The 57,671-nt window shown below is 49.2% G+C and carries 51 protein-coding genes (2 of these 51 only partly in view); 26 read left to right on the forward strand and 25 right to left on the reverse strand.

The window, feature by feature from the left end:
* The 14 genes from J2X05_RS04615 to J2X05_RS21145 form a co-directional block, all read right to left on the reverse strand.
* Positions 1-287 carry the beginning of a baseplate J/gp47 family protein gene (locus J2X05_RS04615; RefSeq protein ID WP_310069254.1) on the reverse strand. Its footprint begins 3,490 nt before the window's first position, so the window shows 287 of its 3,777 coding nt (coding positions 1-287); it begins with the start codon at positions 285-287; its stop codon lies beyond the left edge, outside the window.
* A 45-nt stretch (positions 288-332) separates the two neighbouring features.
* Positions 333-740: a gp25 family contractile injection system sheath assembly initiator gene (locus J2X05_RS04620; protein ID WP_310069257.1), complete on the reverse strand. Its 408-nt coding sequence runs from the start codon at positions 738-740 to the stop codon at positions 333-335.
* Positions 741-748: 8 nt separating this feature from the next.
* The gene (locus J2X05_RS04625; protein ID WP_310069259.1) at positions 749-1,039 is read right to left on the reverse strand and encodes a PAAR domain-containing contractile injection system baseplate protein; all 291 of its coding nucleotides are present in this window, start codon (positions 1,037-1,039) and stop codon (positions 749-751) included.
* A 63-nt stretch (positions 1,040-1,102) separates the two neighbouring features.
* A complete protein-coding gene (gene vgrG, locus J2X05_RS04630) occupies positions 1,103-2,893 on the reverse strand; it encodes a type VI secretion system tip protein VgrG (protein ID WP_310069262.1) in 1,791 nt (596 codons plus the stop codon).
* Between the two features lie 3 nt (positions 2,894-2,896).
* Positions 2,897-3,574, reverse strand: coding sequence for a CIS tube protein (locus J2X05_RS04635; RefSeq protein WP_310069268.1), 678 nt, complete (start codon positions 3,572-3,574; stop codon positions 2,897-2,899).
* A 3-nt stretch (positions 3,575-3,577) separates the two neighbouring features.
* The gene (locus J2X05_RS04640) at positions 3,578-3,745 is read right to left on the reverse strand and encodes a DUF5908 family protein (RefSeq protein ID WP_310069271.1); all 168 of its coding nucleotides are present in this window, start codon (positions 3,743-3,745) and stop codon (positions 3,578-3,580) included.
* A 63-nt stretch (positions 3,746-3,808) separates the two neighbouring features.
* A complete protein-coding gene (locus J2X05_RS04645; RefSeq protein WP_310069274.1) occupies positions 3,809-4,285 on the reverse strand; it encodes a phage tail protein in 477 nt (158 codons plus the stop codon).
* A gap of 22 nt (positions 4,286-4,307) precedes the next feature.
* Positions 4,308-4,766 (reverse strand): phage tail protein, encoded by a 459-nt coding sequence (locus J2X05_RS04650; RefSeq protein WP_310069275.1) that lies wholly within the window; start codon positions 4,764-4,766, stop codon positions 4,308-4,310.
* Between the two features lie 139 nt (positions 4,767-4,905).
* Entirely contained in the window at positions 4,906-6,552 is a 1,647-nt protein-coding gene (locus J2X05_RS04655) for a contractile injection system sheath protein (RefSeq protein WP_310069278.1), read from the reverse strand.
* Positions 6,553-6,569: 17 nt separating this feature from the next.
* Positions 6,570-7,382, reverse strand: a complete 813-nt coding sequence (locus J2X05_RS04660; RefSeq protein WP_310069281.1) for a contractile injection system cap adaptor — start codon at positions 7,380-7,382, stop codon at positions 6,570-6,572.
* 15 nt (positions 7,383-7,397) lie between these two features.
* Positions 7,398-7,958 (reverse strand): contractile injection system cap protein, encoded by a 561-nt coding sequence (locus tag J2X05_RS04665; protein WP_310069283.1) that lies wholly within the window; start codon positions 7,956-7,958, stop codon positions 7,398-7,400.
* Positions 7,959-8,150: 192 nt separating this feature from the next.
* The gene (gene dmeF, locus J2X05_RS04670; protein ID WP_310069285.1) at positions 8,151-9,101 is read right to left on the reverse strand and encodes a CDF family Co(II)/Ni(II) efflux transporter DmeF; all 951 of its coding nucleotides are present in this window, start codon (positions 9,099-9,101) and stop codon (positions 8,151-8,153) included.
* A gap of 100 nt (positions 9,102-9,201) precedes the next feature.
* A complete protein-coding gene (locus J2X05_RS04675; protein ID WP_310069459.1) occupies positions 9,202-9,462 on the reverse strand; it encodes a tyrosine-type recombinase/integrase in 261 nt (86 codons plus the stop codon).
* 236 nt (positions 9,463-9,698) lie between these two features.
* A complete protein-coding gene (locus J2X05_RS21145; protein ID WP_374725252.1) occupies positions 9,699-9,842 on the reverse strand; it encodes a tyrosine-type recombinase/integrase in 144 nt (47 codons plus the stop codon).
* A gap of 339 nt (positions 9,843-10,181) precedes the next feature.
* Here J2X05_RS21145 and J2X05_RS04680 point away from each other — a divergent pair, with 339 nt between their 5' ends.
* The 3 genes from J2X05_RS04680 to J2X05_RS04690 all read left to right on the forward strand — a co-directional run bounded on the left by J2X05_RS04680 (position 10,182) and on the right by J2X05_RS04690 (position 11,670).
* Positions 10,182-10,676 carry a hypothetical protein gene (locus J2X05_RS04680; RefSeq protein ID WP_310069287.1) on the forward strand — a complete coding sequence of 165 codons (495 nt, stop codon included), beginning with the start codon at positions 10,182-10,184 and terminating at the stop codon, positions 10,674-10,676.
* 122 nt (positions 10,677-10,798) lie between these two features.
* Complete coding sequence (locus tag J2X05_RS04685) at positions 10,799-11,128, forward strand: DUF2489 domain-containing protein (protein ID WP_310069291.1); 330 nt, start codon at positions 10,799-10,801, stop codon at positions 11,126-11,128.
* 98 nt (positions 11,129-11,226) lie between these two features.
* A complete protein-coding gene (locus J2X05_RS04690; protein WP_310069294.1) occupies positions 11,227-11,670 on the forward strand; it encodes a DUF3291 domain-containing protein in 444 nt (147 codons plus the stop codon).
* A gap of 296 nt (positions 11,671-11,966) precedes the next feature.
* On the opposite strand, the gene J2X05_RS04695 is transcribed toward J2X05_RS04690, so the two are convergent.
* The 4 genes from J2X05_RS04695 to rph all read right to left on the reverse strand — a co-directional run bounded on the left by J2X05_RS04695 (position 11,967) and on the right by rph (position 20,510).
* On the reverse strand, positions 11,967-18,674 hold the full coding sequence (locus tag J2X05_RS04695) for an outer membrane protein assembly factor BamB family protein (protein ID WP_310069298.1): 6,708 nt from the start codon (positions 18,672-18,674) through the stop codon (positions 11,967-11,969).
* Between the two features lie 211 nt (positions 18,675-18,885).
* Positions 18,886-19,362 carry a phosphate-starvation-inducible PsiE family protein gene (locus tag J2X05_RS04700; RefSeq protein ID WP_310069301.1) on the reverse strand — a complete coding sequence of 159 codons (477 nt, stop codon included), beginning with the start codon at positions 19,360-19,362 and terminating at the stop codon, positions 18,886-18,888.
* A 46-nt stretch (positions 19,363-19,408) separates the two neighbouring features.
* The gene (locus J2X05_RS04705) at positions 19,409-19,792 is read right to left on the reverse strand and encodes a diacylglycerol kinase (RefSeq protein ID WP_310069304.1); all 384 of its coding nucleotides are present in this window, start codon (positions 19,790-19,792) and stop codon (positions 19,409-19,411) included.
* Positions 19,782-20,510 carry a ribonuclease PH gene (gene rph / locus J2X05_RS04710; RefSeq protein ID WP_310069308.1) on the reverse strand — a complete coding sequence of 243 codons (729 nt, stop codon included), beginning with the start codon at positions 20,508-20,510 and terminating at the stop codon, positions 19,782-19,784. The genes J2X05_RS04705 and rph overlap by 11 nt, the downstream gene beginning before the upstream one ends.
* Positions 20,511-20,678: 168 nt before the next feature.
* On the opposite strand from rph, the gene J2X05_RS04715 reads away from it, so the two are divergent.
* From J2X05_RS04715 to J2X05_RS04755, 9 genes are all read left to right on the forward strand, one after another.
* Complete coding sequence (locus tag J2X05_RS04715) at positions 20,679-21,548, forward strand: YicC/YloC family endoribonuclease (protein ID WP_310069310.1); 870 nt, start codon at positions 20,679-20,681, stop codon at positions 21,546-21,548.
* A gap of 209 nt (positions 21,549-21,757) precedes the next feature.
* Entirely contained in the window at positions 21,758-22,108 is a 351-nt protein-coding gene (locus J2X05_RS04720) for an ArsR/SmtB family transcription factor (RefSeq protein ID WP_310069313.1), read from the forward strand.
* Between the two features lie 69 nt (positions 22,109-22,177).
* Positions 22,178-22,714 carry an SRPBCC family protein gene (locus J2X05_RS04725; protein ID WP_310069316.1) on the forward strand — a complete coding sequence of 179 codons (537 nt, stop codon included), beginning with the start codon at positions 22,178-22,180 and terminating at the stop codon, positions 22,712-22,714.
* A gap of 115 nt (positions 22,715-22,829) precedes the next feature.
* The gene (locus J2X05_RS04730) at positions 22,830-23,300 is read left to right on the forward strand and encodes an Rrf2 family transcriptional regulator (protein WP_310069319.1); all 471 of its coding nucleotides are present in this window, start codon (positions 22,830-22,832) and stop codon (positions 23,298-23,300) included.
* Between the two features lie 3 nt (positions 23,301-23,303).
* Entirely contained in the window at positions 23,304-24,209 is a 906-nt protein-coding gene (locus J2X05_RS04735; protein ID WP_310069322.1) for an NAD(P)/FAD-dependent oxidoreductase, read from the forward strand.
* 146 nt (positions 24,210-24,355) lie between these two features.
* Positions 24,356-24,973: a PEP-CTERM sorting domain-containing protein gene (locus J2X05_RS04740; protein WP_310069324.1), complete on the forward strand. Its 618-nt coding sequence runs from the start codon at positions 24,356-24,358 to the stop codon at positions 24,971-24,973.
* Positions 24,974-25,196: 223 nt separating this feature from the next.
* Positions 25,197-26,948: a PKD domain-containing protein gene (locus tag J2X05_RS04745; protein ID WP_310069326.1), complete on the forward strand. Its 1,752-nt coding sequence runs from the start codon at positions 25,197-25,199 to the stop codon at positions 26,946-26,948.
* A gap of 285 nt (positions 26,949-27,233) precedes the next feature.
* Positions 27,234-27,725 (forward strand): DUF924 family protein, encoded by a 492-nt coding sequence (locus J2X05_RS04750; RefSeq protein WP_310069328.1) that lies wholly within the window; start codon positions 27,234-27,236, stop codon positions 27,723-27,725.
* Between the two features lie 293 nt (positions 27,726-28,018).
* Complete coding sequence (locus tag J2X05_RS04755) at positions 28,019-29,332, forward strand: type II restriction endonuclease (RefSeq protein WP_310069330.1); 1,314 nt, start codon at positions 28,019-28,021, stop codon at positions 29,330-29,332.
* A gap of 16 nt (positions 29,333-29,348) precedes the next feature.
* On the opposite strand, the gene J2X05_RS04760 is transcribed toward J2X05_RS04755, so the two are convergent.
* On the reverse strand, positions 29,349-30,098 hold the full coding sequence (locus tag J2X05_RS04760) for an HNH endonuclease (protein ID WP_310069333.1): 750 nt from the start codon (positions 30,096-30,098) through the stop codon (positions 29,349-29,351).
* Positions 30,099-30,311: 213 nt separating this feature from the next.
* Here J2X05_RS04760 and dcm point away from each other — a divergent pair, with 213 nt between their 5' ends.
* The 3 genes from dcm (at position 30,312) to J2X05_RS04775 (ending at position 32,504) form a co-directional block, all read left to right on the forward strand.
* Positions 30,312-31,706 (forward strand): DNA (cytosine-5-)-methyltransferase, encoded by a 1,395-nt coding sequence (dcm, locus tag J2X05_RS04765; protein WP_310069336.1) that lies wholly within the window; start codon positions 30,312-30,314, stop codon positions 31,704-31,706.
* A 10-nt stretch (positions 31,707-31,716) separates the two neighbouring features.
* Positions 31,717-32,169: a very short patch repair endonuclease gene (locus J2X05_RS04770; protein ID WP_310069338.1), complete on the forward strand. Its 453-nt coding sequence runs from the start codon at positions 31,717-31,719 to the stop codon at positions 32,167-32,169.
* Positions 32,170-32,234: 65 nt separating this feature from the next.
* Positions 32,235-32,504: a hypothetical protein gene (locus J2X05_RS04775; protein WP_310069341.1), complete on the forward strand. Its 270-nt coding sequence runs from the start codon at positions 32,235-32,237 to the stop codon at positions 32,502-32,504.
* Positions 32,505-32,730: 226 nt separating this feature from the next.
* Here J2X05_RS04775 and J2X05_RS04780 read toward each other — a convergent pair whose 3' ends face one another.
* A complete protein-coding gene (locus J2X05_RS04780) occupies positions 32,731-33,384 on the reverse strand; it encodes a helix-turn-helix transcriptional regulator (protein ID WP_310069343.1) in 654 nt (217 codons plus the stop codon).
* Positions 33,385-33,670: 286 nt separating this feature from the next.
* On the opposite strand from J2X05_RS04780, the gene J2X05_RS04785 reads away from it, so the two are divergent.
* A complete protein-coding gene (locus tag J2X05_RS04785; RefSeq protein WP_310069346.1) occupies positions 33,671-34,480 on the forward strand; it encodes a Cof-type HAD-IIB family hydrolase in 810 nt (269 codons plus the stop codon).
* A 19-nt stretch (positions 34,481-34,499) separates the two neighbouring features.
* A complete protein-coding gene (locus tag J2X05_RS04790) occupies positions 34,500-35,171 on the forward strand; it encodes a pseudouridine synthase (RefSeq protein ID WP_310069348.1) in 672 nt (223 codons plus the stop codon).
* Positions 35,172-35,246: 75 nt separating this feature from the next.
* Here J2X05_RS04790 and J2X05_RS04795 read toward each other — a convergent pair whose 3' ends face one another.
* The 5 genes from J2X05_RS04795 to ubiE form a co-directional block, all read right to left on the reverse strand.
* Positions 35,247-37,997 (reverse strand): ATP-binding protein, encoded by a 2,751-nt coding sequence (locus J2X05_RS04795; protein ID WP_310069351.1) that lies wholly within the window; start codon positions 37,995-37,997, stop codon positions 35,247-35,249.
* Positions 37,998-38,028: 31 nt separating this feature from the next.
* Complete coding sequence (locus tag J2X05_RS04800; RefSeq protein ID WP_310069354.1) at positions 38,029-39,846, reverse strand: putative bifunctional diguanylate cyclase/phosphodiesterase; 1,818 nt, start codon at positions 39,844-39,846, stop codon at positions 38,029-38,031.
* 203 nt (positions 39,847-40,049) lie between these two features.
* Entirely contained in the window at positions 40,050-41,708 is a 1,659-nt protein-coding gene (gene ubiB / locus J2X05_RS04805; protein ID WP_310069356.1) for a ubiquinone biosynthesis regulatory protein kinase UbiB, read from the reverse strand.
* Complete coding sequence (locus J2X05_RS04810; RefSeq protein WP_310069358.1) at positions 41,705-42,337, reverse strand: ubiquinone biosynthesis accessory factor UbiJ; 633 nt, start codon at positions 42,335-42,337, stop codon at positions 41,705-41,707. The genes ubiB and J2X05_RS04810 overlap by 4 nt, the downstream gene beginning before the upstream one ends.
* A complete protein-coding gene (gene ubiE / locus J2X05_RS04815) occupies positions 42,337-43,086 on the reverse strand; it encodes a bifunctional demethylmenaquinone methyltransferase/2-methoxy-6-polyprenyl-1,4-benzoquinol methylase UbiE (RefSeq protein ID WP_310069360.1) in 750 nt (249 codons plus the stop codon). The genes J2X05_RS04810 and ubiE overlap by 1 nt, the downstream gene beginning before the upstream one ends.
* Positions 43,087-43,319: 233 nt before the next feature.
* On the opposite strand from ubiE, the gene J2X05_RS04820 reads away from it, so the two are divergent.
* From J2X05_RS04820 to J2X05_RS04860, 9 genes are all read left to right on the forward strand, one after another.
* Positions 43,320-43,820 carry a helicase gene (locus tag J2X05_RS04820; RefSeq protein WP_310069362.1) on the forward strand — a complete coding sequence of 167 codons (501 nt, stop codon included), beginning with the start codon at positions 43,320-43,322 and terminating at the stop codon, positions 43,818-43,820.
* Positions 43,821-44,100: 280 nt separating this feature from the next.
* A complete protein-coding gene (locus J2X05_RS04825) occupies positions 44,101-46,353 on the forward strand; it encodes an Orn/Lys/Arg family decarboxylase (protein WP_310069364.1) in 2,253 nt (750 codons plus the stop codon).
* A 115-nt stretch (positions 46,354-46,468) separates the two neighbouring features.
* Positions 46,469-49,447, forward strand: coding sequence for an MG2 domain-containing protein (locus J2X05_RS04830; protein WP_310069367.1), 2,979 nt, complete (start codon positions 46,469-46,471; stop codon positions 49,445-49,447).
* Positions 49,396-52,128 (forward strand): alpha-2-macroglobulin family protein, encoded by a 2,733-nt coding sequence (locus tag J2X05_RS04835; RefSeq protein ID WP_310069370.1) that lies wholly within the window; start codon positions 49,396-49,398, stop codon positions 52,126-52,128. The genes J2X05_RS04830 and J2X05_RS04835 overlap by 52 nt, the downstream gene beginning before the upstream one ends.
* A 108-nt stretch (positions 52,129-52,236) precedes the next feature.
* On the forward strand, positions 52,237-52,818 hold the full coding sequence (locus tag J2X05_RS04840; RefSeq protein ID WP_310069373.1) for a 2'-5' RNA ligase family protein: 582 nt from the start codon (positions 52,237-52,239) through the stop codon (positions 52,816-52,818).
* A 169-nt stretch (positions 52,819-52,987) separates the two neighbouring features.
* Positions 52,988-54,388: an MBOAT family O-acyltransferase gene (locus J2X05_RS04845; protein WP_310069377.1), complete on the forward strand. Its 1,401-nt coding sequence runs from the start codon at positions 52,988-52,990 to the stop codon at positions 54,386-54,388.
* A gap of 21 nt (positions 54,389-54,409) precedes the next feature.
* A complete protein-coding gene (locus J2X05_RS04850) occupies positions 54,410-55,726 on the forward strand; it encodes an SGNH/GDSL hydrolase family protein (RefSeq protein ID WP_310069380.1) in 1,317 nt (438 codons plus the stop codon).
* Positions 55,723-56,952, forward strand: a complete 1,230-nt coding sequence (locus tag J2X05_RS04855; RefSeq protein WP_310069382.1) for a GDSL-type esterase/lipase family protein — start codon at positions 55,723-55,725, stop codon at positions 56,950-56,952. Before J2X05_RS04850 ends, J2X05_RS04855 begins: the two co-directional genes overlap by 4 nt.
* A 23-nt stretch (positions 56,953-56,975) precedes the next feature.
* Positions 56,976-57,671, forward strand: the 5' portion of a protein-coding gene (locus tag J2X05_RS04860) for a glucose 1-dehydrogenase (RefSeq protein ID WP_310069385.1). Its footprint extends 51 nt past the window's final position; only the first 696 of its 747 coding nucleotides appear in the window; it begins with the start codon at positions 56,976-56,978; the stop codon falls past the right edge of the window.

Genomic DNA, 57,671 nt, shown 5'->3' on the forward strand with positions numbered 1-57,671 from the left:
AATTGGGTTTCCAAACTATCGATATTGAGCGCGAGTATTTGTGCCATCACTACAATTTCGTCGCGTGCAAACAATAGTTGCTCTATATCGCCGGGTAAAAATTCCACGCCGGGTAGTTGCACCAAGCGCGCATAGTCCTGCATTTGGGTGAGCAGTTGCTCGAATGACATTTCATCGACATTGAAATAATTTTTTTCCAGCGCCGGCAAAGCGCGGCGCTGCTGGCTCATGCCATCGCGCACATGCAATTGCGAGACAAGGCCGGGCGTGGCCTGCGTCTGGCTCATGGCGCTACCTGCCGGTGTGCAGATATGCATGAATAAATAAAACACTTAGCCTGCAAGATTACTGCCTTCATTAAAATAAAAGGGATATACCAGGTTGTAGCGGTTATTTGTCGCACGGACCCGGTAATACACATGGATTTGTACCTTGCCCTCGCGGTAGTCATCATCGCGCACGTCAATACGCTCGACGATAACGCGTGGCTCAAAAAATAAAATCGCTTTTTCAACCGTATCGCGCATAACAGCAAAACTGCTTTCGTTGAGTGTGTCAAACACATGGGCTTTCAAACCGCAGCCGTAGAGCGGTTGCATGACACGCTCGCCGGGTGTAGTCGATAACAAAATCAGCAGGCTTTCGTGAATGTCTTGTTCCGCTGCGACTGTCACCAACCCCTTACTAGTGAACTGCGGTGGAAAACTCCAGCCAGTGCCAAGAAACGATTTATTGCTCATGGTTTTCGTTATCCACCAATCATGACGGTGGGTAATCCCAGCACGATATTGCCACCGTGCGCAGTGGTGTCTCCCATGCGTGCGGCCGGTTTGCCGCCGATCATTACCGTGGCCGAACCCTTGACGATGGAATCGGGCGGGCCGACACAGACGCACATGTCCCCGACTACTGCCGCAGGTAATTTTCCAATCAACACAGTGGGAACACAGGGGCCGCTAATCGGCCCACCTACATGCGGGACCGGGCCAGTAAACATAGGGCAGGCGTGCATATCGGTAATTCGTGCTGCAGGTGGCATTTTTTTAATTTCCTTTTTATCGCTAAAACTGTTTGGTCGTTAATGTGTGGGTTTGTTAAATAACTAGTTAATCATCACCATCGCCCCTTTGATGGTGGTAGTACCCGATGCGGAAACTTCGGCCGTTGCGTTGCCTTTTGCGGTGAAACCGATATTGGCGGTGCTGGTGATATTTAATCCGGTTTGTTTGATATCCATTTGCGCCGTGGCCTCAATATTGCCCGTGGCATTCAGCACAATTTTTCCTTGCGCCTTAAGGGTAATATCTTTGGGGCTATCGAGTGTGATACCGGCGGAATCGAGTGTGACTTTGTTGCTGTTCTGGTCTTGCAACAAAATTGATTTGCCATCGTCGCTGATCACAATTTTGTTGGCACCCGGTGTAATGATGGTGATGATTTTTTTCTCTTCATCGAATTCCATTTTCATTTTGGTGCGTGTGACTATGGCCTTGGTATTATTTTCTGCCGCGAGTGTATAGGGCGGAGGATTTTTACTGCTGTAAAGGCTGCCCAAAATGACCGGATGCGATGGATCGTCGCTGAAAAAACCGAGTACCACTTCATCGCCAATTTCGGGAATAAAAAACGCACCAAAACTATTGGAGCTGTAAAAATTGGCGAGCCGCGCCCAGAAAGCATCCGTAGTAGCGCTCATTTCCGGAATCGATACTTGCACGCGGTGCTGACTTTCTGGATCGGCATCCAGTTTTTTTACGATACCAATGTGCAATCCACTGATGCCAGGGGTCAGACCTGCGGCTGCAGGTGCCATGGTGTCGGCCGTTTCGGTAAACCAGTTGGGCGACATGCCAAATTCTACCCGTGTCGTCCAGTTGCCATCGACAACGGAGTGATTGACGCTGCTGACAAAAATGTTGCCATTAAAGCGCGTCCCAACACCGGCGAGTTCAATCAGAGTTCCGGGTTTGGCTAACGCACTGCCTTGAAAACTGACATGGCCGCGAATGCGTGCGAGGCCGGATTTTAATTGTTGCGCTTTAGCCCAATTAGTGAGGAAACCCGATTCGAGCGGGACGCTGCTTTGCAAACGGAAATCACTCAAACCGATTACGCTGGCGAGTGTGGCAGAATCGATATCACCCTGGGTATTTAAACTGGCAGTGGCGGCGGTGCCTTGCTGCAGCGCATGATTGGCGAGATCCCAGCCATTGCTGGTGACAGTTTGGAATTGATGACGTGCATCCAGGTCAGCACTGAAATCGATGATGTCGATGCCATACGTGAGTGAAAGTACGGCGCTGCCGCTAACCTCGGGTGATTTTACAGTAACGGTGCCAGCGTCGAGCGTTACCAGCATGCCGTTGGCTTCGGCACGCGCGAGCATAAAGTCCCAATCGCTGCAGTAAAATTGCACCAGCTCTTTGTGTTGCACGGTGGTTGCGGTGACACTGGCGGTGAGCCCGGAATAGTTGCCAATGAGTTGCGACATAATATCGCTGTCTTTTTTGTCGATGTAGTTTGCGTTTTTACGCCCCACCGTCATCGCCAGTGCTTTGTCTTTGCATTCAATAATCAAACGTGCGGCATTGTTGCCATTGATTTTAATCGAGTGTTTGATAATGACGCCGCTGAAGACATCGGTCAGTGTTTGGTCATAACCCAACTGAATTTTTATTTCCGTGCCGGGTTTAAAGGTGGCTCCGGCACTCAGCGGAAAATCGGCATTGGGCATATCGCCATCATTGATCACCAGTGTGGCGGTTGAGATGCGGTTGATGCAGTGTTGAATTTCTATCGATACAACTTCAACAGTGGTTGCAATGGCGTTGCCGCTGCAGAGTACGTTAAAGCTGACTACACCATCGCTGCTTTTAAGAGGAGAATCGGCCATGAATTACACCAGCGGAGGAAAACGCAACAGCTGACCGGGTTGCAGCTGGCGAAAGTTATTGAGCTGGTTAAGTCGTGCAACGGCGAGATAATAAGAGCTGTCTTTGTAAATTTGGTAGCACAACATAGGCAAAGTATCACCTGCTTTAACTTCGACCAGATGGGTTAAGTCTGGCGATTCGAGGCTCGCTTCGCGAAAAACTTCTTCGGTGCTTTTGTACGCGGTAAATGTTAAATCCATTTTTGCGCGCAATGGTTCGCCGCTGGGTTTGAACAGCGTGTAATTGACTTTCAAGGCTTCCATACGCGCTTTGAATAGTAATGGCCCCCAGGAAACTTCTACCACGGGTGGTTCATGTTCTGAGCCGTTGTAGTCGTAGGCTACTTTGCGCAAGAGTGCAATCTGGGTGCGCACGCTGCCTGTTGTGCCTTCGACAACACCGGTGCCATCCAATACCAATTCTTTGAATTCAATTTTGTCCGGCTTGGATTTACTGTATTTTTTTTCGCTACCTGGCCCGAGCGCCTGATTTTCCGCATAAATAATCGATGAGCTATGGGTGTAGCCGGCCGGGTTGATCAGCGCTTCAAAAGCCGGGTCACCATTGACGGTGGCGATGCCGTCGTTGACATCGCAGGGCGAAATTTTTAATTTTATTTTGGTGCCGTTGGCGATGGTCATGATTTAACGCAACCCTTTATCGCTGAGCATTTCAAGTACTAAACGCCGGCATTCATTGATCACATCCTGTTTGATACTTGCACTCATAGCGTCGCGCTCTTCGGCGCTCTCGTCATCCGCATCATCCACGACATTGGATTTAATCAACAGTTGTTTAATTTCTATAGCCATGATGGGTTTATCGCAGAGTGATTGTTTAGCAAAGAAATTTTTACGTCAGTCGTCCAATAAAAATTACATCACGCGATTGGAATAGGTGTAACTGAACACAATTTTTTCGATTGCCACTTCATTTTTGGTGGAGTTAAAACCCTCCACTTCCCACTTAATAGGAAACGCATTAGCAAAGGTCCATCCGCGAATAGGTTCGGCATTTTCATTGAGCAAATACACGCTGATGGTGCGCGGTACTATGGCGGCGATAAAATCGCCCTCCATCACTTCTTTGCACCAAGCCACCAGCGGTGAGGATGCTGGTGCTATGCCGCGTTTTAATTCCAGATTGCTTTGCTTGATCGCCGTGGGCAATTTGTGCACAAACCGATTTTCGCCGCCTTCAGGTACCTCTTCAGTAGACATTTCAAACGAAATGCCAGAGACATCCTGAAATGATGAATCGACCCCTTCGCTGCCAGAGCCAAAAACCACTTTGAAATAAAACGCAGAAGGCGGGTATAAACCGCCTTCTGAGGTAGTTGCTGCAGCAGACATCGACTAGTGCCCGCCTAAACCATTAGCTGTTTGCAATGGTCAGGCCTTCGTGGACGATTTCAATACTTTCGATGGCTACTTCATTTCCTTCCGCTTTCAAGTCGGTGGAAGAAATTTTGGTTGGCCAAGCATTGGTGAGGGTCCACACCATAGTGGGAGCACTGCTCTCATCCAGCAAGCTGATGGTGACAGGAACACGTTTGATGGTGTTCAGTTTGATTTGGTTGAGCCAATCCCAGAACTTGTTATCACCTTTAAACACGCCTTTTTTCATGGTGACGTTGCCGAATTTTTTCATGCCCGGCATTTTGATCACAGAAAATTGTTTGCTGTCGCCCGCGCGATATTTAATTTCTTCCGATTGGATATCCAACCCGCTCACTTCCTGAAAGGACATGACATTCGAATCCCACTTCACTTCAAAGTGAAACTTGGGCAGTGGCCAAATATTGGCTGATTGTGTTGAGCCGTCTTCTGCCATAGTAATCTCTACCTTAATTTATCTATGGATGGAAAAATTTGCGAAGTCCTTATCTGCTATGCGCATTTAATCGCCCAGCAAATTGATGACAAAAACCCCGCGTTAATTTTTATATACCTGGTAAATGACCAACAGGTACTTAGGATTTTTGCATCTGCTGCTGGAAAGTAATCTCGATAAATTCTGCTGGACGGCTCAAGGCAACCAATACCGTCACGCGCAAAATACCTTCGAGAATATCTTCTGCGGTCATGGTTTCGCCCAAGCCAACATGCACACTGAAAGCATCTTCGGGGCTGGAACCAGCAAGACCACCGCGCTTCCATACACCAGTGAGGAAGTTACCGATCATGCTTTTGATGGTAACCCAGGTATTGGCCACGTTTGGCTCAAACACATAAGCCTTGCTTGCCAGTTTTACCGACTCTTCCAACATGATCATGGTGCGACGTACGTTTACATAGCGCCAATCGAGGCTGTTGCCGTCGAGGGTGCGCGCGCCCCACACCAAAGTGCCTTCGCCGATAAAGGTGCGGATTGCATTGACGGATTTACCCGCGGTATTCACGTTGAGGTCTTCCTGCTCCTCGTGATTGATATTCACTGTGGGTGAAGATACTGCGCTCAAGCTGACATTCGCTGGCGCTTTCCACACACCGCGAGTGTTATCCACCATGGTGTAGATACCGGCCATCGCCGCGCTCGGTGGTAACAAATTCAACTTGTGTTGCAGGCCAGCGAGAATTTTGTTGTACAGCGGGCAAACTGCGCTGAGGGTTTTGTGCAGTTCATTATTTTCTGCACTGCTTTTGCTGGGTGTATCGGGAAGTTTTTTGATCTCGGCGATAATGCTTTCCTGTTTTTTCAAGGAGGCAATAGTTTCGCGCACTTCTTGCGTCAGCAAATTCACTACGTCAGGCAAGCTGTCTTCGTGGATATTGCGGAATGACAATTCACTCACAGGAACAATCGAACTGTTCAGCCAAGGGTAATACACTGCGCTGAACGCCGGGAAGTTGGTGGCCATTTTATTGCGGAAATTATCGATACACTCGTTATCGCGGTTATCCTGGAAGCCGCCGTAGATATCGAGAATGGCAAAACGGTTTTTCATTTCATAACCGCAATGCGCCACCATGGTCTGCTGCAACTTATAACAATCTGCCGCTGCCAATGACACTGCATCAGGAATCACCAACATGGTTGGCTCTTGCTCTTTCTTCAGCAGTTGGATGCCTTCTGAAAGCTCACCTTCTTCAATACCTTTGCTGTAGTTTCCAACGGAAACAACATAGCAGGCACCACCGCCGTTTTGGAAAAACAGCATCATGCTGCGGTACAGCAAGTAGTAGGAACCTTCGAGTGAGAGAAAAAATTTGTCGTCTTTGCCGAGTGAAAAATCTTCATCGGCGCTGCTGAATGGATCGGGATTTTTATCCACTCCGGCGATAGCCGCAACGGCTGTGCGCGCATTATTGATCTCGGTAGCGATTTTCTTTTCATCGTCCGACGCACCGGGCGCAGCGGCGAAAACCGCCGGTGTTGGTGCCGCGCTACCCTTGCGGGCGATTTTAAAGGTGGCTGGCGGCGGGCCTCCGAAGTAGCTGATAAATTCAGCCATTGAGGAAATCCGCCAGGGTTTGTTGAGCAGGCTTTTACCTTTATTATCGGCAAAATCCGTGTAGCCAACAAACGCCGGAACGGCGGTAGCTACTTCAACAACGGAGTTGGGAAAAGCGTCTTTTTCAACAATATAGACGCCGGGAGTTTTATACGCGCCAGCCATATTTGTTCCTTTAAGTGCTATTGATTTACATAAATTTCTGCAACAAGGATTTGCTGCCCCCTGAGATCCCTACTCTTGCTGATCAAGTTAACTCCTGCGTTGGGTAAACGCTTGATCAGGATCTTGCCTGCGTTGCTTTTATCTTTTAACTGAAATCGCTGCTTTGGCGCACTGTTCATTGCAATCGGGATTTGCGAAATAAACGCCTTGCCATTTTTGGCGACAACTTCATCGCTAGGATCAAAAGCCACTGCCACTTGCGAGCTTAAATCATGGATGTCCAATTCCAATTTCGCAAGTTCACCGAAAAAATAGTATTTCCAGTAAATATCGCGCGTGTTGAATTTGATTGTGCGCGCGACGGGAGCTGCTTCAGCTTGGCGCACGGTTGCAAATTCAGCTCCGCTTAAATCTATATCCACACTGAGTAACGGCGTTCTATCGCCGGGTTTTGTTCGCACAAGTCGCGCGTCGTGGGATTCTGCCGGTTGTTCGTCCAGTAACACAAGACTGCTGTTATCTGCTGTAATATTTTTGCTGCTGTAATACAAGGGCAACTTTTTATTTTGGGTTTCCAACGTGTAGAAACTAAAATAGGGGTCTTGCGCAAATACCTCAAACCGCAGCAACGCTTCGCTATCGAATGCGACTGAACATTCCTGATCGGCAAAAATAGCAATGCCAGTATCTTCCGCTTTGACGGCTAATTGATATTGTTGCAACACCCGCCGGGTAGCTGGCGTAGTGGTAAATACCAAATTGGTGCAGCGGCCATCGGAAAAAAAAAGATGTTCAATCGCCAGGGTTAATATCGGTTTGAAATGTGCCATGGATGTTGACTCCCTTTAACCGCGCAGATCACCTTGCGGTTTGCTAACCAAGGGCAATTGTGCCACTACGTTATCAGGATTGATGGCTACCATGCGCACACGGTAATACACGGAGGGAAGGTACTTCCCGCCCAACAAACCCCAGAGATTACTTAAATCCTGAATGTTCAGGTTCTCGATATCCAATACGAGTTTATCGATGCGGGAGTCCAGATCCGGTGTTGAATGTTTATCAAACACCGGCTGCATCTGAAAAAAAGCGATGGCTTTGGAAATGAACTTGAGTGCTTCAGCATAGTTGCTGCCACTGAAATTCGCCGCCAGCATCACATACAAATTTAAATACACAGATCGACTGCCAACCAGGGCGCGGCCATCAAATCCGGTGGCACGGGCTGCGCCAGATTGCGGCACAGTATCTTTTTCAATATTGGTCAGCAGTAAAATTAATTTATTGTTGGTGTGCGGTGCAGCACTGCCATCACTTTCCACCAAACTGGATACCACGACAATATCTTCAGTGAGATTATTGGTGCGCTTGAGGTAGGCATTTAGCTGGGTCGCTAAATGATTCATGGCAGCCTGGATCAACCCACACCCCTGACAGATATTTTGTAATTTATGGTTTTGGGGATGTTAGCACAAAAAAAATTCACGTCTTGTTCTTTTTTTAATACAGACCAGATCACAAAACAGACAAGATGATTTTGGCGACAAATTTTATTTCAGCGTGTTACACCACATCAAAAAAATGAGTATTTATTGAGCTTAATTTTTAGCAATTTCAATAGTGATATGAACCAACTCTTCGTGCACTTGTACTTGTTGTTTAAAAAAATCAGCATCAACATCTGCCTGCGTTATTAACGACAATACACAGGCATATTGATTGCGTCCCACCCGCCATACATGCAGATCGCGAATTTCGGCAGGCACCGTCCCCGCTGCAATTACTGCGCGAATCTCTTCAACCACCGGGGCATCCATCTCGGCATCCAGCAACGCGCGGCCACTAGTGCGCAACAAACCCAGCGCCCACACCGCCACTAAAACACCACCGACAATGCCCATTACCGGATCAAGCCAGTCAGCGCCGAATAATTTTCCGCCGAACAGTGCAATGATCGCCAACATCGAGGTCGCTGCATCGGCCACCACATGCATATACGCCGCGCGTAAATTCAAATCTTCATGCGCGTGCGAATGTTCGTGGTGATGTGCATGGTCATCTTCATGGTGATGATCATGCTCGTGATGATGGTGATGACCATCCTTCAGCCACCAGGCGCACATTAAATTCACCAGCAAACCGACAATCGCCAAAGTGATTGCTTCGTTGTAATGAATTGCTACCGGTGTAATCAAACGCGCGGCGGATTGATAAAACATTGTCACTGCCACCAGCAATAATAAAATCGCACTGGTGTAACCGCCGAGCACTTCAATTTTCCACACTCCAAAACTAAAGCGGCCATCTTGCGCAAGCTTGCGTGCAATCACATAGGCAAACAGCGCTAAACCCAAGGCCACCACATGGGAGCTCATATGCCAGCCGTCGGCGAGCAAAGCCATGGAGTTGTAGTACCAACCGCCGATAATTTCGATCAACATCATCGCCGCGGTGAGCATTAACGCGCGCCGGGTATTTTTTTCCGCGAGCGGATTGGTTTGGGTGGGGATGGGATGATGGCAGGTTTTGAAATAGGCTTGGGTCGTCATGGGCATACCAACGTGTTGCGTGCAAAAAGTAATTGCATGATGCCATTAGCTTTCCGCTCTACACCAGCGGCATTATCAACGATCAATCACGATTTCTGTGCTAGGCATCTAGAGGGCCTTTGACCCGATCCCCGAGATCATCCAGCACATGCAAATAGATTTCGGTGGTTCGAATGTCAGTGTGGCCCATCAATGTTTGAATTTGCTTTAAATCATACTTGGCTTGTAATAGCCGAGTAGCGAAGGAGTGGCGAAACGTGTGACAGCTAGCCTGTTTATGGATACGGACTTTCTTTATTGCTTGCTTTACATGTAACTGGATTGTAGTTGGATATATATGTGCCTGCGAATTACGTTGGATCGCGGGTCTTTGCTTGGTTCATTGCTTGGGAATAAAAATTGCCAACCTAAGGAATGCCCTGCTGAAGGGTATTTTTTTTCAAGCATGTTAGGCATATATACGCCCGCAATGCCACTGGCCTTATCAGACTCAAGCAGGTTTTGAACCATGCCAATCTGCTTTTTTAAATCAGGAATGATACTTTTGGGAAGTAACGTTGTTCTGTCTTTAAATCCTTTCCCATCTCGAATAACAATCTAACCCATTGCGAAATCAACATCTTTAACGCGCAATCGCAAAGCCTCAGAAACCCGAAGGCCACCACCATACATTAGTTGAGCCAATAGCTTATGGGGCATCACCATAGACATATATATTTTCTGTTGAGTAACTTTTTCCATCCGTACGAATAAAGACACGGAATTGGTCTAAGAATTTAGTAGGTGATGGGGGTAAAGGAATGCGCACATCTTCCATAATTGCACCTGTTTGGATAACCAGTAATTGTTCAGTGTATCTACCCGAATTTGAATATGCAATTAATTGAGGTTGCCTGTGCTGTATAACTCCTTAATTAATTTGGAGTGATGATTAAGTTGTTGATTTGTAATGAGTTAAATCGATAGTAGGTTCGTCTACTTTGGGAATTATACGGCGGAACACCAAATTAGTTGGAATATCCTTCAGCGGGTTATATAGTCGGTGCAATTTAATAAACTGTTATATTAATAGGAGATGTCATGAATAAATTCAATTTGCTGTGTCTGGTTGGGCTAATGGTTGGTTGCGCAGCAGTTCCTGTGCCGCAAACTTCTGTTGAGTCATTAAAAGAAAAACATAAGTTATCTGAAAATTTCGTTGAGGTGAATAACTGTTTTATTTACGGATTACCATCATTTAATTCACAGGTTGCGGGTGTGTGCGGAATTACAAATAGCGAAATTGTAGTAATGGCTCAAGAGCAAGGGAAAGCTAAAAATGAACACATATCAAAATCTATAAAATTTAACGAAATACAGAAAATTGGATACAAAAGTAAAATTAGGCTGCATCAGTTTCAATTGGTATCAAAACAAGATTTAGTGGTTATCACAATGTCGCCAAATAAGCAGCTTGCTGATGGAGATCTTACAAAGAAATGGTATAGCTTTATTGTTAGCAAGGGAGTAAAAGAATTCACGCCAGAAATGTATCTTCAGCCTGCACAAACCTACTATCAAATACGCTATCAATAATATAACAAAACATTGCACCTGACGAATTGTAAGTAGCGCTTATGCAATATCGCTGCGCGAAGTTTATCGCAACGCGCTACTTACAATTCGCAGGTGAATGCAACGTTAAACAAATTATGAAAATGAGCCACGAAGAATACATCCAAAAGCAACGCAATCGCGCGGTGGCAGTTGCTCGTGGAATGCTTTACGGTTCAATTCATTACTTAGAGGGTGCCGTTGAATTGTCCTCGTTAAGGTTTGAAATTGGGCTTCCTGAAAATGACTCTGACTTTCTTGCTTTTACGGCGGTAGCTTCGGAAACTGACCATCTTCCGCTTGGAACAGCTCGGCAATATTGGTCTCAAGAAGCTCTTAAAAAACACGAGCTTAAAATAGAGCAATCTATTAACTGGGCAAAGGAGTTTTCTTTGACTAATTGTAAATCCATCATAGAAAGGTTCAGTGCTTAACAAGCGACTGTGTTAAAAAATCAATACCTGCGCCGCAAACCTTAACGTTATACAAATCTTTCCACAGCATTTAATATCAATTTAGGGAAAATCTAATTATGTCTCATTTTCACTTAGCTCAGCTCAATATTGCAAAAGCTAAAGATGAACTTACCTCTATTGTTATGAAGGGATTCGTTGATCGTTTGAATGAAATTAATGCGTTAGCAGATGATTCGCTTGGGTTTGTCTGGCGGTTACAAACTGAAGAAGGTGACGCTACGTCATTTAAAATATTTGATGACCCAAGTCTTATATTGAATATGAGCGTTTGGGAGAGTATTGAGTCTTTAAGAAATTACGTTTATAAGTCTGTTCATGTAGAATTAATTCGTGGCAAGAATGAATGGTTTCATAAAATGAATACACCTCATCAAGTTCTTTGGCATGTTCCTGTTGGGCATATACCTACTGTTAGAGAGGGTGAGGCAAGACTGCTCCATCTTGAGGAACACGGACCAACTGAACATGCATTTACTTTCGCCAAACCCTATATTAAGTAATTCCAAAAAAATGTATAACAAGCAACTGCGGTAAAAACAAAACCTGCTTCGCGAAGCACCTGCGGCTGTGTCTGATCTTGGGTGATCACAACAATACGGCGATGTATTATTTACAATAAGCAACCTATTTTTATGTTTGATTTATCACTGCTTTATTATTCCTACCGTTAAAACAAAAAAACCGATCCTTGTGGGATCGGTTTTTTATTTTTCAAAAAAATAAACTATTTATCTTTTATAAAAACCCTTGTTGGGGTTGCCCAGCGGGTCGGAACCCTAGGTCGCTTGGTGCGAGATTAGTCTACGCGGATATTATCGATCCAGGCGCTGTCTTCGCCGGAGATACCGCTGCCATCTTTGCGGTATACAAAGCGCAGTGTATGAACTCCGGCGGGAATGTTCACTTGATGGGTTTGCCAGCTTTCATTGGTGCGTATATCGAGCATTGCTACATCGTCCAGATACACGAGCAGATAATCGCAACAATATTCTGCTGACACTCGCGCATCGAAACTCAGTGTTGATGCAGTGTAAACGGCAGTCCACTCCACTTCGGCAGTTTGGTTCTCGCCGATCGCGCCCGCGCGTAAACTTTTGCTCCCCAGGGATGCTGCGCTGTTGACGACTGACCAACCCGCATCGGCTCCGCCGGATGGCTGTACCCAGCCACTACTTCCTGACTCAAAGGATTCAACAAAATTGCTCAGGGCGGCAGGTTTGCTGTTGGCGTCCATGGGGTCGGTGTGGTACTGGACTATCTCCAAATAGTCATTGATCAGGTCGTCATCGCTGTCTGCTTTGAGCGGGTTGCTCTGGTGATCGAGTAGTTCTTCGGCATCGCTTAGTCCGTCGCCATCGCTGTCCTGTTTATTGGGATCGGTAGCGTAGTCCTCCACTTCGTCACCATCGTTGAGCAGGTCGCCGTCGGTGTCGGGGTTGGCAGGGTTGGTATCGGCATTGAATTCTTCCAGTGCTGTCAGCCCATCACTATCAGTATCGCTGCTGGCATCGCTTGCGTTGTTAGCCGCAAGGCCATAGGCCTGTTCCCACCAATCGGGAATCTGGTCGCTATCGCTATCCGCTTGTGGGAAGCCGGCCATGTAGTTCGCGGTAATCGCGAGACTTTTCACCCGCTGCCAATCCGGGCTGTAATGCAACAGCGTGTTGTTTTGGATGTTGAGGAACAAATCACCGCGGCTATTGGTGCTCATAGAGTAGATAGTCTCGGGTAATTCGAGACGCGCCTCAACCAGGCGTTGTGCGTTATAGCGAAGGATCTCATTGTTGTCTGCGAACACCACCAAGCGGTCGAGCTGGTCAATCATGATTTGGGTTGCTCTGGCAACATGGATTTCACTTACCAATTCCAGCGTGACTGGGTCATATTTGTAAACTACGCCGGTGTAATTCGCATGGGCGTAAATAAATCCCTGGCTGTCGAGGGCGATTGAGTTATACGTGTGGGCGCCGAAATAATCCACTGCGCCGGTCAACAGGTCCACTCTGGCAATCTTATTGATGGGGTTAAATGGATCCACAGAGGCCAGGTAGACGACCGATCCGGTGGCGGCCAGCGCGTAATTACCGTAGGAGTAAATGCTATTGAATGCCTCCAGCCCATCAACATAACGCCAATCAAAGGTGGCCAGATTGAGCAGCCCTAAATGTGTTGGGTTGCTGCCAAATGCAACGACCAGATAGTCGTTGCCGATGGTTGCAATGCCCCGCAGGCTGCTATTGGTATCCGGCAGGCGCGCCAATAACTCGCGCTTCAGCGTGCCCTTGATATCGTAGAACTGGATATTGTTGTTACTGGTGCTGGCAAACTGTACACCCATCTCTGCGTTGGTTTTGGCGGCCGCTATCACAACATTGTCCAGATACACGGAGCAGTTGTAGCTATTGGTACGGATAGAGACCGTGTGTTGTCCCAGTGGTATCAGTGTCTTCAGTGTTGACCACTCACCGGTAGACTGCACCCGGGCTTGCAGAGAGCCGTCGATGTAAACCTCAACCCCGGTGCTGCCGCTACAGCCGTATCTGATGTCGAGCGAAAGGTCGCTGGCGGCAAAAAAGCCAGTGAACTGGATATTGGCAAAATTGCGCGCTTGCAGGGCCTTAGTGCCATGGCTGGCAACCCCCAGGCTGATACTCACATCTGTTGTTTCATTAGATAGGCTCCAACCGCTGGGCAGTTGGCTGTCTTCAAACGAAAACTGGCCGGGGCTGAAGAAGGCTGGCAGTGACAGGGCGTTATTCGGATTAGTCCCCTGGGCATATTCATAGTAGTTAGGTACGGTATCGCCATCGCTATCTATGTCCCGGTCAGCGGCGCTGCGCGGATTCAAGCTATTGGCCACTTCCCAGCCGTCGGGCATGCCGTCGTTATCTGAATCGCTTGCGAGAGGATCCGTATTATGGGTTCCTGTCTCGGCCAAATCAGACAACTGGTCGTTATCCGAGTCAGTGTCATCCGCGTAGGTCTTGCGGTTGAATTCCTGCAGGTTGGTCAAGCCGTCGCCGTCCTTGTCGAGATTGGTGTCGCTACTGCTGGCAGGATTGAGGTTGTAATGGCGCTCCCACCAGTCGGGCATAGTATCCCCGTCAGAATCCCCTTCCAGGTTAATTGCCGTCAGTGTGATGCTGCCCTGGATATAAAGGGCACCGTCGGCGCCTAATGCGAGTTGTCCGCCGGCATCGTAAGTCCAGAGCAATTCGCCATTAGTGGCAGAGAGCGCATAGGTTTTTGACTCGCTGCTGACAAAGACATGGCTGTACGTGACCAGAATATTGCTATTCAGGTATTGGTTGGTGGGCTGCCAGCTCCAGAGCAGCTCGCCGTTTAGTTCGCTGAGGCTTTGCAACTGGCCGTTATTGATGAAATAGACGCGCCCATTGCCCGCGACTGGATGCCCGGTAATCTGCCCGGTGAACTTACTCCAGGTCAGGCTGCGCTTGGCAATACTGTAGTTGACCAATAATTGGCCGGATGCAGCCGGCTCCTCCAACAACAAGTTGTTGCGGGTGCCCAATACCGGGTGTTCAGCGCTGGTGCCTTGGATATCGATCCTGAACGCCTCACTGCCAGTGGCGCGATCCAGGGCCACCAGGCTGCGGTTGCTCACCGCAAACACATAGGCATCATTGACCGCAATATCGCGCGTACTTTGCAGATTGGCGGTGCTCCAGAGGGTGGCGCCGCTAGCCAGGTCTTTGGCGACTATGCCGCTGCTATAGCCCAGACTGGTGTATGCGCGATTGCCGAACAGGCTGGGGGTGTAATCCGCCGAGTTGTAATTGCTGAAGCTAGCGCTGAACAGGGAAGCTCCTGAATCCGCCGCGAATGCTTGCAGGGCGTTAGGCGCATTAGTGCTGAGGATCACCTTCTCATCCATATAGGCTACCCCCGGGGCGCGGTTGTTATCCCCCAGATTTTGTTGCCACTGGCTGCTGCCGTCGATAGCGTTGAGCGATACCAGGTTTTTATCGCCATAAATCAGGAATGCGCTTTTGCTACCCGTGGCCATGGGTTTCAGGTATTGGTTGAAGCTTTTGCTCCAGCGCAGGTTGAAGTTGGCGGCGTTGACACTATAGGGCTGGAAGGCGTTGTGAGCTGCGTTACCCTGGCGTGGCACCCAATCCGTCGGTGTTGGTTTGCTGGCGGCGCTATTGGGCAGCGTGCCGGCGTAGATTTCATCGCGGTTGTTGAAGCCATCGCTATCGGCATCGGCAGCAGCGTCGTTGGCATTCGGGTTCAAGCCAAAGTCCAGTTCCAGGCTATCGTCCATACCATCGCTGTCGCTATCGCCCAGACGCGGGTTGGTTGCATGGGTGTTTACCTCGATGCTGTCGCTCAGCCCGTCGTTATCCGTGTCGCTATTTATGGGGCTGGTTTGATGGGTGTTAACCTCCAGTCCGTCGTTGAGACCGTCGCCGTCGGTATCGGCCAGCAGCGGGCTGGTTTTGGCCGTAAATTCATCGAGATTGGTCAGGCCGTCGGCATCTTCATCAGCATTGGCCTGCAGGTTGCCCCCGTAGCGGCGCTCCCACCACTGCAAAATGCCATCGGCATCGGTATCGCCCAGTGTGTCGATGGCGGTAAGCGCAAAACTATCCTGAATAAACAAAGTGCCATTATCATCCATCGCCAGATAACGGGCGGGTTTGTTAATCGACCAGCTCACCTGCTGGGTGCGCAGGTCGATGGCATAGGTAGTGGCGCTATCCGAGTAAAAGAGATGGTTGGCGGTCAGTACCGGATTGGATCCCTGCCAGCTATTGCTGACGGGCATTTCCCACAGCAAGCGGCCGGTTTGCTCGTCGAGCACACAGAGTTTCTGCTCGGTCAGGGCATAGACTTTGCCATTACCCAGCGCGAGTTTGGCGTTGTTGCAGCTGCTGTTGCTCCACTGATTGCTTCCATCGGTGAGGCTGATGCTGGCCATCTGGGTGCCGCTCAGTTGCATCAGGATATTGTCGCGGCTGCCGAGCATTGTGGTTTGCAAATAGTTATTAGCGGGCAGGCTGATGTTTCTGAGCAGGGTGCCGTCCTGTGCGGAGTAAACCACCAGGGTATTGCTGCTCAGCCCCACCAGATGTTTAGCCGATACCAGAGGGCGCCAGTCGGTAGCGAAAAAGCCGTTGCTTAAACCGCTGGTCCAGAGCAGATCGCCAGTATCCAGGTTGTAGGCCTTAAAGCTGCGGCTGGAATTGGCCAAATAGAGTGTATTGCCACGCACCAGTGGTTGGTTGACTGAGAGATACCCGGCCGAGCTAAGTTCTTTGTTAAGCAGGCTGGCGCCCGAGTTGGCATTAAATACCTGGAGGTTGGTACCGCTATTGGTGCTCTGGGACAAGAAAACCAGCTTGTCGCCGCTGCTAGCGGGTAGCGAGAGGCCATTATTGGTGATGGCGGTGGTCCCGGTTTCTTGCCCTGTGCCGGTATCCCACACTTGATATTGGTTGTTGATGCGCGCCACCAAACGCTGGCTGGTGGCGACAGGCGCAGTGGCCAGTGAAACCGAGCTGGTTTTACTCCAGCGCTCGCTGAATTTACTCTCGTCTAACAGCAGGGGAATGTAATTGTTGCCCATGCTGGTGCCGCCGGGCATGGACCAGTTTGTTATCTCGGGCTTTTGGTTGGCATCGCTGATACTGGTGTTGGCGCGCACTTCATGGAGGTTAGAGTAGCCATCGCCATCGCTGTCTTGCAGGGCGTCGGCACTGTCGGTTGGATTGAGTCCGGCCGCTACTTCTTCGCCATCGGTGAGGCCATCTTCATCCGAATCAGCCTTATCGGGGGCGCTTTTGTGGATTTTTACTTCAGCGCCATCGAGTAAGCCATCTGCATCGCTATCGGCAATCAACGGGGCGGTCTTGGCGATGACTTCTTCGCCATCGGTCAGGCCGTCGCTATCGGTATCCGCCAGATTGGGGTTAGTCATCAGCGCGAATTCCTGCAGGCCGGTCAAGCCGTCATTGTCGCTATCGCCGGTGGCATTGACGTTCTTTTTAAGGCGCTTTTCCCACCAGTCGGGCAGGCCGTCGCTATCTATGTCACCCTCCAGATCGAGCGTGACAATGCCCGTGCTGCCAAATACAACCAGTGCACCTTCCGCTGCCAGCAGCTTGCCTTTGACACCGTTGAGGGTCCACGCCAGAGCGCCGCTATCCACTTGATAAGCGTAGGTATTCTGGTCATCGCTGACAAACAACAGGTTGTTGGTGAGTACCAGGTTACTGGTAAAGGTAGCCGCGCCCGGGATGCTGGATACCAGACTGCCGTCGCTCAGTTTGCGCACTTCAATGGCGGTATTATTGACGATATAAAAATGCTCGCCCCTGATGACAGGATCGCCGCTAAATTCCGCTTTCATCTGCCAGACGCGGGTTTTACTGGCCAGATTAAACGCCACTACCCGGCCGGCATGGTTGGCAAGTACCAAGTCGCCCGCGACTACCGGCGCCAAGTTCATGCCTCCGCCCCAGTGTTGGGCATCCGGGTCGTCAATTTCAAACGCCACATTGCCTGAGGTTTTGTTGGCAACGGTCAATCGGGGTGAATAACCGCTGGTGTAGGCGATGGCATAGTCACCGCTGACAGCGGGTGTAAACTGGTCGGTTTGGTTAAGGGTTTGCCACCATTTTTGCGCGCCGGTTTTAGCGTCTATAGCGTACATACCACCATAGTAACCACCGCCGATATAGACAATATTGTCCACAACGGTCGGCGCATAGTGATTGCTCCACTGGTCTTCCAACTGGGTCTTGAATAACAAGCGACCATCAGCACTATTAAATGCCCAGAGAAACGCATCGGCATGGCCGCCGGTTTGCACATAGACAATCCCGTCGGCGTAAGCGGGCGGGTTGTACACACTAAAATTGTGTGTGCCCGCAATGGATTGGGTCCACAGGGTAGTCCCTGTGCGTGCATCCACAGCATAGAGTTGGCCGGCATTATTGAAGAAGATATAACCATCGCCAGCAGCGCCCTGGTTGAGGCTCGCCAATTCTATTGGCTTTTCCCAGCGCGTTTTGAAGTTGGCTGGGGCAAGGGTCACATCCACATACCCGTTGTGGTGACTGTTACCCTGATGCGTCGGCCAGGCTGGGATAGCCTGCCCCAGAGGATCGGGATCGGCATTGTCGCCCTTTCCGTCTTTATCGGTATCCACGGTTTCGCTGGCGTCACTCGGGAACGCATCTTTGTTGTCGCCAACGCCGTCCTTGTCAGTGTCTTTGGTTTCAGTCGCGTCATTAGGAAAGGCATCGCCATTGTCGCCCACCCCGTCTTTATCGGTGTCCAGCCACTCTTTAGGGTCACTGGGGAACGCATCGCGGGTATCGGCATAGCCGTCGCCGTCAGTGTCTACCGGTGGAGTGGGTTTAGATCCCCCGCCGCCGCCGCCGCCGCCGCCGCCGCCGCCGCCGCCACCGCCACAGGCGACCAGTGCAAGACTTAATAAGCTACTCAGGAAAATGCGCGAGAAACTTCCAGACATACAAAACCCCTTCCATAAGGAATCAACAAGCTGAGAAAACAAAGAATTTATTCGGGATACAAGAGGCAGAATGGTGATTAACCGCGGTGGCTGCCGGGTGCAAATGCTAGCACACCCGTTTCGGATGAGCATGCCGATCCGCGTGGGTATACGCACGGGCGCATGTTTTCACATCCATGCGCCCTGGATAAATACCAATACGATATTGACCTCACTCAGGTCGGTTCGACTCTTCCGCTATAATCCTGCTGGCCCTGCTTGGCAATATTACTATCAAATAATACGCAAGCCCCAGAGCAAGAATGACCGCCGCAGTCGCATAAATATAGGCAGCTTCCATTTCGTTAAAATCAAAAATAATCACTTTTCGCGCTGCTGCCATGAGTGCAGTGGCAAGAACAATTTCAACAGCTAAACGTGGATTGTGATCACCCTTGGTATAGAGAATCAAGTTGTGGTAAATCTCGATTGCAATCAATACGGCCATAAACGCACCAAAGGTTGCAAAGATATCTTTTATCTCAAGCAGCATTACTGGCGGTGCGATCAAACGGTGATAAAGCACATAAAGAATATCTGCCACACCCCAAATGATGACCAGCACCATGATGAAAGCTATGACCAGTGCGCAGTTATGAATGATGCGATCCATCACGTTTAACAGCTTTTGTTCATTCTGCTCTTTCATATCTGTGATCCTCCAACAGCACTCATTCTCTAAGACTGACGGGTTTTTAAAAGTGGTGCAGCAGCGCGTAAGCCTCACCAACCATAATCAATATCCACAGAAAAATGCTTATGCCGACGCCCGCCGCCGCAATATCCTTAATGATTCCTATCCGATGATTATTGCTAGCCTCGACAAAATCACAGAGGGCTTCGATTGCGGTATTAAATATCTCCGCGACCAACATCAATGCGGTAGCAATTAACACCGCCGCCACATCAATCCAATCACGAAACGCAATACAGGCTATCAACATAAACAAGGACAGCACCAGCTTATAGGCGACAGAGAAATCATTAACTACTGCGAATTTGAGCCCACGCAGAACTACACCAATCTTTCTCAGTGAATGAAAACCTGGCTGCCCGGTATTGAGAAACTTATTTCTCATTGCTGGCTAATGCTTTCTGCTGTAACTCATGCAATTGCGCAATCCCTTTTTTAGCCAGACTCAACATGGCCGCAAATTCCGCTTCGCTGAACGGCTCGGCTTCCGCTGTACCTTGAATTTCGATAATGCCACCGTCATCACCCAGCACTACGTTCATATCAGTGTCTGCTGCGGAGTCCTCAGGATAATCCAAGTCCAACACAGGAACGCCTTGATAGATACCGACTGAAATAGAAGCAATAGCACGTTTGATTGGTTCACCGGCGACTTTGCCAGTGGCTTTCAAATGGGCGACAGCATCGGCAAGTGCAACCCATGCACCGGTGATGGAGGCCGTGCGGGTGCCACCGTCGGCCTGAATAACGTCACAATCGATATGTATGGTGTTTTCACCGAGTGCGGTTAAATCGATGGCGGCGCGTAACGAGCGACCAATCAAGCGCTGGATTTCTACCGTGCGGCCCTGTTGTTTACCGCGCGCTGCTTCGCGATCCATACGCGTACCAGTAGAGCGTGGCAACATGCCGTACTCGGCGGTGAGCCAACCTTGCCCTTGACCACGTAAGAAAGGTGGAACTGAATTGACCACGCTCGCGGTGCAGATCACTTTGGTGTCGCCAAACTCCACTAGAACCGAGCCTTCGGCGTGTTTGGTATAGCGGCGGGTGATGCGAATGGGGCGTAATTGGTCGGGTGTGCGGCCACTAGGACGTTGCATAAAAGGAATCCTTACTACTTGAAATGGATCTATGGGAAGGTGTGATACCATCCCCCATCTGTTGATGATTGTTAAGTTGCCGGTGAACTCTACCAGCTCTCGCCCGTAGAAGTAACCGCCCCGCGCAGTATCCACCTTGCATAGAACGACTTAGTTCCAGGAGCCCTTATGCCACGTAGTATGACTGGATTTGCCCGCCGTGAAGCCAAACTCCCCTGGGGTACGCTGGTATGGGAAATCCGCAGTGTGAATCACCGCTACCTTGAACCCAGCTTCCGCCTGACGGAAGATTTCCGTGAAATTGAACCCCACCTGCGCGATGCCATGCGCAAAGCCCTGCAGCGCGGAAAAGTTGAAGCCAGCCTGAGCGTGCAGTGGGAGCAGGAAGGTGAGTCTGATTTGGGCATCAACCTCAACAAGATCGCGCAATTAACCAAGGCCGCACAACAAATTAATAGCCTCCTCGGCGCCGTCGCTGCGCCCGTGAATGCATTGGATATCTTGCGCTGGCCAGGTGTAATCCAAAAACAGGAATTGGATCGCGAGCAAATGCACAAAGCCGCGCTCGAATTGTTTGATCTCGCACTCGAAGGTTTGATCGAACACCGCTCGCGCGAGGGCGCAGAGCTGCAACAATTAATTATTAACCGCTTGGATAGCGTTTCGGCACAGGTTGTTAATGTGCGTGCACGCATGCCGGAAATCCTCGCGGCGCAGCGCGAAAAATTGCACACCAAGCTCGCCGCACTGCAAGTGGATTTGGAGCCCGAACGCCTGGAGCAGGAAATTGTATTGCTCGCGCAAAAAGCCGATGTCGATGAAGAACTCGACCGCCTAGACACGCACGTCATTGAAGTCAAACGTAGCCTAAAACAAACCGACTCCCTCGGCCGTCGCCTGGATTTTTTAATGCAGGAATTAAATCGCGAAGCCAATACCCTTTCATCAAAATCGATTGTGAGCGAGACGACACAAGCGGCGGTGGAATTGAAGGTGTTGATTGAGCAGATGCGGGAGCAGGTGCAAAACATCGAGTAACATTTTCCAAACCTGAACATTGGCCGCCACTTTATAAATCCGGGCGGCCAAGGCATCTAATTCCTCCCGCTGCAGATTACGGGCACTAGTCTCCCCTTCATCATCTAACCACCCTGATTCATACCAACTGCCGGTGTTAAAATCAGCTTGCGTAAAATTATTCAACCAAATGGTTGACAATGGCTTTGTTCAGGAGAATACTTAACCATATGGTAAACAATCAAAGCGAACAACTTGATGCCGTATTCCATGCCCTTGCCGACCCTACGCGGCGGGCGATGGTCGCGCGGCTGGCACAGGCGCCCTGCGGCATTAGCGAACTGGCTGCGCCGTTTGATATGACGCTCGCAGCGGTTTCCAAACACATCAAAGTATTGGAAGGTGCGGGTTTAGTAGTGCGCAATATTCAGGGGCGCAACCATACCTGCCAACTCGACACCCGCCCCATGCACGGTGGCATTGAATGGCTGCGCCACTATGAACAGTTCTGGAACCAACGGCTGGATGCACTGACCGCTGTGTTGATCGCAGAGGATCAAACGCGCAACAGCAAGGATTAAACCGGGTCACCGCTCTCCGAGTCAGACCCTTGATCGTCCACAACAGGCCACTGGCCAAAGGAGTTTGAGATGAATGACTACGGCGTATTAACTGCACCGGATACCCTGCGCATTGAACGCATGTTGCCCGGCCCGATTGAACGGGTCTGGCAATATCTGACCGATTCCGACAAACGCTCCACCTGGCTAGCTGAGGGGAGCGTCGAACAAAAGATCGGCGGCAAAGTGGAGCACACTTTCCGCAATTCCGAGTTGTCACCCGAACACGATATTCCACCACCCAAATATTCCAACTGCGCGGGTGATGTACCCATGCTCGGTAAAGTCACCGCCTGCGAGCCGTTGCGCTTACTCAGCTATTTATGGAATGCCGGATCTGAGGGTGAATCGGAAGTGAGTTTTGAACTCGCACAGATCAAGGATCAGGTAAAACTCACCGTCACCCATCGCCGCTTGAGTAATCCCGACGAGCGCTTAAGTGTCGCCGGTGGCTGGCATACCCATCTCAATATCTTGCGCGATCGACTGGAGGGCAAAACTCCGGAAGGATTCTGGAAGGTGCATACACGTCTGGAACAGGAATATGCGCAGCGTTTGGCAGGCTAACAATCTCCGGTCACATCACGCAACAATCGATCAAGTAACATTAAAAGTTGCATAAGCTAAAAGCATGCAGTATCTTTTCACGTAACAAATAGTATTACGTGAAAAGGTGCTGCTTATGAAACGCGATTCCCGACTGTCGGGCGTGCTCCACGTCCTCCTGCATATGGCCGAAACCAATGTCCCCATGACATCGGAAGCCTTGGCCAACATGATGAAAACCAACCCGGTGGTGATTCGCCGTGTGCTCGCCGGTTTGCGTGAGCACCAGCTCGTCTGTTCCGCCAAAGGCCACGGTGGCGGCTGGCAGATTTGTCGCGAATTGGAAACCATCACCCTGCATGATATTTACCTCGCACTGGATAAACCCACCTTGCTCGCCATGGGCAACCGCACCGAGGCACCCGGTTGTCTGGTGGAAGAAGCGGTGAACAACGCGCTCAACCAAGCCTTTCACGAAGCTGAAAACCTGCTGCTGGAACGCTTCCGCAGCGTGACCCTCGCGCAACTCAGCGCCGATTTCCACCAGCGCAAACAGGCCCACGGGTTCACCGGCAACCACGAACATTCCATTTTTTCGGGGGAATAACACATGCAAATTTTCGACGTGATTGTGATTGGCGGCAGTTACGCCGGTATGGCGGGCGCACTGCAATTGGCGCGCGGGCGGCGCAATGTCGCGGTGATTGATGCGGGTATTCGCCGCAACCGTTTTGCCGAACATTCGCATGGCGTATTGGGGCAGGATGGAAAGCCGCCTGCGCAAATTGCTGCAGAAGCAAAAGCACAGTTGCTTGAGTATCCCAACCTCACCTGGATTGAAGGCAGAGTTGAGTCGGCAGAAAAAGCGGGCGATTTATTTACGGTTATCACTAGCGATAATCAAACCCTGAACGCCAAACGATTACTGCTCGCCACCGGCGTGAGCGACCATTTGCCCGCCATTACCGGCCTGCAAGACCGCTGGGGCAAAACCGTTTTTCACTGTCCTTATTGCCACGGTTACGAACTGAACCAGGGCTCGCTCGGCGTGCTCGCCGTTAGTGAAGCCTCGGTACACCAAGCGCTGTTGATTCCCGATTGGGGTCCAACCACCTTGTTCACCAATAATTGTTTTACGCCGAGTGAGTTGCACCAACAACAATTGGCCGCGCGCAATGTGCGTATCGAAACCGAAGCCGTGAGCGAAATTGCCGGCGAGCAATCCGCCATTGTGAAACTCGCCAATGGTCGATTGGTCGAGCTAGCCGGGTTATTCGTTGCGTCACTTACCAAACCCGCCAGCCCCATCGCCTATGATCTGGGCTGCGAGCTGGCCGAAAGCCCGGTCGGCTTTTATGTAAAAACTGACGAATTCAAACAAACCACTGTTCCCGGCGTGTACGCCTGTGGTGATCTAGGCCGGGCGATGGGTAGCGTAACCTTTGCGATTGGCGATGGTGCGCTGGCAGGGTTTGCAGTACATCGCTCGCTAATCTTTGATGGTTTGCCTGCGTAAAACGCGATTAATCGATCGAAAGTGTCGATTAATTTAACATGTATAGCGTTTTGTGATTTAAGAAATTGTTATAATTCAATCACTTAGTGATTTGGCGCCAAAATTGCTATACGGATGGCGTCATATTCATCTTGTTAGGAAAACACATGTTCACTAAGCACGTAGTAAGTTTTTTCGCCGCCACCCTTATCAGCCTTGGGGCTAATGCCGGCATTATTTTTGAAGACGATTTTAATACTGAAGCAGGAGCTGCAGGAGTTTCCAGCCTCAACTACACCGGTTTCAGCAATTGGGCCGTATCTAACGGTACTGTCGATGTAGTCGCAAATGGCAACGGCTGGGGCATCACCTGTGCCGGTGGTAGCGGCAAATGTGTGGATCTGGACGGATCAAGCGGTAACGCCGGCATACTCACCAGCTCTTTGTTGTCGCTCGGCGCGGGCACTTACACCCTGAGCTTTGATATTTCCGGCAACCAACGCGGCGGCGGAGCTGACAGCTTCACCTTGGCATTAGGCGGATTTTTGAATGAATCATTCAGTCTTGTTCCTACTGCACCATGGCAAACCATTACCCGCACCTTCACCGTAGTGGGTAACAGTGCAAACAACATCATTTTCAACCACGCTGGTGGCGATAATATCGGCATCATGCTCGACAACATTTCCTTGAGCAAAGCGGATGTTCCAGAGCCAGCTACCTTGGCAATGTTTGCTTTGGGTTTGATCGGTTTGGGTTTTGCTCGTCGTCAAGCGCGCAAATAAACCAGATTTAGATTTACCAAAAACGGCTCCTTCGGGGGCCGTTTTTTTTGGCCAAGATCCACGCAAATGAAAACGGTTAGAAAACGATGATGAATATATCGCAGATGCAATCAAGCATTCCTGCAACAATAACGGAGGTGATAGTGGTGTTGGTTGTCTTACTATAGAACATTACCCTGTTAATCATTTCATTGGACAGCTGTACTTATTTGGAAATTTCCCCATGACACTTTTAAAAGATGCTTCTTATAAACCTTTTACCACTTGCCTGTTTGTTTTGCTTACGCAATTTAGCCTTACCACGACAGCAGCAACATTTTTGGAAATAGATACCGATGAGGGTGAGTTTCTGTTTCAGGGTAAAGATGTAAATGTCAGCGACGATGATGGTGATTTTGCGTTATTTTATTCAGCGCCCAATCAATTATCGGGTGGATTTACCTGGAGCACACCCGCTGCAGATAAATACAACATTCAATTAACCTTTTTCTCGGGCACAGATAAAAAATTCCAGGTTGGCCCCTATTTAAATACCAAGGGGCCAGGTTGGCTACAAGGTCAAATCGAACCGGCATTGGATGTGAATTTGATTGGCGCAGGCAGAGGCTGCTCATCGAATACCGGTGAATTCGTTGTTTATGAATTTGAGCCAACAGCAAAACCACCCCGCTATGCCATTAACTTTACCCAGTATTGTGTGCTCGGCAATCAAGCACAAATACGCGGCATATTGCGCATCAATTCCAACTTCCCAAAACAGGATTCCAAACCGCTTGCCGCTATTTCTTTACCTGAACCAAAAGCAATTGAAGGCAAACAATATCGGGTAAGCGGCGAAAACTCCCGCGCGCAGCAAGGTGAAATTATTCGTTATGAATGGAGTCAGGTATCTGGCCCAGCGGTGACATTTATCGATGCAACACAGGAGACTGCATTAATTACCCTGCCAAAAAGTCTGCCCTTGGGCGGTGCCGATATTCTGCTGCAATTAACGGTGACGAATACAGCGGGCAATAGCGCAACCGCTCAAACCAGTATTCACGTCGATAGTAAAAGCGATCCACAATCATTTTTTCGCAGTGTGACGGGAACCGAATTCCCAACCAATGATACCAATTGGCAATTTTATATCGGCCAAAACAATTTAATTAACGCTGTAGGCGGCAGTTGGGGCGTAATGGCTGACATAAGCACGAGCACTTCCGCACCTCCTGAATATCGTGTCTCTATTAATCCACCGGAAAATCAGAATCTGCAACCGGGTCTTTATGAAAATGCGCGGCGTTTTGCAGGTGCAACGGCAGGGCTGGATTTTTCGGCGAACGGTTTTGGCTGCAATGCTTCGTATGGTTCATTTAATGTATTAAGTATTCAAAATGAAGGGGATCTGCTCACGCAATTCCACGCGCGTTTTACCCATTACTGCGAATCACTTGTTGCCACACCTACCAGTGGAGAAATCGCTTTCAACGTGTTTGATCCCAACGTGCCTAAAATTAATATCGCAGTGCCGCAAACTATTCTGGAAGGCGATACGGTCACGCTGGATGCGTCTGCTTCGGTAGACAACGTAGGTAGTATCACCACCTACCAATGGACAGGGCCGAACAACATCGTCATTGAAAACAGCAATAAAGCCATTGCATCATTTAAAGCCCCCGCACTGACGGGCACAGCTCCTCTATTGGCTATTTTTAAATTACATGTGACCGACAATGAAGGCTACCAAGCCGAAAAATCGGTCACGCTGACTATTTCTCCCAAACCAAAATCATCCAGCGCCTCATCAAGTAGTGCTAAATCCAGCACTGCAAATACCAGTGGTTCTAATACCAGTGTTTCAAATTCAAACGGATCAAGTTCAGGTGGTGGGGGTGCAGCAAGTTTATGGTATTGCCTTGGCTTGCTGATGCTAGTGCTGTTGCAAGCATCACGCCGCTCATTAATCCGCACAGGGTGTGCACGCGACATATAAATCGTCAGAATTCAATCAGGCGGGTGTACTCATCTCACCCGCCTCTTTGGATTCGCTTTACCCGTTTTGAGCACCAAAAATTTGCGGGGTGATCTCCACTAACTCGGCTAATCTATTCAAACGCATTTTTCGCTATGCAAGCACCACATCCAGATTCACAATAATTGACATACAACCTCCTTATTTAGTGAGCTCAGATTCTTAATTTCCCCTACATAGGGCTCACCCCACTGAAGTCCCCCTAAAATCAAGGTAATCTGCCGTTTTCATTAGAGGGAAATAGATATGTACGAAGACATTCTCAATTTCTGGTTTAACGAACTCACCCCTGCGCAATGGTGGGCGAAAGATGAAAAGTTGGACGAGCAAATTAAACAACGCTTTTCCGCTATTCATAACCAAGCAACTCGCTGCGAATTATTTGATTGGCGCATGGCCGCAAAAGGGCGCCTGGCAGAAATTATTATTCTCGACCAATTCTCCCGCAATATCTTCCGCGATACTCCCCAAGCCTTCGCCAATGACTCATTAGCTTTGGCACTCGCGCAAGAAGCGCTGGCCGTAGACGCCGACAAAGCATTGTCTCCCACCGAACGCAGTTTTCTCTACATGCCGTTTATGCACAGCGAATCTGCAGAAATCCATAAAGTAGCCGTGATGTTATTTAGCGCACCGGGGATGGAAAATAATCTGGATTTTGAGCTTCGACACCAAACGATCATTAACCGATTAAGATTCTTGGCAGGGAATCTACGCCTGAGGAGATTGAGTTTTTGAAGGAGCCGGGGTCGGGGTTTTAGATAGAGCAAAGACCTAGATGGTTTAAGTCTTGGTGGATTTGTATAGGCAGACTATACATATTTGGGGGTTTTTAAACCGAACCGACCATTTTCGTGACTTCAGGAAAATGATCGGGAACAGCGAATGTAATATCGTGTATTCCCAAAACCATCGTCTATAGTGGAGAATCCGACAATTTACATTCAGCTCATACAACAATCACGCGATAAAAAATTCAACCAAGCTATTATTTGAAAAAATATTAAACCGCCTCTCTCATTCAGGAAGAAATGCCAAAAATGATCAAGAACTATCCAACACTGGCAGATAGAGAAAACGAATTTACCTTTGAACAAGGTATAAGGGAGCCACATCCTGCAGAGTATCTTGGAGCAGGCATTCAAAAAATTGCAGAATGGCTTGAGGAAATAAAAACAACCAATTGCTTATTTTATGCGAAACGCTTATCTGGAAATGACACAGGTGCGACCAAATCGCATCAGGCTGGTATTTATTTTCCTAATAAGGTAATGGCTGATGTGTTTCCCGAAATAGCCCGTACTGATATTCACAATCCTGATTATTTTTTTAAAGCAATTGTGAATTCTCATAGCTTGCCCGAACAGGAGTTAAGGGTAATTTACTACAATGGAAAGCTGAGAGGTGATGGAACAAGAAATGAAAAAAGAATTACACGCTGGAAAGAATCGGCTGAAACTACGCCGTTACAAGATTCAGATAATACTGGGGCTCTCGTTTTATTTGCATTTTTAAAAGAACAAGAAGAAAAAAATTCCGAGTATCTAAAAATATGGGTCTGCAAAGATCCCGAGGAAGAGGCTTACGCTGAATTAATATTAGGAGAGGTGATTCCAGGCAATGGGGTTTTTGGGCGACCATTGAATATTTTTGGTGGTTTTCAGCTTCCGAATGGAAAACTACAAAACCCAAATGTACTGCCATCCAGTTGGAAAGACACGTTTCCTAGTGGACAAGATATTCTTAATTTCCTTTTTGAAAAATATTCCTTTCTTGATATCGCACCTGACGAACGCCTAATGCAGCGCAGATCAAAGGAATTTGACCTATTTAAAACCATTGAAAATATTCACAGCATACCTTTAGTTAGCAAAGGCTTTGATAATATTGAAGATTTTATTGCTGTAGCAAACTCGATTACAAATAGAAGAAAATCAAGATCTGGTAGGTCTTTGGAAATTCATTTGGAAAAAATCTTTACAGAAGAGGGGTTAATCCACTTTAGTTCACAATGTGTGACAGAAAACAACAAAAAGCCGGATTTCATTTTTCCTTCGCATGATGCATATCACAATATAGGTTTTCCGACCGATAAACTGCGGATGCTTGCAGTTAAAACAACCTGCAAAGATAGATGGCGCCAGCTACTTAATGAAGCACACAGGATTAAAAACCCCTTCCTTTTTACACTTCAGGAAGGGGTTTCTGTTAACCAATATAAAGAGATGAAACATGAAGGGGTTACATTGGTAATTCCGGAACCCATTCGTAAAACATTCCCTGAAGAGATAAGAAGCGAGCTGCTTAATTTAAGCAACTTTATCGAGCAAACCAAAAGCTTGTAACTTTAATCTTCATTGCTCACGCTTCCATGGCCTCAATATACACTCTTAATTTATTACGCAGTGCATGCCGGTTCTTTCCATGATGCACTTCTCGATGACAATGTGGACAAAGAGCAGCTGCATTAATAAATGTGTCATCCCCCTCCTCACTTAATGGCACGACATGATGAACTTCTAGGTAAGTACTATCGTCATCACGTGTGAACAACTCACGAGAACAGTCCGGCATTTCACATTTTCCATCCGATCGAAGTAACACTGCAGCAACAATATAAGGGTTCCGAATAAATTCAGCTCTTTCTACAGGTCGCTTTGGTGGCTTGCCTGTTGCAGCTATTGCACGATCAAAAATGACCTGCCTGTTAGCGCGCTTTATGATCTCTTGAGATGCTGCAACCTGAGAGATAGGGGCAAAATCCAATTTAGCTACAAAAAGCTGGGATCCGATATTACCGATTAAAACTTTGTCTCCCTGAGCTAACCATGAGCTGATTATTCCATGCCCCATTCGCGGCTCTGGATTGCGTTCTGCATCAGGCGATCTTTCGGAGTAATAATATGATGACAATATTGTTGGAGTAGCTGGATCAAAAAGTACAGTAACCTCAAAGCTCGGTGCTGGCCTTTCATCGGCAGGCAAAATGCCAGCTGCCTCAATTGCAAGACGTTGTTTTTCATTAGGCAAGTATGCACTTTTCGTTTTATCCGTTTTACTTACTTTTTTAATTCCAAAATTATCGAACACCTTATTCCAATCAACCATCATTCAATCCTAAGTATTCAACTATAAACAATAGTTTTGAAGAGTACGCATCTTTTAAACTGAGTCAAGGCGCCTCATCTGATTAAGTTTTACTCTCACAATATTGCGTTACGTAGAAACAACATACATAATACTGTATATACATACAAATCATTTGACTCTCTGGGTCAAGTATGTGATAGTTTTTCACACACTTGACCCAGAGAGGATCAATAAATGATCTCCCCACAGGATGACCTTTCCTTTTTAAATACTTTGCTCGAAATTTATGATCAAAAATTCATCGCTGACACTTTAAATAGTCTTGGCGATGATAAGTGGTCCAGAGAATCTATAAATCGATGGTGCAACGGAAAGGCAAAATGCAAATTTTCTAGTAGAGAATTGAATCATCTTCGATCATTACTTCCCTCTCGCCCAAAACAAGACAGCTACGAATTCAAATTTATTGACCTATTTGCTGGTATTGGCGGGCTAAGAAAAGGGTTTGATAATATTGGAGGTAAATGTGTATTTACTTCCGAATGGAACCCCTATGCAGTTAAAACCTACAAAGCAAATCATTACTGTGATCCTGCAGAGCATACTTTTAATTCTGATATTCGCGATGTAACTTTAAGTAATGATGAATCTGTCGATATAGAGCAGGCTTACGAACACATCAGGAAAAATATTCCAGACCACGATGTCCTTCTTGCAGGATTTCCTTGCCAACCATTCTCTCTTGCAGGTGTTTCCAAGAAAAATGCACTTGGAAGAACGCATGGTTTCGAATGCGAAACGCAAGGTACATTATTTTTTGATGTAGCCCGTATTATTGCAGCCAAAAAACCTGCTGCTTTTTTGCTGGAGAATGTGAAAAATTTAAAAAGCCACGATAAAGGCAAAACATTCAAAGTCATAACAGATACACTTGATGACCTTGGCTATTGGATTTCTGATGTAGAAATTATGACCTCCAATGATCCAAAGATTATCGATGCGAAGAATTTTGTTCCTCAGCATAGAGAAAGAATTGTTTTAGTCGGATTCAGAAAAGACCTCAATGTTCATGAAGATTTCACTCTTAAAGACGTTGAAAAATTCTATCCAAAAATAAAACCTTCTTTTAAAGACATTCTTGATAATAGAGTAGATAAAAAGTACATCCTTACTCCAAAGCTTTGGGAGTATCTTTACAATTACTCGAAAAAACATAAAGAGAAAGGTAATGGGTTTGGATATGGCCTTGTAAATCCAAAAGATAAAAAATCCTGTGCCAGAACGCTATCCGCGAGGTATCACAAAGATGGCTCCGAAATTCTCGTCGATAGAGGCTGGGACCTCGAATTAGGTGAAATAAAATTTGATGACTCAGTCAATCAAAATAAGCGACCAAGAAGATTGACGCCAAGAGAATGCGCAAGATTGATGGGCTTTGATAAGCCAAATGAAAATGACTTTAGAATCCCAGTATCAGATACTCAAGCATATAAACAGTTTGGAAATTCTGTAGTTGTACCTGTTTTTGAAGCTGTGGCACAACTAATGAAGAGCAGAATTTTAGCTGCAAAAAATAAGTTAGGGAAAACGAAAGCAACCATAAAGAAAACTAGTGCTATAGCAGCATAATACAATCAAGATGGATGTTGTCGATAAGCAAAAACGCTCCGCAATGATGGCCGGAATAAAGGGCAAAAATACTCGCGGAGAAATTGCTATCCGCAAGGGATTGCACAAGCTGGGGTTCCGCTACCAGCTACACAGAAAAGACTTACCAGGAAAACCAGATCTCGCTTTTCCAAAACATCATGCAATTATTTTTATTAATGGCTGCTTCTGGCACGCACACGGTTGTCACATATTCAAATGGCCATCGACTCACGTTGAGTTTTGGAAGGAAAAGATAAGTACAAACAAAATCCGTGATGAACGAAATACTCAAGCATGTACAGCTATGGGTTGGAAGGTATTGGTAATTTGGGAATGTGCATTGAAAGGAAAATTTCGTCGCAATCTTAACGAAGTTGTCCACACCACCGCCAACTGGCTTCTATACGATTCTCAATCAGCAGAAATTAAAGGAAAGATGTGACTTATAGTCTGTAGACTACATATTAATGGAATCCCATAATAACTAAAAATTAACGAGGATTCGTAATGACAAGTCATCAAGTAGTTGAACATCTAATTGGTAGCATTGAAGAAGAATTTGAAGGCTACGAGATTTATATCGAAAATAATCCTGACCATTATCGTGGTGGTTATGAATGGTCAGTTTGTAAAGATGATGAGATGCTGCATTCTGACTTGGCCTTCAGTATAGAAAGTGCCATCACTGAAGCAAAAGACTTCATCCTCGCTTTGAATAAAAATGAGGATTTTATGCTCACGACAATTAATCCTTTACCCCTAAAATCCCCCTCTTAAATTCCAAATGAACCTGAATTAATCAATACGACCACCGCGCCAGCCGCATCAAACCGGCCCGTCCACCTTTAACACTTACAGGGAATTTTTATGTCTCTATTGCCTGACCAACACTCCACGACAGATCCACCAACATCCACTTTTGTGTTGGAAGAGCAGTTGCAGGAATTTCGGGGGAAACGGTAACCCGTATTTCGCTAGGCTCCATACGGGCTACGTATTGGTTTTATTCGACATTGTCCTTTGCATCTTCTATTGCTTGAATCAGGTAATTGGGTTGGTCGGTGCCGAGGCGGATAAATGATCCGCCTTTCAACTCGATTTCAACTCCCAACAAACCCGAGACGTTGTAGATCCAGCCGGTGCCGTAGGCGTGGATGCCGAACCCCATCCAGATAGGATTTTTTACTTTTTTGCATTGGCCAACTTCTTCCAGTGGCAAACTCTTCTTGAATAGGCCGGGGCCAAAGTACCAACTGATTTCGCTTTCGTTGACTTCGATGGTCATGGAGCTGAACGCAATCGCGACCAGCGTGAGTACACCAAACAGAACGCCGATACCTGCCGCAGGGAGCGCCACGGCAAGATCATTAATCGCCAATACCAATGCCGCAACCATTGATATACCGGCAAGGGTAACAAAGCCCCATTGCTTATGTTTGTAAGCCTGATAAGCACCATCGCGCCAGAACAATGTATCGGCTTCTACATTAAAAACGGCGGCGAGGGCTTTGATCGATTCTTGCGAGCCGCTGCCGCGCGCTTCCAATCGCTGGATGGTGCGCAGCCCAAGGCCCGTCATTTCGGCAAGTTGTTCTTGCGACCATAAACGCTCGGTGCGGTATTTTCTAATCAGTGACGATTTTGCTTTCATATCCATCTTTCATTACTCCAGGTGTATTCATCCAAGTGAATTGATGTGGAGCAAATTACCTGAAGAGTTGTTAATTAGGTGACGCCACCCACCTGCCAATCGCCCGCCACACCAGTAAACATAAGGGTTTTAGCATGTGGCCCACATGGAGTTTAACGGAATGCGGGGTTTGGGGCATGGTGTTGGTGTATTTCGGGGCATTAGATAAAATTCAAGGTTAATATCAAAAGCTCCCGTATTTCGCTAGGCTTCATACAGGCTACACATCACTCATTTTACCTTGGAATTTTTAATGTTTGAAAAACCACAAACGCCCAGCACCTTTGTGTTTGATATGGATGGCACCCTGCTAAATGAACACCACGAACTTTCGCCGCTGACGATTCGCGCATTAAATGAACTGCGCGAGCGCGGTCATCATCTGGTTATCGCGACTGGCAGGCACTTTATGGATATCCGCGCTTACCTGAAACAGTTGGGCGGTGGAATTGCGACGATTACCTGTAACGGTGCGATGATTCATAACGGCGCGGGTGAGTTAATTCAGCGCGCCTGTTTGCCGCTTGCGGTGAATGAGATCTTGCTGCCGCTGGGTGAAAAATGTGGTGTGCATTTGAATATGTATACGGATTCCGAGTGGCTGGTGAATGCGCCCTGCGAATCCATGTTGGATGCCCACGCACAATCGCAATTTTTTTATCGCCAAATTGCATTGCAAGAAATGCTCGCCACACCGGCATTAAAGATTTTGTTTTACGGTGAAAATGCAATGCTGCAACAACTCAAGACGCAAATACTGGCTGCGCTAACCCTGCCAATTCATTTGACGTTTTCCGATGAATATTATCTGGAAGCTATGCCGCAGGCTATTTCCAAAGGCCACGCACTGAGAACATTAATGGAACATCTACAACGGCCACTTGCCAACAGCATGGCGTTCGGTGATGGTTTTAATGATGTGGAGATGTTCCAGACAGTTGCTCATCCGATAGTGATGGATAATGCGAGCGAAAAACTCAAACAGTTATTTCCTGCTGCACAGCGTGCGCAAGCACATCATAAAGATGGTGTAGCGACATTTTTATATGAGCGGGTGTTGTAAGGTTGCGTATGGATAGATCATGCAAGTAAAACTAGACACTTTCATTGCTCCGCCATGCCTTGATGAAATCAGTATCTTATTTCAGGACGAGCATTTACTTTTGATCAATAAACCGGGCGGCTTGTTGAGTTTGTCGGGGAAAAATCCGCTCAATAAAGATTCTGTGCATTTTCGTTTGGTGAAAAATTTCCCCACTGCGACGCTTGTGCATCGGCTTGATTTTGGCACCTCGGGAATTATGGTTGTTGCACTGAATAAATATGTAAACGCGCATATTGGCAAACAATTTCAGTCAGGGACGATCACCAAAACCTATACCGCGCTTCTGCACGGCCATGTCGAGCAAGACAGCGGCCACATTGAATTACCTATCGCCAAAGATCCACCCAATTTTCCGCTGCAAAAAATTTGTTTTGATTCGGGGAAAAATGCGTTAACGCATTACGCCGTAATCGAACGCAATAGTTCGCCAGCGACCACGCGGGTGTTATTTACGCCGGTATCGGGTCGAACACACCAATTGCGGATTCACAGCCGCGAACTCGGCCATTCGATTTTGGGGTGTGATTTATATGCGAGTGAAGACGCTTTTCAGATGGCGCCACGTTTGATGTTGCACGCAACAACGCTTGAATTTGATCATCCGGTGACGGGGGAGAAAATATGCGGGCGAAGTAATTGTCCGTTTTGATTATGATAAAAGACGATTGCCAAACGCGTAGTGATGTGATCTGGAAGAAATGATTTATAAGTATGTTCTATAGCATCACTCGCCCAACCATCCGCGCACCACTTTTTCAACCTTCTCCAAATCATACTGGCGCAACGCATTAACCAATTGTTGATGCCGCTGCTTGCCAAGTTGTCCTACATTCAATTCACCAATAATTTTTTTACTGGCAGCCATATCACCACTTGCCGCGACTGTGGCTAATTCCTGCAATCTCGGTTTGAAAATAGTTAAATCGACATTAGCATCTTCTATGACATCATCTTCGTTTTCTGATTCTGTCGCATGATCAAAATCAACCTGGGCATAGTGTTGCAAGGCTTTAAACACATCCTCAAACGCGTAGGGTTTACCGATAAATTCCTGAAATCCCTGCGCGAGATAATAAGTACGTTCATGCTCCAAACTGGAGGCTGATACTGCCACCATAGGTGTATTGCTATAAGCAGGTAATACACGCAGGCGACGCAACATTTCCAAACCATTTAAATGGGGCATGCGGATGTCGGTAAAAATAATATCGAACTGCTGCGCCTGACACATTGCAAGACCTTCGCGACCATCGTGTGCAGCGTAGGTTTCGCAGCCGATTTGTTGCAGTAGATCGACCAGAATTTCGCAGCTAGCCTGGTCATCTTCCACGACCAATACTTTACATTGCGTGCCGGGTTGCAGATGCTGTGTTTGTTGGTGGGAATCGCGCTCATCCAACACAATATTTTCACTCACCAACGGCAATCGCAAATGCGCGAGCGTACCCTGGCCGAGGATACTGGAGAGCTGCAAACTGCCGCCCATGCCTTCCGCGAGATGGCGCGAGAGTGTGAGGCCCAAGCCAGTACCACCCGCATCCTCACCTGCTTGCCCCTGTTTAAATGCCGCAAATAATTCCGCTAATTCTTGCTCGGAAATTCCGGGGCCGGTATCTCCGATGACAAACTCGACTTCACCGGCGAGGAGGGCGACATATAAACTTACACTGCCTTCGGGCGTAAATTTAATCGCGTTGCCTAATAAATTTAGCAATATCTGGCCGATTTTTTGGCGGTCACCTTTCACGATGTAGGGATCAGGTAAATCAACTTGGGTAATTAAATTCAGACCTTTATTTTGCGCTCGCTCGGCCATAATGGTTTGTATATCGGCAACTTCCTGATGCAAATCAAAATATTCTTTACGCAGGTTAAGCACGCCGGATTCGATTTTGGATAAATCCAGCACATCGTTGATCAAACCCAGCAGCCGCTGGCTGGACACCAGAATTAATTGCAGTCGTTCGCGCTGGTTGCCGGTAAATTTTTCGTCGCGCATCAGCAGTTGGGTGTAACCCAATACCGCATTAAGCGGGGTGCGGATTTCATGGCTCATATTGGCAAGGAAGCGGCTTTTTGCACGTGTCGCCTCCTCCGCAACTTCCTTGGCGAGCGACAATTGTTTTTCCGCTTCTTTTTGCGCGGAAATATCGCGCCCTATTCCGAGAATACCTACGGCATTGCCCTGCTCGTCGCGCACGGCGACTTTTAAGGTATCTAACAGGTACTCATCTTGTTCGCTGACCTTTATCGATTGTTCGTAGCGATGCAATTCGCTGCTTTTTAAGGCTTGCTGATCATTGTGACGAAAAAAATCCGCAAGGTCGCGCCCGACTAACTCATCTTCCGTTTTGCCGATAATATAGTCTTCGCTCTGCCCCAACATTTTGGCAAAGGCCTTATTGCAGCTGATGTAAACGCCCTCCAGATTTTTAAACCACACCGGATCAGGAATATTATCGAGCAGGCTGCGCAGATGTTGTTCGCGCGCGCGCAACGCCGTTTGCGATTCCTGCAATTGCTCCTGGGTTTGCTGGCGCTGCACTACTTCATTAAGTAACCAGTCATTGGCTTTGCGCAGCGCCTGGGTGTGCGATAACACTTCTGCTTCAAGACGTGTCTGGTTTTCGCGCAAGAGTTCATCATGCTCCTGCCGCGTGCGAATATACGCGGTTAACAAACCTATCAGTGTCAAACCTATCGCGAGTACCGAAAATTGTAACCAACTGGGTTGATACCAGGGGCGCGGATCGAGTTGTGCAGCGAGCGTAATTTCTCGCGCGGTGGCAGCAAGGCGTTGCGCTTCGCTGTGTTCGATATACCCGAGTGCCGAGACCAGAAAAAATACCAGCCCCACACCTGCACACAATAATAAAAATGCCTGCGCATGAGTATTCTGGCGAATGCGCGGAATTAATAACCACGCAAATAATGCAGTCACAATCAACATGCCGACGCTATCGCCCATCCACCAAAATGCCCAGGTTTTTCCCAGCTCACCAGCAGGCACAATGCCGAGCGCATTCAATGTGTAAGCACCAATACTGGAAGAGATAAGCGCACAGAAAAAAATGCTGGCGATAAAAATCAGCGTGCGACGCAAATTAACTAACAGGTTGCGGCTTAATAAACCACGGTTAATGCGCGCGATAATGACGGCCTGCAACATATCGCCACCAGCAATAAGCGCTGCAGCCCCCCAGTTTGTATAACTGCGTCCGATAAGAGGATCAAAATGTAAAAATTGGGTGGCGAAAAGGGCTCCTAAAAAAAGCCCTGGCAACACGCGCAGGCCAAATAACAAAAACCCAAACAATGCCAAGCCTGCTGCTGGCCAAACCAACGAGACCTGGGAGGTCAGCGAACTCCAGGCCATCCCGAATTGAACCAATAAAAAATAAACCACCGCAAAACCCAGGTTCAGCAGTGGCAATTTAGCGAATAGATAAAGCGATTTACGGGAGAGCTTTAGCACCGGCACACACCTTGTGAAGGTCAGGCGTTAATTACGACAAGCATTTATCCAGCGCCTGATAATTCATTGCTTCCGGGCGATGGTGATGATAGCCCTGCCCCCAGCTCACTCCGAGTTTATGCAACTGCGCGGCGACTTCTGCGGTCTCGACAAACTCGGCAATCACTTCTTTGCCGAGCGATGTGGCCATTTCCGCAATGGATTTCACCATCGCATAGTGCGCGGGATCGGTGTCCATATCGCGCACAAAAATACCGTCGATTTTTATTTTGTCGAACGCGAGTTGATGTAAATAGGCATAGGAGGCAAAACCGCTGCCGAAATCATCCAGCGCAAAATGACAACCCAGTTCGCGCAGGGTTTGCATAAACTGCCGCGCCGAATCGAGATTGACGATTGCCTGGGTTTCGGTAATTTCAAAGCAGAATTTATGTGCAGGCAAATTGTAGGTGGTAAAACTATTGATAATAAATTGTGCAAACTGTGGTTCGCGAATGGAAATGGCAGACAGATTAATGGACACCATATCCAACCGCTCCAGCAATTGCGGGTGCTGGGCAAATAAATTCAAGGTGTATCCTACAATCCATTTATCCAATTCGGGAATTAAATGCAAACGCTCAGCCGGACCGATAAATTCACCCGGTGAAATCATGCGCTGGTGAGCTGCGTCCCATAACCGCATTAACACTTCCAATCGGTATTGTGGTTTGGCACTACCCGCACTAGCGGGTAAAAATTCGATCATCTGGAACCAGGCGCGGAATAACTGGTTATGCACCGCATCGACCAAACGCGAGGCCCAGTTGATATTATCTTTATGCAAATTGCTGCGCTTGGCTGCTTCCTCGTAACTGAAAATGCCGCCGCGCGCTTCGCGCTTGGCGACAAAAATGACTTCGTCAGCGGCGAGCATCACTTGATCGTAACTCACCATAATGCGCGTGAGCGGCACAGTGGCGATTGAGGCCGCAAGTTTGAATTGGCGGTCCTCCCATTGGAAATTAAATTGCTCCAGATGTTTTAAAATACTTTGTGCAAGCGCCAAGCCTTTATCACCTTCATCGCAATAGGTCACTACTGCAAACCGATCGCCGCCGAGCCGGGCAAAAAAATCATTGCGCGTTAATAACCCGGCGATGCTATCGGAAAACTGCCGCAATAATTCATCGCCAGCAATGCAACCACAACTCTCATTGACCAAACGGAAGCGGTCAATATCGATCAATAAAAAAGAGGCGCTGATGTCTTGTACCTGGATACGGGCAAGCAGTTCGGATACATGGGCTTCAAGGGCATTGCGGTTGTGCAGGCGGGTGACAAAATCGTGGGTGGCGAGGTAGTTGAGGCGGTCTTGCATATAGCGCCGCTCGTTGATCTCCTCGCGCAGCTGGCGGTTGGCGATAGTGAGTTCGGCGGTGCGTTCGCGCACCTTGCCTTCCAGTTCGCGGTTAAAGGATTTGAGTTCCGCCAACATCATTTGCCGTTCGAGCTGGTGGCGCACGCGCGAGCGCACTTCGTCGGCATTTATGGGTTTGGTGATGTAGTCGGCGCCGCCGACACGGAAGCCCTGACTGATATCGTCGGCGCGGGCGGTGACAAAAATAATCGGGATTTCGGTGGTGGCCAGTTCAGCCTTGAGACGGGTACAGACTTCAAAGCCATTCATATCCGGCATCATCACATCGAGCAGGATCAGGTCTGGCAGGCGCCGCGCGGCAAGCTCCAGCGCGCGCTCGCCGGAGGTGGCGACAATCAGTTGGCAATCCAGATCCTCCAAAATGCCACTGAGGACATCCAGATTTTCCGGGGTATCATCGACCAGCAGGATACGCGTCGCACTCGACATGACAATAAAGTCCTTAACTATTGTTGTCATCGGATAATAGCAGACGGGAAAGGAATAGCTACGCGCCGGTTATGAAGATTTGTTAGGGCAAATCGTCACCAGGGATATTGATGATCTAAGAGCCAAAACAGTGCCCGACTCCAGCACTGTTTTAACGTTGAACTGCGCTTGCGGAGGATGACTTCCAGCCCCCGGCCATTTAGCTATTTTCTAAACCAGAGCGCCACCATGCCGAGCGCGGCCAGCACAATAGTCGAGGGGGATACGTCGGTGATAATCCAATCGCGCAGCACGGCAGAACCTTGCAAGTCTTGATATAAGAAATAACCGGCGGCACCAAAAGCCAGTAATGCGATTAGCTTGCGCCGCCCGCGATGTTGGTGAAGGTTGCGATGCGCAACATCCGCTTCCAGCGCATCCAGTTTTTGGGCGATGAGCGGCACTTGCTGCAGGCTGTTGAAAATAAGGTCAGGCACTTGCGGGAATTTTTCCATCCACTCGGGTGCGTAGCGTTTGAGTTCACCCCACAGGGATTTGGGATGGAAACGGTTTTTCAACCAGCGCTCCAAAAACGGATGGGCAGTGGCCCACAAATCCAGATCCGGGTAGAGCTGGCGACCAAGGCCTTCAATATTGAGCAAGGTTTTTTGCAACAACACGAGTTGCGGCTGCACTTCCATTTCAAAACGGCGCGCGGTGCGGAATAAACTGAGCAGCACATTGGCGAAGGAAATATCTTTGAGCGGCTTGGCAAAAATAGGCTCGCAAACGGTGCGTACTGCTGCTTCCAATTCTTCTACCCGTACCGTCTTGGGAACCCAACCGCTTTGTACGTGCAGCTCGGCCACCTGACGGTAATCGCGGCGAAACATCGCCAACAAATTACGCGCTAAATAATATTGGTCTTCACGCGTGAGCGAGCCGACGATTGCCATATCCACCGCGATGTACTGCGGCAGCTGCGGATTTTTTCGAGATACAAAAATATTGCCGGGGTGCATATCGGCATGGAAAAAATTGTGCTCGAACACTTGGGTGAAAAAAATCTCCACGCCGCGCTCGGCGAGTTTTTTCATATCGGTATTCTGCGCGGCCAATGCATTTACATCCGTCACCGGAATGCCGTAGATGCGCTCCATCACCAATACATTAGCGCGCGTGTAATCCCAGTAAATTTCCGGCACATACAGCAGCGGAGAATTTAAAAAGTTGCGGCGCAGTTGTGAAGCGTTAGCCGCTTCGCGCTGTAGATCCAGCTCATCAAAAATCGTGGTGCGATAATCCTGCACAATTTCCACCGGATGCAAGCGCTTACCATCGAGCGTATTTTTTTCAACCCAGCGCGCCACCAGCAGTAACAGCTCAACATCCTGCGCGATAATATTTTCAATGCCGGGACGCACAACTTTGATGACCACCTCGCGCCCATCTTTCAGCACCGCCGTATGTACCTGTGCGACTGATGCAGATGCCAGTGGCGCATGATCATAGCTGGCAAAAATATCACTGACGTTTGCACCCAGTGAGGCTTCTACTATGCGTTGGAATTCTTCGTTCGGGAAAGGCGCTACATTGTCTTGCAGGTGATTGAGTTCCTGCACTATATCGTCGGGAACCAGATCCGGGCGGGTAGACAGCAGCTGGCCGAATTTTACAAAGATTGGCCCTAAATCTTCACAGGCGCGACGCAGGCATTCACCGCGCGACATTTTTTCACCACTGGCAGAGAGTGGTTTGGGGAAGAGTCCAAAGAAAAATAACAGGAATCGCGCTGCCATAGGCAAATTGGCAGGCAGCAATTGATCAAGGCGATAACGTGCAAATACGCGCAGGATTTTTAATAACCGGAAAAAAACAATCACGGATTTGATTTCTCTTTAATGTTTTTTCTATTAATGATCGTTTCAACACGCGCCGCTGCGCGATCTACCGCCAAACGCAAGTCATCGACCTGGCGATAAAAATCTTCCAATTCGTGTTTGCCCGGTAAAATTTTTAATTCCTCGGTGAGGAATTCGCCGGTGAGACGCTGTGCATTTTTAGCACTATCTTTTGCCCAACCTAACTTTGCGCGAATCAGTTGTGCAGCTTGATGACCAACAATATCGCCCGTGAATTGGCTGAGCATTTCCTCCCAGTCGATATCGAGATTTTTCACCAGGCGTTGCAGGTCGGCGAGCAAACTCAAATCGCCCATCACCGTGACGCCGCTGCCTTTTAAATTGTGGATTTCGGTTTGCGACAATTGCGCCAGCGCGAGCAGTGATCCAGTGATGCGCGTATCCACATCGCCATCCCAATTGCCCATCAGGCGCAATTCGTCATCCATCGGCATGATAAAAAACTGCAGCGCGGGTGCCGTAATTTGCACGGCGAGAATTTTTCCTTCCAATTGCGCAAGGCCGATGCGCGTGGCCGGGTCGTAACGCAGCGCGGCGTTCAGCATTTTTTCGGCGCTGGCGAGTGCAGCGATGGTTAAGGTGTTGGCCATTAGGGTTTGATGCCTTTGTGCAGCGCGACTATGCCGCCGGTCATATTGTGAAATTCAGTGCGCACAAAACCGGCGTTATCCATCATCTCTTTCAAGGTTTGCTGATCCGGATGCATACGGATCGATTCGGCGAGGTAGCGATAGCTCTCGGCATCGTTGGTCACCAGCTTGCCCATAAACGGCAGCACTTTGAAGGAATAGGTATCGTAAATTTTGCTGAGTATTTCGCTTTGCGGTTTGGAGAACTCGAGCACCAACAAACGGCCGCCCGGTTTCAACACACGCAACATGGAACGCAGCGCCATATCTTTATCGGTCACGTTGCGCAAACCGAAAGCGATGGTAATGCAATCGAAGGTGTTATCGGGAAAGGGCAGAAATTGCGCATCGCACTGGGCGAAATTGATATTGCCGGCAATGCCGCGATCGGTCAGGCGGTCGCGCCCCACGCCGAGCATGGACGCGTTGATATCGGCGAGCACGACTTGCCCATTGCTGCCGACGAGCTTGGCGAATTGATAACTTAAATCACCCGTGCCACCCGCGATATCCAATACTTTATGCCCGGCGCGCACGCCCGAAGCTTCAATGGTGAAACGCTTCCACAGGCGATGAATGCCTGCCGACATCAAATCATTCATCACATCGTATTTGGCGGCGACTGAGTGAAAGACCTCGGCGACACGTTCGGCTTTCTCTTCAACAGGCACTTCCTGAAAGCCAAAGTGGGTGGTTTTTTTATCGTTCATAGTGGAATCCAAAGGCAGGCAACCCAAGCGGGCAGGGTGGCGGCATTGTACTGGCATTGGGTGGACATTGCACAGCGGCACTTGGGTTGTGATTTGGCAGGAACAAGTGCCGGATTAAAGCGTCAGAAGGAAAATTTTGATAGTTTTTCAATGCTCATTGCGTAAAATCCCCGCCACTATCGATTCATATCCCCTGGTCATCACTTATACGACAGCGGAGGAAGGAACAGCCTATGCGCGCCCTCGGATTTATCATCTCACTCCCCATCGCACTGCTCATCGCCAGCACCAGCCAGGCCAACGAACTCAAACCCTTCACTACCGATGGTTGCTCACTCTGGATTGACGGTACACCGGAAAAGCCCAACCTTTGGCGCCACTGCTGTGTTGCCCACGACCTGGATTATTGGAAAGGCGGTAGTGAGGAGGCGCGCAAAGAATCCGACGAGCGCATCCAGGCCTGCGTCAAAGCAGCACAAGGCCCGGGCATGGCCAACTACATTTACAACAATGTGCGCTGGGGCGGCAGCCCTTATTGGATGAACCATTACCGCTGGGGTTACGGCTGGGACTATTTCGACGGTCTTTGGCCGCGCGGCTATAAAGTACCTACAGCGGAGGAGCAGGCACAGATCGACCAGGCCATGCCCGCTGCCTTGCAGGTGATTGCAGATGATGCGATCAAACATCCGGCTAACGTAGCAACCGAAAAGGGTGGCGCCGGGGATAACTAATCTCCTCTGATCGACTTTTGATTGTAATAAATGGGTGTTTGAATTTGCCCAAGTGGATTACAATCGCCGCCGCAGTTGCACCGGTTTGGGACTAGACTCACTACCGGGCAATGCGCGGCCAAATGGCTCCAAATCGCGTCCGGTTTTCCTCGGTTTGCCCCTCAGGTGCGCCGGCCGGACGATGCGCCACGCAACCAGTCTTTGCAGTACCTAACAAGCACCACCCAGAGGCGTCTCGCCAGCAAGTGAAATTCCAGCCTTATACTTTTATGGAGACTCCATGAAATTTCGCTTTCCCATCGTCATCATCGACGAAGACTTTCGCTCCGAGAATACCTCGGGTTTAGGCATACGCGCGCTCGCGGACGCCATTGAAAAAGAAAGCTGGGAGGTAGTTGGTGTTACCAGCTACGGTGACCTGTCGCAATTCGCGCAGCAACAATCGCGCGCCTCTGCGTTTATTTTATCGATCGACGACGAAGAATTTGGCAGCGGCTCACTCGAAGAGACTGACCACGCGCTCAAATCCCTGCGTGCGTTTGTGGAAGAGATTCGCTACAAAAACGCCGACATCCCGATTTATCTGTACGGCGAAACCCGCACTTCACGCCATATCCCCAACGATATTTTGCGTGAGCTGCACGGCTTCATTCATATGTTTGAAGACACGCCGGAATTTGTGGCGCGCCACATTATCCGCGAAGCCAAATCCTACCTCGATGGTTTGGCACCGCCGTTTTTCCGCGCACTGGTGCACTACGCGCAAGACGGTTCCTATTCCTGGCATTGCCCCGGCCACTCCGGCGGCGTGGCCTTTTTGAAATCACCTATCGGCCAAATGTTCCACCAGTTCTTTGGTGAAAATATGCTGCGCGCCGACGTGTGTAACGCGGTGGAAGAACTCGGCCAATTGCTCGACCACACCGGCCCAATCGCCGCGTCCGAACGCAATGCCGCACGCATCTTTAATGCCGACCACTGCTACTTTGTGACTAACGGTACTTCCACATCGAACAAAATGGTGTGGCACTCAACCGTTGCACCGGGCGATATCGTTGTCGTTGACCGCAACTGCCACAAGTCGATCCTGCACTCCATCATTATGTGCGGCGCGATCCCCGTGTTCCTGATGCCGACGCGCAACAACCTCGGCATTATCGGCCCAATTCCGCTGGAAGAATTCACGCCTGAAAGCATCGCCCGCAAGATCGAAGCAAACCCCTTTGCGCGCGAAGCCGTAAACAAAAAACCGCGCATCCTCACTATTACCCAATCGACTTACGACGGTGTGCTCTACAACGTAGAGACGCTGAAAAATATGCTCGACGGTAAAATCGATACGCTGCATTTCGACGAAGCCTGGTTGCCGCACGCCACTTTTCATGAGTTCTACAAAGACATGCACGCGATTGGCAAAGATCGCCCGCGCGCAAAAGAGTCGATGATTTTCTCTACCCAATCCACACACAAATTGCTTGCGGGTTTATCGCAAGCATCGCAAGTGTTGGTGCGTGAATCCGAGAAAGTAAAACTCGATCAGGATGCATTTAATGAAGCCTATTTGATGCACACCTCCACCTCGCCGCAATACTCGATAATCGCGTCATGCGATATCGCCGCCGCGATGATGGAAGCACCTGGCGGTCACGCGCTGGTAGAAGAATCAATTTTTGAAGCGCTCGATTTCCGTCGCGCGATGAAAAAAGTGGACGAAGAATGGGGTCAGGATTGGTGGTTCCAGGTCTGGGGGCCGGAAGAGTTTGCTGAAGAAGGCATTGGCACCCGCGAAGATTGGGTACTGCGCAGCGATGACAACTGGCATGGCTTCGGCAAACTCGCGCCGAATTTCAACATGCTCGACCCGATCAAAGCCACCATCGTTAACCCGGGCTTGTCGGTAAATGGCCAATTCAGCGATACCGGTATCCCTGCATCGATTGTCACTAAATATCTGGCAGAAAACGGTGTAATCATCGAGAAGTGCGGCCTCTATTCCTTCTTCATTATGTTCACCATCGGCATCACCAAAGGCCGCTGGAATACTCTCGTAGCCGCGCTGCAACAATTTAAAGATGACTACGACAAGAACCAGCCGATGTGGCGAATCATGCCCGAGTTTGCGCAAGCCAATCCACGCTACGAGCGTATGGGCCTGCGCGATCTCTGCCAGCAGATCCATGATTTCTACAAAGCCTACGACGTTGCACGCTTGACGACCGAAATGTATTTGTCCGATATGCAACCGGCGATGAAACCGTCGGATGCCTTTGCAAAAATGGCGCACCGCGAAATCGAGCGCGTACCTATCAATGAATTGGAAGGCCGCATCACCTCGATTTTGTTAACGCCCTATCCACCGGGAATCCCGCTGTTGATTCCAGGCGAGCGCTTTAACAAAACCATCGTCGATTATTTAAAATTCGCGCGCGATTTCAACGAACGCTTCCCCGGCTTTGAGACAGATGTCCACGGCTTGGTAAAACGTGAAGTGGATGGCAAACGCGATTATTTTGTTGACTGCGTAAAACAATAAAGCCCGGGTTCATCAACTCGATGCTATAAATAGAGAGGCCATCCCGCGCAAGTGGGGTGGCTTTTTTGTAGGCTTTCAGAAAGCCAAAAAAATCACAACCAAACAGGGAAATATTATGCGTGTTCATTGGTCTTCATGGTGTGCTGTTGCTTTGTTGAGTTTATTGCTCGGCGCTTGCGATAAATCCACCCCCGAGCAAAACAAACCGGCAACCGATGCAGCGGCCGCAGCCGAGGCGATATCGCCGAGTTGGGAGGCGCATATTGCGGATTACCCGAAGCGCTGGATTGCTGCTGAAGCACCCATGTACATTCGCTTCACTCACCCGGTGATTAGCGAAGCGGAAGTGAACACCGCGTTCAACCCCAAACAATTGTCGCTGGATACCAAAACGCCAGTGAACCTCACATTTACCTCAACCACCGAATTGCGCATCCAACCCGTTGAGCGTTTGCCCAACGATACCGAAATTCGCATCCGCTTGAGTGCCAATGACCTTGAAGGTATTGAGCAGTCGCTCGATGATTTTGAATTTACTGTGCGCACCATCAAACAGGATTTTGATCTGCGCGTGAACAGCCTAAGCGCGGATGAAGACGATGATGAGCTGATGCGGCTTAGCGGTGTAATTACCACTGCTGATACCGTTGCGTTGGATGAAGTGAAAAAAATTCTGCGCGTTCAAGTTAATGACCAACTCATTACCGATACGATTTGGACGCAGGAGCTGGACAATAAAACCCATTCGTTTTTAATTACCGGCATTATGCGTGGTGAAACCACCGGCAACATCCATTTGGAGTGGGATGGTGCAGCCATCGGCTCGAAAGACAAGGGTTCGCGCGATCTGGAAATTCCCGCGCAAAAAACCTTTCAAATTACCGGCGTACAGGTGATTCGCGAACCCAATACCGCCGTTGAAATACAATTTTCCGAAGAACTCGACAGCACACAAAATCTCAGTGGTTTAGTGACACTCGCCGGTAAAACAGTCAATGCCGTAATCGACGGCAGCGTGTTGCGCTACACACCGGAAAATCTGGATTCGGGCGAATTGGATTTAGTGGTAAGCGGCAGCGTCAATAGCAAAAATTCCAAAAGTCTTGGTAGCGACTATCAACAAAAAATCGTATTGAATTTAGTGAAGCCGCTGGTGCGTTTTGTCGGCAAAACATCCATCCTGCCACCGGCCAGCCAAATTTCCGTGCCCTTTGAAGCGGCAGGTGTCGATTCAGTACAAGTCATTGCGTTTAAAGTTTTCGCCAATAATGTTGGTCAATACTTGCAAGATTACCAGCTGACCGCCGCTACAGCAGCAACCGATACTGGCCGCTATCTCTGGCGTAAAACCTATCGCCTACCGGAAATTCCACGCGCAGGTGTCGAGCGTTTTAATCTGGATCTGAGTGAATTAATGGCGCAGCATCCCGATGGATTGATTCGTTTGGAATTGCGCATCGACCGCAGTAATTCGGTTTATAGCTGCGAGCAAACACGCCCCACCGAACCCGTAGCAAAAATGCCTGAAGATTCCGAGGGCGAAAATTATTATGACCGCGTTGAAGAACCGGCATGGTATCAACAATATTATCAATCGAGCGGTTATTACAATTACAGCGAGCGCAACAATCCCTGCGACGATACTTATTATTACTACGGCGATGAAATTGCATCAGCGCGCAATTTTATTGTGTCCAATATCGGGTTAATGGCCAAGCGCGGCGATGGCAATCAGCTGCATGTGATCAGCACTGAACTCGGCAGCGCTAAACCTATGAGCGGTACTGACATCACCGCTTACAACTATCAACGCCAACCAATAGGCCAAGGCACTACCGATAGTTACGGCATGTTGCAGATGACAACGGATGGTGTGCCTTTTTATCTTGAAGCGCGCAATGGCAAACAAATTGGTTATTTGCGCGTGCGCACCAGTGAAGCTTTACCCACCAACCAATTTGATGTGAGCGGTGAACATATCAAAGGTGGCTTAAAAGGTTTCCTCTACGGCGAGCGCGATGTGTGGCGCCCGGGCGACGATATTTTCCTCACCTTTATTCTTGAAGATAAAACCCAACAGCTACCGGCGAATCACCCGGTCACCCTGGATTTATTTGATCCGAGCGGCAAAAAAGTGCTGAGTCAAACCAATGTACAACCGGTTAAGGATTTTTATACCTTTAATTTGAAAACCGAAGAAACCGCACCAACAGGAAATTATCGCGCGGTGGTGCATGTGGGCAATCGCTATTTTGACCAGATTTTAAAAATCGAAATGGTTGTACCTAATCGCATCAAAGTAGATTTAACGCCAGCAGAAACGCCGCTGCGCATTGGCAATATGCCCACGCAAGTCACCTTGTTTGCGCAATGGTTGCAAGGTGCAACCGCAAAAAATTTAAAAGCCGATTCCGAATTAAAACTCAGTTCACGCAAATCCGTATTTGCCGGTTTTGAGCAATTTAATTTTGATGATCCGGTGCGAACCTTTTCCGGCAGTGCGCAAAAAGTATTTGATGGCAAATTGGATGAAACCGGCAACGCCAGCTTCCCCGTCAATGTCAGCCTGTCGTCGCCACCACCGGGCAAACTCACCGCCTCATTTATGACCCGCGTATTTGAAGAGAGTGGCAACTTCAGCACTATTTTGCGCCCTTACGAATTGCTGCCGTTTGATAGTTGGGTCGGTATTAATATCCCCAAAGGCAGCGGCTATATGGATGCGATTGGCCGCGATGAAGATCACCCGATTCTGATCCAAACATTAAATGCAGAAGGAAAAGCAGAAGCGCAACGCACCGTTGAAGTGAATGTGTATGAAATCGGCTGGCGCTGGTGGTGGGATGAAGAGAGCGAAAATCTCGCGGAGTATTTTAATAATTCCTCCCATCGCGCGGTGGCGACTGAAACATTAGTGAGCGATGAGAACGGCCGCATTAATTGGAAACTCGAAAAAAATAAATACGACTGGGCCGCCATATTATCCGTGTGTGCGATAGCGACGCCGGTGACAATGGCCACTGCTCTGGCGAGGTTGTTTATTTGGGCTGGAGTTACGATTCATCGGCAAGCGCCGACTCCGCTACGCAATTAATGCTCTCGACTGACAAAGAAAAATACAACGTCGGCGATATCGCCAAAGTGCGTTTACCCAAAGCGCGCGAAGGCCGCATTTTGCTCAGCATTGAAAATGGCAGCCAGGTATTGGAATCGCGTTGGTTAGATTTGCAACCGGGTCAAACCGAAATTGAAATTCCCGTTACCCAAGCCATGGCGCCCAACGTGTATGCAAACGTGGCGTTGTTGTTGCCGCATCAGGAACGCGTAGCTGAAGCACCTATGCGTTTGTACGGCATAGTGCCGCTGTTGGTGGAAGACCCGGCCACACGCTTGCAACCGCAATTGGATGTACCGGAAAAAGTGCGCCCAGAATCTGAATTTGTGATTAAAGTCAGCGAGCAAAATCAACGTGCGATGACTTATACATTAGCGATGGTGGATGAAGGTTTGCTCGGCCTCACCAATTTCCACGCGCCCGATGCACACGATTATTTTTACAAGCGCGAAGCACTGGGCGTACGCACCTGGGATTTATTTGATCAAGTGGTCGGTGGTTACGGCGCATCATTGGAGCGTGTATTGGCCGTCGGTGGTTCCGATGCGGCACTGGAAGCCGAACGCAAACGCCGTGAACGTCGCTTCCCTCCCGTCGTAAAATTCCTTGGTGCGTTTGAATTAAAAGCCGGTGAAACACGCGAGCATAAAATTACCCTGCCACCTTATATGGGTGCGGTGCGCGTGATGTTGGTGAGCGGTGACACGGCCAACGATAAAAAGAAAACCGAAGCCATTACGGCCTACGGCAGCATTGAAAAAACCGTAACGGTTACCCAACCAGTCACGCTCTTTGCTACCTTGCCACGCGTGCTTGGCCCGGGTGAGTCGGTAAATTTGCCGGTGAATGTGTTTGTGAGTGAAGCCAATATTCGCGATGTCGAAATTTCAGTTGAAGCCAATGAAATTTTCACCGTAGAAAAAGGGTCAGCAACACTGAGCTTTAGCGAACCGGGCGATGCGATTGCGAGTTTAAAACTCAAAGTGAATGATCGCATCGGCAAAGGTCATGTCAAAATTACTGCCCGCTCTGGCGAAGAATCGGCCACGCAAGAAATTTATATCGACTCACGCGCTGCCAATCCACCGACCACAGTATGGGAATCCAAATTATTGCAACCAGGCGAGACCTGGAAATCGCCGCTGCAAGAAAATGGCATGATCGGCACTAACCAAGCCAGCCTTGAAGTCAGCACGCTGCCACCGCTTAACCTTGAACAACGTTTGGAATATTTGATCGGCTATCCACACGGCTGCATTGAACAAACAACCTCGGCAGTATTTCCGCAATTGCGTTTGGCAAAGTTGGTGAATTTAACCGATGCGCAAAAAGCAGAAATAGAAAGCAACATTAACGCCGGCATCAAACGCCTCAGCAGTTTCCAACATGCGAGTGGCGGCTTCTCTTACTGGCCGGGCGATGGTTATGTAAATGAATGGGCATCCAGCTATGCGGGGCATTTTTTATTAGAAGCGAAACGCGCTGGTTATTCTGTTCCAAAAACCTTGCTCGATAATTGGGTGAAATACCAGGCGAGCGCTGCGCGCAATCCGCAAATTAACGGCAATTATTACGATGAAGTGGTGTTGTCTTATCGCCTCTACACCCTCGCTTTGGCCGATAAAGCCGAATTGCCTGCGATGAACCGTTTGCGCGAAACATTTAAAACCAATGTGAATAGCAACCAACAAGATTACCGCATGCCCGCGCGCTGGTTGCTCGCAATGGCCTATCAACATGTGGGATTAAAAGATGCCGCGCAAGATGTAATGGGCCCGCTCTCCAACAACGTACCCATTTATAAAGATGCAGGTTACACCTACGGCTCGGATATGCGCGACCGTGGTTTGTTGCTCGCAACTTTAGTGAGCTTGAACGCGGATAAAGATCTCACCTGGCAAGTGGCTGAACAAGTTGCAAAAGATTTATCTGGGGAGGGCTGGTATTCCACGCAAAGTATCGCTTGGGCATTATTGGCCATGAGCGAATTTTCAGCGGCCAATGTTAGCAGCAACGGCGTGAAATTCGCCTATCAACAAGCGGGCGAAAGCAGTTGGCTTACGCAAGCCAGCAACAATGCATTTTTCCGCACTGCGATTAATGATCCGCAAGTGAGTGTACGCAACGATCACGACAAACCCATCCGCGTATTAGTAAGTAATCGCGGCACTCCTGCCAATTTACTTGAAGAGCCGAGTAACGATGGCTTGGCAATGAAGGTGGATTTTTTAACGCTGGATAACAAACCGCTCAGTGTTGAACAATTACCACAGGGTCAGGATTTTGTTGCGGAAGTTACTATCTCCGGTGAGTTCGATAAATTGCTCACCAGCAATATCGAAAACATTGCACTCACTGCAGTAGTGCCGAGCGGTTGGCAAATCCGCAACGAACGCCTTGAGGGCGCGCAAATGCCCAAAGGCATCGACTACATGGATATCCGCGACGACCGCGTACTCGCCTACTTCAGTTTGTGGCGCGACTACTATTGGTACTACCGCTATCAGGAAAACAATCAAACCAGCGTTAGTCTGCGCATTATTTTAAACGCGAGTTATGCCGGTAAATTCTATTTACCTGGTTGGCATACCAGCGCTATGTACAATGAAAAAATACATGCGAAGACTAAGGGGTATTGGGTTGAGGTTGGGGCGAAGTAAAAATGTTTTAGCTCTCTAATGTTTATATGTCCATGTGTTGTTTGCGTTGGAGAGCTCGAAAGTTATTTTGCATTTTGTGGTGCAGCGTATAAATGGTGAGTATTAACAATGAGCGCTCAGCTTTCTCTAGACGGTTTCGACTCTCCCGTACTTACGGATAGTCTGTTCTATGCGCTGCTGCCCGATGTAGAGAGCGCAGGGCAGATTGTCGATTTGGCGCGGCGGCTGCGCGCTGATCACCGCCTTAAGGGCGCGGTGATACCCAGCGAGAGACTGCACGTGACGCTGGCTTTCATTGGCTCTTTTGCCGGTCTGCCAAAGACCGTTGTTTCGAATGCCGTCGTCGCGGGCGAGCGCTTCGAGGGCACACCGTTCGACGTGACGTTTGATCGTGTGCAGAAGTTTGGTCACGACAAACGTGCCGTCGTCTTGCGGGGAGGAGAGGTCGCCACTGCGGTGAACGAGTTTCAACGCAGCTTGGTTACCGCCATGCGTTATCAAGGGCTGAAACCTGCGAGTCCCTCGGGCTTCACTGCGCACCTCACTTTGTTATATGACGACGGCCCAGTGGTGGAGGAGCATGTTGTGCCCATCAGCTGGACGGCAAGGGAGTTCGTGCTTGTGCGTAGTCTGATCGGACAGAGTCGCTATGAAATTCTGGGGCGCTGGCCACTTCAGTCACGCGTCTGAACTTTGCATGATGTATGCCGGCGCATTCATGCATGCGCGCATTACCCGCAAAGCAATTATCAAAACATAATCCGTCCGTCATCCCCCTCACAGATTTTACGCGCCAGTTTGGCTATGATGGCCACCTGCTTAACTGTGTTCCCGTTAAACGTTTATATGGATGTTGTACATGCATTACCTCTCGCCGGAATTCGGACTCGTTTTTGTTGGCTTTTTGTGGCTCTACTGGTGGTTGGGTTCGGCGCGGGGGGTGAAGGCGCAGAACTTGTTGCTGTTGGTGGCGAGCTACCTTTTTTATTGCAGCTTTGATTGGCGCTTTGCGTTTCTGCTGCTGAATTTCTCGCTGGTGATTTTGGCCTTGGCGCAAGCGGTGCAGGGGCACCATGGCAATCGGCGGCGCTGGCCGGTGATTGCTGGCGTGGTGCTCGCGCTGGTTAACCTTGGCATATTCAAGTACTACAATTTTTTCCGCGAAGAGTCTTTAGCGCTGCTAACACCCTTGTTTAACGGGGCGAGTTTACCTGTGCTGGAATTTGTATTGCCGGTGGGGATTTCGTTTTACACATTCCAGGGTTTGGCCTATTTGATCAGTGTCGGGCGCGGCGAATGTAAACCGGCGAACCTATTCGACGGCTTGTTGCACCTCTCGTTTTTTCCGACCCTGTTAGCGGGGCCGATTTGCCGGCCGAATGAGTTATTAACGCAAATCCAATCGCCGGACGAACGTAAAATCGCCGCGCCGGAAGTTGCAATTTTATTGATCATCTCCGCGCTGATAAAAAAAGTCTGGCTCTCAGCTTGGCTGGCGGAGGAGTGGGTTAACACGGTGTTTGCCAACCCGGATGCTTACCACTCGTTGGAATTACTGTGCGGTTTAATGGCCTATGCCTGGCAATTGTTTTTTGATTTTTCCGGCTACACCGATGTGGTCACTGCGCTCGCGCTGCTGCTCGGATTTAGTTTGCCGGTGAATTTCCGCCAGCCTTATCTCGCTACCAGCTTGAGCGATTTTTGGAGGCGCTGGCATATCACCCTGTCGCGCTGGATTCGCGATTATGTGTACATCAGCCTCGGCGGCAACCGCGCGAGCTGGGGGCGTACGCAGATGAATTTATTGATCGCGATGGTTCTCTCGGGTTTTTGGCACGGCGCGAGCGCTACCTTTATAGTTTGGGGTTTATGGCACGGGCTGGGTTTGATCGCGCAAAATTGCTGGCAAAAAATTACTTCATTCACCTTGCCCGATGCGATCACGCAGTGGCTGACCTTTGCATTTGTGTGTTTTGGCTGGCTGCTATTTCGCGCGGAAGATTGGGAATCGGTAACCACTTACGTCGCCGGTTTTAGCCGTTGGGATACTTTGCCCAGTTTGAATTGGATGGGCTTGCTGGCAGCCATGGTAGTGTTCTTTATGCTCGCGCGCCGTGCTGAACCTATGATGGAAAAATCAGCCGCTGCCCTGCGCGTGTTGCCCTGGTGGGGCCAGGCATTAGCATTAGTCGCCAGCGCCTTGCTGATTATGGAATTGGCACCGGCGGGTATGCCGGGTTTTATCTATTTCGGTTTTTAACGTTTTCAGGACCACGACGTTATGAGTAGCACACAGGATATGGAATCCCAACACACCAAAGCCTTACTCGGCATCACCTTCGCCAGCTTATTGCTAGTGGCGTTGAAGGGCAGCGCTTTGTTGCAATATTGGCAGCAGACGCACCATATTTTGCTGGAATTCGGCAGTCTGCCCAGTGCCAGTAGTTATCTGCCCGATACACGCTTAATCAAAGAATGGAAACGCCAGTGGGATAACACCCAGCAGTATTGGTCCGGGATCATCGATCAAAGTGAAAGCCGAATGCTGCTTGCTGGCCAACTGTTACTGTTGGGAGATGAGGCACTACCCGAGCCAGAGTTGCCGGTCGTCGTTGCACCTGTGTGCCCAAAACAGGAAGTGATTACCCAGGCTTGCCCCGAACCTGTCGCCCCGCCAAAGCCGGTTGCTTACGAGACACCAGCAGCAGCGATGGCCGAGACGCTTACAGTTGCCAGCGCGCAAACCAGCATCGCAATCGATACCGCGGCCGCGAACACAACTACCGAATCAATCGATACGCCGGACGAATCGCAACCGGGTGAACCACTGCCCGAAGCAACTCCTGAAGCTATTACCGCCGCGCAAGGGCCAATCCTGTTGGGTGCCAATGACCGCATTTTGCTGGTGGGCGATTCTTTGATGCAGGGCCTGGCGCCGCATTTGATCACCAATCTCAAGCGCAAATACAAAGTCGAATCCATGGACTTGAGCAAGCACAGCACGGGGCTAACCTATCCAGCATTTTTTGATTGGCCAGCCACAGTGGAAGATGCATTTGAGCTGGAAGACTACTCGGTGGTGATCGTTTTTCTCGGCGCCAATGATCCTTGGGATATGACCATTCAGGGGCGCTACATCCGTTTTGGTTCGGAGCCTTGGGCCGCGGTGTATCGCGAGCGGGTCGCGCGCATTATCAACACCGCTGCGGCACATCGCGCGCGCTTGGTCTGGCTGGGCGTGCCGCCGTTAGGGCGCGAAGATTTGATCGGCAAAGCGCCGACACTCAATGCTATCTACGCCGAGGAAGCGAGCAAGATGCCGCTGTTTGCCCGTTTTGTCGCCACTGACCCAACCCTCACCGCCGATGGCAGTAGCTTTACCAAATTTCTCGAACTGCCCGAGCGCGGCAGTGTTATGGTGCGCACTGACGATGGCGTGCACTTCACTACCCAAGGTCATCGCCTGCTGGCGAACCTGACGCTCACCCAATTTGGTGCTGCACCACCTGCTGAAAAACCGGTGGAAGACGCTGCCAACGCAACTGACGGTACCGATACCGGCAATACCGCCACCAACAACAAGATCACCCAACGATGAAGTATTTAACCCTCTGCTTATGGCTGCTGGTTTTAGCCAAGGCGATGCCTGCCGTAGCAGCCAACAAAACCACACCGCTGCTCGATTATGGCGACCGCAAAGCCCCGGCGCTCTGGCAAAGCTTGCGCGATCTGGAAGATAAAAAGCGGCAGGAACCGATCCGGATTATCCAATTGGGTGACTCCCATACCGCAGGCGACTACTTTACCGGCCAACTGCGCCAGCGCCTGCAAAACCAGTTTGGCAACGCCGGTATCGGCTGGCTTACACCGGGATACATCACCAACCAGCGCTCCAGCCAGGTATTGCTGCGCAGCACTGGCAGCTGGAAACTCAGTGACGCCAAACAGCACAAACATTCGGGTGTGTTTCCGGTCGGCGGATTTATCAATACCTCGGCTGGTAACTCGATCCTCGAAATCAAAGTCAAAGAAGTGCCTGCTACCGGGCAATGGCGTTTGAACATCTGGCAGAACTCCCGCCAAACGCCCTGGAGCCTCGCGCTGCCCGGCGGCAAAGTGCACAAGTTACCGGGGCAAGGTGATGCCAAAGCACCATGGCGGTTGAGTACCCAAGAGCTGGATGCAAACAAGGTGAGCGGACTGAAACTGCTCGCGCCTTCGGGTGGAAAACTGGGCGGCGTTATTTTGGATCGCATGGCGCCCGGCATTACGCTGGATGCACTGGGCAATAACGGCTCGGTCGCCAACGTTATCAACCGCTGGGATTCCTCTACTCTGCGCAACCAACTGCAATGGCGCAACCCGCAGTTGATCATCCTCGCCTACGGTACCAATGAAGCCTTTGGCAAAGATCTGGTGCCGGAGACCTACGAGGCCGAATTGCGCCAGGCGATTAGATCTCTGCGCGGCGCCGCTCCGGAAGCAGCTATTTTGTTAGTAGGAGCACCCAGTTCCGCAAAATCCCGCCCACCGCACATCAACGTTGGCTGCCGTGTACCGCTGCCGCCGAGTTTGATCAAAGTGCAGAACAGCCAACGGCGCATCGCCCGACAGGAAGGCACACTCTATTGGGATTGGAGCGCGATGATGGGCGGCAATTGTGGCGCGCAATTCTGGCTCAAACAAAAAACGCCGTTTATGCGTCCGGATCTGGTTCATATGAGCCCCGAAGGCTATGTGGCGAGTGCCGACGCACTTTATGTTGCGCTGTTGGATGAAATGGATAAAGCGCTGAAACGCTTGGCTGTGGCGCAAAAAAATTAACCGGCTTGGTGCAAGGAGCTGAGATGTCGAACCCCGTTATGCTAATCACCGGCGCCAGCAGTGGCATAGGCGCAGCCACCGCACTACTCGCAGCCGAACGCGGTTACGATCTCGTCATCACTTATTTAACTAAACGCGCGCAAGCTGAAACGATTGCACAAAAAATTATTGCACTCGGGCGCAACGCTTTATGCGTACAAGCGGATGTGGGAATTGAGAGCGATGTGTTAAATCTCTTTTCGCAAATCGATAATACGTTTGGCCGCTTGGATGTACTGGTGAACAACGCCGCCATTTTGCGCCAAAAATTATTTCGCGATACCCAGGTTGCCGAGCTGGAAAAATTATTTGCGGTAAATGTGATTGGCAGTTTTATCTGTGCGCGTGAAGCGATTAAACGCATGAGTAAACTTGAGGGAGGAAATGGCGGTGCGATTGTCAATGTTTCATCTATTGCCGCGCGTTTTGGTTCGCCGCTTGAATATATCGACTACGCCGCAAGCAAAGGCGCAATTGATACATTTACCATGGGGCTTGCCAAAGAATTAGTTGCCGAAGGCATCCGTGTCAACTGTGTGCGCCCCGGCATTATCAATACGGAATTGCACGCAAAAGGTGGCGAGCCAGGACGGATTGATCGTATCGCACCAACCATTCCTATGCAGCGCGCAGGTGAGGCTGATGAGGTTGCCAACGCGATTTTATGGCTCGCGTCTGAT

This window comes from Cellvibrio fibrivorans, assembly GCF_031457055.1.
Taxonomy (GTDB): Bacteria; Pseudomonadota; Gammaproteobacteria; order Pseudomonadales; family Cellvibrionaceae; genus Cellvibrio; species Cellvibrio fibrivorans.

What these genes read in the sequence shown, in the direction of transcription:
- J2X05_RS04620 (WP_310069257.1), bottom strand. Translation starts at nt 740, where the DNA reads ATGAGCAATAAATCGTTTCTTGGCACTGGCTGGAGTTTTCCACCGCAG.
- J2X05_RS04625 (WP_310069259.1), bottom strand. Translation starts at nt 1,039, where the DNA reads ATGCCACCTGCAGCACGAATTACCGATATGCACGCCTGCCCTATGTTT.
- vgrG (WP_310069262.1), bottom strand. Translation starts at nt 2,893, where the DNA reads ATGGCCGATTCTCCTCTTAAAAGCAGCGATGGTGTAGTCAGCTTTAAC.
- J2X05_RS04635 (WP_310069268.1), bottom strand. Translation starts at nt 3,574, where the DNA reads ATGACCATCGCCAACGGCACCAAAATAAAATTAAAAATTTCGCCCTGC.
- J2X05_RS04640 (WP_310069271.1), bottom strand. Translation starts at nt 3,745, where the DNA reads ATGGCTATAGAAATTAAACAACTGTTGATTAAATCCAATGTCGTGGAT.
- J2X05_RS04645 (WP_310069274.1), bottom strand. Translation starts at nt 4,285, where the DNA reads ATGTCTGCTGCAGCAACTACCTCAGAAGGCGGTTTATACCCGCCTTCT.
- J2X05_RS04650 (WP_310069275.1), bottom strand. Translation starts at nt 4,766, where the DNA reads ATGGCAGAAGACGGCTCAACACAATCAGCCAATATTTGGCCACTGCCC.
- J2X05_RS04655 (WP_310069278.1), bottom strand. Translation starts at nt 6,552, where the DNA reads ATGGCTGGCGCGTATAAAACTCCCGGCGTCTATATTGTTGAAAAAGAC.
- J2X05_RS04660 (WP_310069281.1), bottom strand. Translation starts at nt 7,382, where the DNA reads ATGGCACATTTCAAACCGATATTAACCCTGGCGATTGAACATCTTTTT.
- J2X05_RS04665 (WP_310069283.1), bottom strand. Translation starts at nt 7,958, where the DNA reads ATGAATCATTTAGCGACCCAGCTAAATGCCTACCTCAAGCGCACCAAT.
- dmeF (WP_310069285.1), bottom strand. Translation starts at nt 9,101, where the DNA reads ATGACGACCCAAGCCTATTTCAAAACCTGCCATCATCCCATCCCCACC.
- J2X05_RS21145 (WP_374725252.1), bottom strand. Translation starts at nt 9,842, where the DNA reads ATGGAAAAAGTTACTCAACAGAAAATATATATGTCTATGGTGATGCCC.
- J2X05_RS04680 (WP_310069287.1), top strand. Translation starts at nt 10,182, where the DNA reads ATGAATAAATTCAATTTGCTGTGTCTGGTTGGGCTAATGGTTGGTTGC.
- J2X05_RS04685 (WP_310069291.1), top strand. Translation starts at nt 10,799, where the DNA reads ATGAGCCACGAAGAATACATCCAAAAGCAACGCAATCGCGCGGTGGCA.
- J2X05_RS04690 (WP_310069294.1), top strand. Translation starts at nt 11,227, where the DNA reads ATGTCTCATTTTCACTTAGCTCAGCTCAATATTGCAAAAGCTAAAGAT.
- J2X05_RS04695 (WP_310069298.1), bottom strand. Translation starts at nt 18,674, where the DNA reads ATGTCTGGAAGTTTCTCGCGCATTTTCCTGAGTAGCTTATTAAGTCTT.
- J2X05_RS04700 (WP_310069301.1), bottom strand. Translation starts at nt 19,362, where the DNA reads ATGAAAGAGCAGAATGAACAAAAGCTGTTAAACGTGATGGATCGCATC.
- J2X05_RS04705 (WP_310069304.1), bottom strand. Translation starts at nt 19,792, where the DNA reads ATGAGAAATAAGTTTCTCAATACCGGGCAGCCAGGTTTTCATTCACTG.
- rph (WP_310069308.1), bottom strand. Translation starts at nt 20,510, where the DNA reads ATGCAACGTCCTAGTGGCCGCACACCCGACCAATTACGCCCCATTCGC.
- J2X05_RS04715 (WP_310069310.1), top strand. Translation starts at nt 20,679, where the DNA reads ATGCCACGTAGTATGACTGGATTTGCCCGCCGTGAAGCCAAACTCCCC.
- J2X05_RS04720 (WP_310069313.1), top strand. Translation starts at nt 21,758, where the DNA reads ATGGTAAACAATCAAAGCGAACAACTTGATGCCGTATTCCATGCCCTT.
- J2X05_RS04725 (WP_310069316.1), top strand. Translation starts at nt 22,178, where the DNA reads ATGAATGACTACGGCGTATTAACTGCACCGGATACCCTGCGCATTGAA.
- J2X05_RS04730 (WP_310069319.1), top strand. Translation starts at nt 22,830, where the DNA reads ATGAAACGCGATTCCCGACTGTCGGGCGTGCTCCACGTCCTCCTGCAT.
- J2X05_RS04735 (WP_310069322.1), top strand. Translation starts at nt 23,304, where the DNA reads ATGCAAATTTTCGACGTGATTGTGATTGGCGGCAGTTACGCCGGTATG.
- J2X05_RS04740 (WP_310069324.1), top strand. Translation starts at nt 24,356, where the DNA reads ATGTTCACTAAGCACGTAGTAAGTTTTTTCGCCGCCACCCTTATCAGC.
- J2X05_RS04745 (WP_310069326.1), top strand. Translation starts at nt 25,197, where the DNA reads ATGACACTTTTAAAAGATGCTTCTTATAAACCTTTTACCACTTGCCTG.
- J2X05_RS04750 (WP_310069328.1), top strand. Translation starts at nt 27,234, where the DNA reads ATGTACGAAGACATTCTCAATTTCTGGTTTAACGAACTCACCCCTGCG.
- J2X05_RS04755 (WP_310069330.1), top strand. Translation starts at nt 28,019, where the DNA reads ATGCCAAAAATGATCAAGAACTATCCAACACTGGCAGATAGAGAAAAC.
- J2X05_RS04760 (WP_310069333.1), bottom strand. Translation starts at nt 30,098, where the DNA reads ATGATGGTTGATTGGAATAAGGTGTTCGATAATTTTGGAATTAAAAAA.
- dcm (WP_310069336.1), top strand. Translation starts at nt 30,312, where the DNA reads ATGATCTCCCCACAGGATGACCTTTCCTTTTTAAATACTTTGCTCGAA.
- J2X05_RS04770 (WP_310069338.1), top strand. Translation starts at nt 31,717, where the DNA reads ATGGATGTTGTCGATAAGCAAAAACGCTCCGCAATGATGGCCGGAATA.
- J2X05_RS04775 (WP_310069341.1), top strand. Translation starts at nt 32,235, where the DNA reads ATGACAAGTCATCAAGTAGTTGAACATCTAATTGGTAGCATTGAAGAA.
- J2X05_RS04780 (WP_310069343.1), bottom strand. Translation starts at nt 33,384, where the DNA reads ATGGATATGAAAGCAAAATCGTCACTGATTAGAAAATACCGCACCGAG.
- J2X05_RS04785 (WP_310069346.1), top strand. Translation starts at nt 33,671, where the DNA reads ATGTTTGAAAAACCACAAACGCCCAGCACCTTTGTGTTTGATATGGAT.
- J2X05_RS04790 (WP_310069348.1), top strand. Translation starts at nt 34,500, where the DNA reads ATGCAAGTAAAACTAGACACTTTCATTGCTCCGCCATGCCTTGATGAA.
- J2X05_RS04800 (WP_310069354.1), bottom strand. Translation starts at nt 39,846, where the DNA reads ATGTCGAGTGCGACGCGTATCCTGCTGGTCGATGATACCCCGGAAAAT.
- J2X05_RS04810 (WP_310069358.1), bottom strand. Translation starts at nt 42,337, where the DNA reads ATGGCCAACACCTTAACCATCGCTGCACTCGCCAGCGCCGAAAAAATG.
- ubiE (WP_310069360.1), bottom strand. Translation starts at nt 43,086, where the DNA reads ATGAACGATAAAAAAACCACCCACTTTGGCTTTCAGGAAGTGCCTGTT.
- J2X05_RS04820 (WP_310069362.1), top strand. Translation starts at nt 43,320, where the DNA reads ATGCGCGCCCTCGGATTTATCATCTCACTCCCCATCGCACTGCTCATC.
- J2X05_RS04825 (WP_310069364.1), top strand. Translation starts at nt 44,101, where the DNA reads ATGAAATTTCGCTTTCCCATCGTCATCATCGACGAAGACTTTCGCTCC.
- J2X05_RS04830 (WP_310069367.1), top strand. Translation starts at nt 46,469, where the DNA reads ATGCGTGTTCATTGGTCTTCATGGTGTGCTGTTGCTTTGTTGAGTTTA.
- J2X05_RS04840 (WP_310069373.1), top strand. Translation starts at nt 52,237, where the DNA reads ATGAGCGCTCAGCTTTCTCTAGACGGTTTCGACTCTCCCGTACTTACG.
- J2X05_RS04845 (WP_310069377.1), top strand. Translation starts at nt 52,988, where the DNA reads ATGCATTACCTCTCGCCGGAATTCGGACTCGTTTTTGTTGGCTTTTTG.
- J2X05_RS04850 (WP_310069380.1), top strand. Translation starts at nt 54,410, where the DNA reads ATGAGTAGCACACAGGATATGGAATCCCAACACACCAAAGCCTTACTC.
- J2X05_RS04855 (WP_310069382.1), top strand. Translation starts at nt 55,723, where the DNA reads ATGAAGTATTTAACCCTCTGCTTATGGCTGCTGGTTTTAGCCAAGGCG.